Source organism: Caballeronia sp. LZ065, assembly GCF_031450975.1.
Classification (GTDB): domain Bacteria; phylum Pseudomonadota; class Gammaproteobacteria; order Burkholderiales; family Burkholderiaceae; genus Caballeronia.
This window is the reverse complement of the sequence record NZ_JARUXV010000044.1, coordinates 135,746-193,416: the sequence shown is the minus strand read 5'-3', so window position 1 is coordinate 193,416 and position 57,671 is coordinate 135,746. Positions and strand designations below refer to the sequence as shown.

The 57,671-nt window shown below is 64.2% G+C and carries 52 protein-coding genes (1 of these 52 cut by a window edge); 42 read left to right on the top strand and 10 right to left on the bottom strand.

What is annotated here, in order from left to right; translation table 11 throughout:
- The first annotated feature begins 192 nt into the window (after positions 1-192).
- Positions 193-942 (top strand): alpha/beta hydrolase, encoded by a 750-nt coding sequence (locus QCE63_RS36455; protein ID WP_309840243.1) that lies wholly within the window; start codon positions 193-195, stop codon positions 940-942.
- On the opposite strand, the gene QCE63_RS36450 is transcribed toward QCE63_RS36455, so the two are convergent.
- A complete protein-coding gene (locus QCE63_RS36450) occupies positions 932-1,951 on the bottom strand; it encodes an ABC transporter substrate-binding protein (protein WP_309840241.1) in 1,020 nt (339 codons plus the stop codon). The two genes, QCE63_RS36455 and QCE63_RS36450, sit on opposite strands and share 11 nt — an antisense overlap.
- Before the next feature lie 140 nt (positions 1,952-2,091).
- Here QCE63_RS36450 and QCE63_RS36445 point away from each other — a divergent pair, with 140 nt between their 5' ends.
- The 13 genes from QCE63_RS36445 (at position 2,092) to QCE63_RS36385 (ending at position 16,543) form a co-directional block, all read left to right on the top strand.
- Positions 2,092-3,051, top strand: coding sequence for a LysR substrate-binding domain-containing protein (locus QCE63_RS36445; RefSeq protein ID WP_309840239.1), 960 nt, complete (start codon positions 2,092-2,094; stop codon positions 3,049-3,051).
- Between the two features lie 189 nt (positions 3,052-3,240).
- Complete coding sequence (locus tag QCE63_RS36440) at positions 3,241-4,284, top strand: hypothetical protein (RefSeq protein WP_309840237.1); 1,044 nt, start codon at positions 3,241-3,243, stop codon at positions 4,282-4,284.
- A gap of 71 nt (positions 4,285-4,355) precedes the next feature.
- On the top strand, positions 4,356-5,210 hold the full coding sequence (locus QCE63_RS36435) for an amidohydrolase family protein (RefSeq protein WP_309840235.1): 855 nt from the start codon (positions 4,356-4,358) through the stop codon (positions 5,208-5,210).
- A 64-nt stretch (positions 5,211-5,274) separates the two neighbouring features.
- A complete protein-coding gene (locus QCE63_RS36430) occupies positions 5,275-7,308 on the top strand; it encodes a tripartite tricarboxylate transporter permease (RefSeq protein ID WP_309840234.1) in 2,034 nt (677 codons plus the stop codon).
- 24 nt (positions 7,309-7,332) lie between these two features.
- On the top strand, positions 7,333-7,863 hold the full coding sequence (locus tag QCE63_RS36425; RefSeq protein ID WP_309840233.1) for a carboxymuconolactone decarboxylase family protein: 531 nt from the start codon (positions 7,333-7,335) through the stop codon (positions 7,861-7,863).
- A 34-nt stretch (positions 7,864-7,897) separates the two neighbouring features.
- The gene (locus QCE63_RS36420) at positions 7,898-8,839 is read left to right on the top strand and encodes a LysR substrate-binding domain-containing protein (protein WP_309840231.1); all 942 of its coding nucleotides are present in this window, start codon (positions 7,898-7,900) and stop codon (positions 8,837-8,839) included.
- A 202-nt stretch (positions 8,840-9,041) separates the two neighbouring features.
- Complete coding sequence (locus QCE63_RS36415) at positions 9,042-10,013, top strand: ABC transporter substrate-binding protein (RefSeq protein WP_309840229.1); 972 nt, start codon at positions 9,042-9,044, stop codon at positions 10,011-10,013.
- Between the two features lie 21 nt (positions 10,014-10,034).
- On the top strand, positions 10,035-11,060 hold the full coding sequence (locus QCE63_RS36410) for an amidohydrolase family protein (protein ID WP_309840227.1): 1,026 nt from the start codon (positions 10,035-10,037) through the stop codon (positions 11,058-11,060).
- Between the two features lie 19 nt (positions 11,061-11,079).
- On the top strand, positions 11,080-11,928 hold the full coding sequence (locus QCE63_RS36405; protein WP_309840225.1) for an amidohydrolase family protein: 849 nt from the start codon (positions 11,080-11,082) through the stop codon (positions 11,926-11,928).
- An 11-nt stretch (positions 11,929-11,939) separates the two neighbouring features.
- Entirely contained in the window at positions 11,940-12,797 is an 858-nt protein-coding gene (locus tag QCE63_RS36400) for an aldolase/citrate lyase family protein (RefSeq protein WP_309840223.1), read from the top strand.
- Positions 12,797-14,347 carry an acetolactate synthase large subunit gene (locus tag QCE63_RS36395; protein ID WP_309840222.1) on the top strand — a complete coding sequence of 517 codons (1,551 nt, stop codon included), beginning with the start codon at positions 12,797-12,799 and terminating at the stop codon, positions 14,345-14,347. Before QCE63_RS36400 ends, QCE63_RS36395 begins: the two co-directional genes overlap by 1 nt.
- Positions 14,348-14,389: 42 nt before the next feature.
- Positions 14,390-15,265: a phosphate ABC transporter substrate-binding protein gene (locus QCE63_RS36390; RefSeq protein ID WP_309840220.1), complete on the top strand. Its 876-nt coding sequence runs from the start codon at positions 14,390-14,392 to the stop codon at positions 15,263-15,265.
- Between the two features lie 57 nt (positions 15,266-15,322).
- Positions 15,323-16,543: an MFS transporter gene (locus QCE63_RS36385; RefSeq protein ID WP_309840397.1), complete on the top strand. Its 1,221-nt coding sequence runs from the start codon at positions 15,323-15,325 to the stop codon at positions 16,541-16,543.
- A 15-nt stretch (positions 16,544-16,558) separates the two neighbouring features.
- Here QCE63_RS36385 and QCE63_RS36380 read toward each other — a convergent pair whose 3' ends face one another.
- Positions 16,559-17,038 (bottom strand): DUF4148 domain-containing protein, encoded by a 480-nt coding sequence (locus QCE63_RS36380; protein ID WP_309840218.1) that lies wholly within the window; start codon positions 17,036-17,038, stop codon positions 16,559-16,561.
- Between QCE63_RS36380 and QCE63_RS36375 the strand changes: the two genes are divergently transcribed.
- From QCE63_RS36375 to QCE63_RS36365, 3 genes are all read left to right on the top strand, one after another.
- Entirely contained in the window at positions 17,027-17,479 is a 453-nt protein-coding gene (locus tag QCE63_RS36375) for a MarR family transcriptional regulator (RefSeq protein WP_309840217.1), read from the top strand. The genes QCE63_RS36380 and QCE63_RS36375 overlap by 12 nt on opposite strands.
- Positions 17,480-17,540: 61 nt before the next feature.
- The gene (locus tag QCE63_RS36370) at positions 17,541-17,870 is read left to right on the top strand and encodes a hypothetical protein (RefSeq protein ID WP_309840216.1); all 330 of its coding nucleotides are present in this window, start codon (positions 17,541-17,543) and stop codon (positions 17,868-17,870) included.
- Complete coding sequence (locus QCE63_RS36365) at positions 17,867-19,108, top strand: MFS transporter (RefSeq protein WP_309840215.1); 1,242 nt, start codon at positions 17,867-17,869, stop codon at positions 19,106-19,108. The genes QCE63_RS36370 and QCE63_RS36365 overlap by 4 nt, the downstream gene beginning before the upstream one ends.
- Here the strand turns inward: QCE63_RS36365 and QCE63_RS36360 are convergent.
- The 4 genes from QCE63_RS36360 to QCE63_RS36345 all read right to left on the bottom strand — a co-directional run bounded on the left by QCE63_RS36360 (position 19,096) and on the right by QCE63_RS36345 (position 23,466).
- Positions 19,096-20,136, bottom strand: coding sequence for a porin (locus QCE63_RS36360; RefSeq protein ID WP_309840214.1), 1,041 nt, complete (start codon positions 20,134-20,136; stop codon positions 19,096-19,098). The genes QCE63_RS36365 and QCE63_RS36360 overlap by 13 nt on opposite strands.
- Before the next feature lie 112 nt (positions 20,137-20,248).
- Positions 20,249-21,604, bottom strand: coding sequence for a C4-dicarboxylate transporter DctA (gene dctA, locus QCE63_RS36355; protein ID WP_309840213.1), 1,356 nt, complete (start codon positions 21,602-21,604; stop codon positions 20,249-20,251).
- Between the two features lie 83 nt (positions 21,605-21,687).
- Positions 21,688-22,587, bottom strand: coding sequence for a hypothetical protein (locus tag QCE63_RS36350; protein ID WP_309840212.1), 900 nt, complete (start codon positions 22,585-22,587; stop codon positions 21,688-21,690).
- A gap of 27 nt (positions 22,588-22,614) precedes the next feature.
- Entirely contained in the window at positions 22,615-23,466 is an 852-nt protein-coding gene (locus QCE63_RS36345; RefSeq protein WP_309840211.1) for an amidohydrolase family protein, read from the bottom strand.
- A 139-nt stretch (positions 23,467-23,605) separates the two neighbouring features.
- Between QCE63_RS36345 and QCE63_RS36340 the strand changes: the two genes are divergently transcribed.
- The 10 genes from QCE63_RS36340 to QCE63_RS36295 all read left to right on the top strand — a co-directional run bounded on the left by QCE63_RS36340 (position 23,606) and on the right by QCE63_RS36295 (position 34,950).
- A complete protein-coding gene (locus QCE63_RS36340) occupies positions 23,606-24,838 on the top strand; it encodes a LysR substrate-binding domain-containing protein (protein ID WP_309840210.1) in 1,233 nt (410 codons plus the stop codon).
- A gap of 536 nt (positions 24,839-25,374) precedes the next feature.
- Positions 25,375-26,388, top strand: coding sequence for a porin (locus QCE63_RS36335; RefSeq protein WP_309840209.1), 1,014 nt, complete (start codon positions 25,375-25,377; stop codon positions 26,386-26,388).
- Positions 26,389-26,610: 222 nt separating this feature from the next.
- Positions 26,611-27,606, top strand: coding sequence for a LysR substrate-binding domain-containing protein (locus QCE63_RS36330; RefSeq protein ID WP_309840208.1), 996 nt, complete (start codon positions 26,611-26,613; stop codon positions 27,604-27,606).
- Positions 27,607-27,735: 129 nt separating this feature from the next.
- Positions 27,736-27,891: a hypothetical protein gene (locus QCE63_RS36325; protein WP_309840207.1), complete on the top strand. Its 156-nt coding sequence runs from the start codon at positions 27,736-27,738 to the stop codon at positions 27,889-27,891.
- A gap of 139 nt (positions 27,892-28,030) precedes the next feature.
- Positions 28,031-29,980: a thiamine pyrophosphate-dependent enzyme gene (locus tag QCE63_RS36320; RefSeq protein ID WP_309840206.1), complete on the top strand. Its 1,950-nt coding sequence runs from the start codon at positions 28,031-28,033 to the stop codon at positions 29,978-29,980.
- 11 nt (positions 29,981-29,991) lie between these two features.
- Positions 29,992-30,606: a cytochrome c gene (locus QCE63_RS36315; protein WP_309840205.1), complete on the top strand. Its 615-nt coding sequence runs from the start codon at positions 29,992-29,994 to the stop codon at positions 30,604-30,606.
- 165 nt (positions 30,607-30,771) lie between these two features.
- Positions 30,772-31,743: an ABC transporter substrate-binding protein gene (locus QCE63_RS36310; protein WP_309840204.1), complete on the top strand. Its 972-nt coding sequence runs from the start codon at positions 30,772-30,774 to the stop codon at positions 31,741-31,743.
- Positions 31,744-31,791: 48 nt separating this feature from the next.
- The gene (locus tag QCE63_RS36305; protein ID WP_309840203.1) at positions 31,792-32,640 is read left to right on the top strand and encodes an amidohydrolase family protein; all 849 of its coding nucleotides are present in this window, start codon (positions 31,792-31,794) and stop codon (positions 32,638-32,640) included.
- Positions 32,641-32,688: 48 nt separating this feature from the next.
- Positions 32,689-33,582 carry a phosphate ABC transporter substrate-binding protein gene (locus tag QCE63_RS36300; RefSeq protein ID WP_309840202.1) on the top strand — a complete coding sequence of 298 codons (894 nt, stop codon included), beginning with the start codon at positions 32,689-32,691 and terminating at the stop codon, positions 33,580-33,582.
- A gap of 51 nt (positions 33,583-33,633) precedes the next feature.
- The gene (locus tag QCE63_RS36295; RefSeq protein WP_309840201.1) at positions 33,634-34,950 is read left to right on the top strand and encodes an MFS transporter; all 1,317 of its coding nucleotides are present in this window, start codon (positions 33,634-33,636) and stop codon (positions 34,948-34,950) included.
- Positions 34,951-34,987: 37 nt separating this feature from the next.
- Here QCE63_RS36295 and QCE63_RS36290 read toward each other — a convergent pair whose 3' ends face one another.
- Entirely contained in the window at positions 34,988-35,917 is a 930-nt protein-coding gene (locus tag QCE63_RS36290; RefSeq protein WP_309840200.1) for a helix-turn-helix domain-containing protein, read from the bottom strand.
- 153 nt (positions 35,918-36,070) lie between these two features.
- Here QCE63_RS36290 and QCE63_RS36285 point away from each other — a divergent pair, with 153 nt between their 5' ends.
- From QCE63_RS36285 to QCE63_RS36235, 11 genes are all read left to right on the top strand, one after another.
- A complete protein-coding gene (locus tag QCE63_RS36285; protein ID WP_309840199.1) occupies positions 36,071-36,901 on the top strand; it encodes an SDR family oxidoreductase in 831 nt (276 codons plus the stop codon).
- A gap of 53 nt (positions 36,902-36,954) precedes the next feature.
- On the top strand, positions 36,955-38,700 hold the full coding sequence (locus tag QCE63_RS36280; protein ID WP_309840198.1) for an FAD-dependent oxidoreductase: 1,746 nt from the start codon (positions 36,955-36,957) through the stop codon (positions 38,698-38,700).
- Complete coding sequence (locus tag QCE63_RS36275) at positions 38,697-39,035, top strand: NIPSNAP family protein (RefSeq protein ID WP_309840197.1); 339 nt, start codon at positions 38,697-38,699, stop codon at positions 39,033-39,035. The genes QCE63_RS36280 and QCE63_RS36275 overlap by 4 nt, the downstream gene beginning before the upstream one ends.
- An 18-nt stretch (positions 39,036-39,053) precedes the next feature.
- On the top strand, positions 39,054-39,815 hold the full coding sequence (locus QCE63_RS36270) for a glucose 1-dehydrogenase (RefSeq protein ID WP_309840196.1): 762 nt from the start codon (positions 39,054-39,056) through the stop codon (positions 39,813-39,815).
- A 66-nt stretch (positions 39,816-39,881) separates the two neighbouring features.
- On the top strand, positions 39,882-41,297 hold the full coding sequence (locus tag QCE63_RS36265; protein WP_309840195.1) for an MFS transporter: 1,416 nt from the start codon (positions 39,882-39,884) through the stop codon (positions 41,295-41,297).
- Positions 41,298-41,391: 94 nt separating this feature from the next.
- Positions 41,392-42,297, top strand: coding sequence for an ABC transporter permease (locus QCE63_RS36260; RefSeq protein ID WP_309840194.1), 906 nt, complete (start codon positions 41,392-41,394; stop codon positions 42,295-42,297).
- Positions 42,284-43,024, top strand: a complete 741-nt coding sequence (locus QCE63_RS36255; RefSeq protein ID WP_309840193.1) for an ABC transporter ATP-binding protein — start codon at positions 42,284-42,286, stop codon at positions 43,022-43,024. Before QCE63_RS36260 ends, QCE63_RS36255 begins: the two co-directional genes overlap by 14 nt.
- Positions 43,025-43,053: 29 nt before the next feature.
- The gene (locus QCE63_RS36250; protein ID WP_309840192.1) at positions 43,054-44,052 is read left to right on the top strand and encodes an ABC transporter substrate-binding protein; all 999 of its coding nucleotides are present in this window, start codon (positions 43,054-43,056) and stop codon (positions 44,050-44,052) included.
- Positions 44,053-44,106: 54 nt separating this feature from the next.
- Positions 44,107-45,780, top strand: a complete 1,674-nt coding sequence (locus tag QCE63_RS36245) for a rhodanese-like domain-containing protein (protein ID WP_309840191.1) — start codon at positions 44,107-44,109, stop codon at positions 45,778-45,780.
- On the top strand, positions 45,777-46,985 hold the full coding sequence (locus QCE63_RS36240; protein WP_309840190.1) for an LLM class flavin-dependent oxidoreductase: 1,209 nt from the start codon (positions 45,777-45,779) through the stop codon (positions 46,983-46,985). Before QCE63_RS36245 ends, QCE63_RS36240 begins: the two co-directional genes overlap by 4 nt.
- Complete coding sequence (locus QCE63_RS36235) at positions 46,982-48,313, top strand: LLM class flavin-dependent oxidoreductase (protein WP_309840188.1); 1,332 nt, start codon at positions 46,982-46,984, stop codon at positions 48,311-48,313. Before QCE63_RS36240 ends, QCE63_RS36235 begins: the two co-directional genes overlap by 4 nt.
- A 95-nt stretch (positions 48,314-48,408) precedes the next feature.
- On the opposite strand, the gene QCE63_RS36230 is transcribed toward QCE63_RS36235, so the two are convergent.
- Positions 48,409-50,043: a rhodanese-like domain-containing protein gene (locus tag QCE63_RS36230; protein ID WP_309840186.1), complete on the bottom strand. Its 1,635-nt coding sequence runs from the start codon at positions 50,041-50,043 to the stop codon at positions 48,409-48,411.
- 274 nt (positions 50,044-50,317) lie between these two features.
- Here QCE63_RS36230 and QCE63_RS36225 point away from each other — a divergent pair, with 274 nt between their 5' ends.
- On the top strand, positions 50,318-51,973 hold the full coding sequence (locus QCE63_RS36225; RefSeq protein WP_309840184.1) for an ABC transporter substrate-binding protein: 1,656 nt from the start codon (positions 50,318-50,320) through the stop codon (positions 51,971-51,973).
- Between the two features lie 96 nt (positions 51,974-52,069).
- Positions 52,070-53,197, top strand: a complete 1,128-nt coding sequence (locus tag QCE63_RS36220) for a YbdK family carboxylate-amine ligase (protein WP_309840183.1) — start codon at positions 52,070-52,072, stop codon at positions 53,195-53,197.
- Positions 53,198-53,215: 18 nt separating this feature from the next.
- Here QCE63_RS36220 and QCE63_RS36215 read toward each other — a convergent pair whose 3' ends face one another.
- Both QCE63_RS36215 and QCE63_RS36210 read right to left on the bottom strand, forming a co-directional pair.
- Complete coding sequence (locus QCE63_RS36215; RefSeq protein WP_309840182.1) at positions 53,216-54,394, bottom strand: SGNH/GDSL hydrolase family protein; 1,179 nt, start codon at positions 54,392-54,394, stop codon at positions 53,216-53,218.
- 75 nt (positions 54,395-54,469) lie between these two features.
- Complete coding sequence (locus QCE63_RS36210) at positions 54,470-55,057, bottom strand: MarR family transcriptional regulator (RefSeq protein WP_309840181.1); 588 nt, start codon at positions 55,055-55,057, stop codon at positions 54,470-54,472.
- Between the two features lie 258 nt (positions 55,058-55,315).
- Between QCE63_RS36210 and QCE63_RS36205 the strand changes: the two genes are divergently transcribed.
- Together QCE63_RS36205 and QCE63_RS36200 are read left to right on the top strand one after the other, a co-directional pair.
- Positions 55,316-56,641, top strand: coding sequence for an MFS transporter (locus tag QCE63_RS36205; RefSeq protein WP_309840394.1), 1,326 nt, complete (start codon positions 55,316-55,318; stop codon positions 56,639-56,641).
- 166 nt (positions 56,642-56,807) lie between these two features.
- Positions 56,808-57,671: the 5' portion of a PDR/VanB family oxidoreductase gene (locus QCE63_RS36200; RefSeq protein ID WP_309840180.1), read on the top strand. The gene runs 111 nt beyond the window's last position; only the first 864 of its 975 coding nucleotides appear in the window; the start codon lies at positions 56,808-56,810; the stop codon falls past the right edge of the window.

The following is a 57,671-nucleotide window of genomic DNA, read 5'->3' as shown; positions in this document are numbered from 1 at the left end:
ATGCCTTGCGCTTCGTCGTGGAAGGCGCATTACGTTTGCATTCAAAATGCCCGATGGCATTTTGTGTTCCGCATGCGATATCCGTGAAGCACGGTGAGCTTTCGCGCCAGCGCGCACGTCTGCGGCAAACCGATCTGATAAAGTCGGTCACCTTCGCCGCCCCTTGCGGCCTCAACCTTCCATCCAAAAAGCATGCGCATCGTTTCTATCGACGACGGAGACCGGTCGCTGCCCACCTTGGTTTGCCTGCCCGGGGCCATGTGCAGCCCCGCCGTGTTCGCGCAGGCCGCGCGCTTGTCAGGCCTGCGCGCGCTGGCGCTCGCGTGGCTCGAGGATGATGGTCCGTTCTCGCTGGAAGCCATCGCCGGGCGCATCCTGCAATGCGTCGCTGATGAACCGCGCATCGTGCTCGTCGGTCACTCGCTCGGCACGGCGCTCGCGGTGCTCGCCGCATTGCAGGACATGCAACGCGACGACCCGCGCGTCTGCGGGCTGGTGTTGTCGAACAGCGGCGCCAATACGCGCGGTCATGGCGATGCCGATGCCATCGTGAGGCGCATCGAGGCCGACTGGGGCGTTGCGTTCTGGGAGGCTTTCCTGGTGCGTTGCTTCCTGCATCTTCCTGAAGAGCCGCTGCTGCATGAGGTGCGCAGTTACCCGTCGCGCGTGCGCAAGGAAGCGGTCGCGGCCGCCATCCGCAGTCAGATGGAGACGGATCTCACGCCCTTGCTCGGCAGGCTCGGCGGTTTGCCGGCTGCCATTGTGCATGGGAAATCCGACGTCGCACGCACGTTGGCCCATGCTCAGGAACTGGCGGCGGGGATGCCGCACGCCACACTGCATGTCCTCGATACGGGCCACACGTCCTGCGCGGAAAATCCGGCCGCGTTCGCGGCCATCATGCGCGAGATCGCGGAGCGCCCGGCGAGCACTAAGACTTAGACTTGGCAGCCGCCGCGCGCGCCGCCGACATATCCGCCACCGCACTGAACGCCTGTTTGCGCATCAGGCTGCCGACGCCCATATCCATATCCTGCAGATAACCGATCTCGCGCTCGCTCAACGTCAGGTTGCGCGAGTACGGCCGCTGCGTTTGATTGAACCTCCAGATCGCCTCGGCCGATGCAGCATCGAAACGCTTTTGCGCCCGTTTGCGGGCATCGATGAAAGCCTCGTGCGAGGCGGGCGACATCAGATAGTCATAGAGCGCGCCATAAGCAGCCATGACCGCCACGAGTCCCTCATGCTTCGCGCCAAGCGCTGCATCGGCTGCATAGGCGGTCTGGAATACGCAATCCGGCAGCGCCTGCCACAGGTTGCCTTCGCTGATGACCTGCGGCCCTGCATCGTCGTTCAGATGCGAGATGCTGGCGAGGCAGGCATCGGCCGCGCCGCTCGCGACGGCATCGAAACAATGCTCGTTGCTGCCGTGATCGGCGAAAGCGATGCGCGAAGCGTCGAGGCCTTTCTCCTTCAATAGCTGAAGCATCAGGGTATGCAGCAAGCCATGCCTTGGCCCGACCGCGACCGTCTTTCCCTCCAGCCCTTCAAGCGTCCGCACGCCGCCCGGCCTTGCATACACCGTCAGCGCACACTTTCTCATCCCCGCGCCGACGATCTTCACCGGCGCACCCTGCTCAATGCGCGTAAGCACGAGGTTGTAGCCCGACACCATGCAGACGTCGGCGGCGCCGCGCGCGATGGCGTCGAACGGACCGGTGGGCCCGGGTATCTGGATGATCCGCGCATCGACGTCATAGGTCTTGAAGTAGCCCAGCTCATCCATCAGCGCGTTGAGCGTCGCGTTCTCCAGGCCGGGATTGCTGACAATGCGGATTTCACTGCTGGCGGCGCGTGCGACATAAGGCGCGCCAAACGGACCCGCGGCGAGACCCACGCCGAGGGCGCCCGCCTTGCGCAGGAAGCCGCGACGGTTCAAATCACAGGTCATCTTTGTGTCTCCGGATGCCGGTCGTTATTAATCGAGGAGCGCTGGCACGAGCGCGCATTGTGCCGAACCGTCGCGGCCGGGTCGATTGAGTAAAATGGGCGGCGACTTAACGAATTACTCATACCGGGAGAGGAGGCAACGTGTCGGCGGAACTCGACTGGTACCTGCAAATCAACCTCAAGGCGCGGCACTTGCGCTTGCTGGTGACCATCGACACTTATCGCAATCTGAGCCAGGTGGCGGAGGTTTCGCACGTCACCGTGGCCGCGGTCTCGAAGTCGTTGACGGAGCTGGAGCGCGGCCTCGGCCTCACGCTCTTCACGCGCACCACCCGAGGGCTGGTGCCGACGCCCTACGGCGAATGCCTGACGCGCCACGCGCGAGCCATGCTGCATGTCCTGCATCAGACCATCGACGAACTGAAGGCCCTCAGCGCCGGCACGGAAGGCAAGATCGAGATCGGCGTGCTGCCTGTCTCGGCCTCCGGCCTGCTGACCCACGCGTTGAACCTGCTCAAGCAGCGCTCTCCGGGCACCAACGTGAAGATCGTCGAAGGCTCCGCGGAGTCGCTGTTGCCGGAGTTGTGGCAAGGCCATCTGGACCTCGTCGTCGGCCGCCTGCCGCCTCCGGATGCACTCGGCAGCTTCGAAGAGAAGGAGTTGCTTGAGGAGCCCGTGGTGCTCGTCACGGGCCGGCAGCATCCGCTGGCGCGCAGAAAGACCATGCAGTGGGCGGACCTGCTGCCCTATCCGTGGATCTTGCCGCCCACCGGCTCCATTCTTCGCGATCCGCTGGAGCGCGCGCTGGAAGTACACGGCGTGCCGCTGACGAACAACTACATCGAAACCTTGTCCCTGCACGTGATCCGTGCGCACTTGCAGGTGTCCGACTGCATCGCCGTCATGGCGGACACCTCCGCGCGCGAGGCCACGCTTCCCCAGCCGCTCCACACGCTGCCGCTCGCGCTGCCTCGCCTGCTGCGGCCCGCCGGCGTGCTCTGGAACCGCGTGCGCACGCTGACGCCGAGCGCGCAACTGATGATCTCCTGCCTCGAAGAAACCGCGCAGCGCCTGTCCCAGGAAGACCAGAAGGGCGGCTGACGTCCTCCCGTCGCCCCCTTAACCATTTCCTCAACCGGCCCGCAGTTTTTCTCAAACCGGGCCATTCGAGGCGCTGGCACAATTCATTCACGCTCAACGACACGGGCGACGACGCGAACTGCCACCGGGAAGCACGCTTTCCCGGCCCTTCCACGGACAGTTCCGCGCATCTACACGGAGACGAGAACGATGATGAATCTGAGGACCGCGATCTGCGCCTGCGCAACGCTGTTCGGCTTCGCTGTGCAAGCACACGCGGCCCCGGCGTCCACGCAATCGGTGGCGGACTTCTATCGCGGCAAGGCGTTGACGCTTCTGGTCAGCGCGGACGCGGGCACGGTGACGGACATCGTCGCACGCCAGTTCTCACGCTTCTTCGTCAAGTATGTTCCGGGTCATCCCAAAGCCATCGTGATGAACGTGGTGGGCGCGGGCGGCATGGTGGCCGCGGCGTCGTTGCAATCGCGGCAGCCAAGCGACGGCACCGTGATCGGCTTCCTGCAGCGGAACAACCTGTACATTCCGCTGCTCGATGAGCGGCAGAACCGCTTCGATCCACGCAAGGTGAGATGGCTCGGCAGCCTCAACAAAGTGGAATACTGCCTCGTCTCCATGACCCGTTCCGGCGTCACCACAGCGGACGACCTGAGCAAGAAGAAGATGTATATCGGCGCGACCGGCTTCGCCAACGAGGACCGCACGCTGCCCGCGCTGCTGAACGAATACATCGGCGCGAAGATGAGCATCGTGCCGGGCTATACGGGCCGCGGCGAAGTGTATCTGGCGATGCAGCGCGGTGAAGTCGACGGCTGGGCCTCTACCATCGACGGGCTGCAACAGGGCGAACCGGTGCGGCTGCTCAAGGACGGCAAGATGAAGGTGCTGCTGCATCTGGGCTGGCAGAGCCCGGCCGGGTACACCGACGTGCCGAACCTCTCTTCGTACATCACGCAGCCGGACGTCAAGGCGCTGTTCAACCTGTTCATCCTGCCGTTCCAGGCGGGCCGTCCCATCGCCGTGCCGAAGGACGTGCCGCAAGACCGGCTCGATGCGCTGCGCGAAGCGTTCGCGAAGACCATCGCGGATCCGGATTTCATCGACGCCATGAAGCAGTCGGGCTATCCGATCGATCCCATCAGCGGCGATGCGGTGGAACAGATCATCGCGAAGCTGTATGCCACGCCCCAACGTCAGCTCGAAGATGCACGCAAGCTCATCTTCAGCACGCAATGAGCGGGCTGCATTGAGCGATCTGCAGCACACAAGAACCTGAGAGAACATCAACACCCTTACGGTAGCTTCCCATGACGCCCGACATCATCGACATTCATCCTCACATCATCTCGACCGACACGGCGCGCTATCCGATCGCGCCTCAGCACGGACACCGGTCGAAGTGGTCGGCGACGCGGCCCATCACGTTCGAGCAGTTGATTGCCGAGATGGATGAGGCCGGCGTGTCGAAGGCCGCGATCGTGCATTCATCGACGACCTACGGCACCAACAACGCCTACGTGGCCGACAGCGTCGCGCAACATCCGGACCGCTTCACCGGCGTCTATTCGTTCGACCTGCTCGCGCCCGACACGCTGCAGACGTTCGACTACTGGCTCGCGCGCGGCATGGGCGGCATTCGCCTCTTCACGGGCGGCGCCACGCATCAGAGCGACGGCAGCTGGCTGGTCAATCCCGCGACCTTCCCGATCTGGGAACGCTGCGCGAAGATCGGCATGACGATGGCGGTTCAGACCACGCCGGACGGCCTTTCGATGGTGGCTGAACTGGCCGACCGGTTTCCTTCGGTGAACATCGTGCTGGATCACTGCGGCCGGCCCAACCTCGAAGCAGGGCCGCCGTATGCGAATTGCGCGGACCTGTTCGCGCTCGCGGCATTCCCCAACGTCTGCATGAAGATCACGCCGCGCACCTTCGATCTCGCGCAGGCCGCACCGGGCGGCGCGCAGCCGTTCTTCGCGAAGCTCGTTGAGGTGTTCGGCGCTGACCATCTCGCGTTCGGCTCGAACTATCCGGCGTCCGCCGGCCCGTTGAAGAATCTCATCGCACAAGGCAATGCCTGCTTCGCGGACTTGAGCGACGACGAGCGCGCCTGGATCTGGGGCGGCACCGCGAAGAAGCTGTATCCGATGCTGGCCGGCTAAGCCGGTTCCTGCACGACCGATAACAGGCGAGCCTGTGCAGCTCGCCATTCCATCAGGATGAGACATGGAGTTCTTCAACGATGCAACGTTGATGGCGGCCGGACATGCGCTGTCGACGCTCCTGCAATTCCACCGCATCATGTTTCTCGTGTTCGGCGTGGCGGTCGGTCTCGCGATCGGCCTGCTGCCGGGTATCGGCGGTCTCACGGGCTTCGCGCTGCTGGTGCCGTTCACCTACACGATGGACCCGTATTCCGCCTTCGCGATGCTGCTCGGCATGGCGTCCGTCATCACCACCTCGGATGTGATTCCGGCCGTGCTGTTCGGCGTGCCTGGCCATGCGGCGTCGCAGGCCACGGTGCTCGACGGCCTGCCGATGACCAAACGCGGTGAAGCCTCCCGGGCGCTGAGCGCCTGCTACATGTCTTCGCTGATGGGTGGTTTGATCGGCGCGCTCATCCTTGCCGTGTCGTTGCCGCTGGTGCGTCCGTTCGTGTTGTCCATCGGCACGCCGGAGATGTTGTCGTTGACCGTGTTCGGTGTGTCGATGGTATCCGCGCTGTCCGGCAACGCGCCGCTGCGTGGCGTGGTCGCGGCCTGCTTCGGCATTCTGGTCGGCATGATTGGCACCAATGTCGCGACCGGACAGATGCGCTGGACCGGCAATCTTCTGTATCTGCAAGACGGCATTCCGCTGGTGCCCATCATCCTCGGCATCTTCGCGTTGCCGGAGCTGTGCGAGCTGGCCATCCGTCGCACGGCCATTGCGCAGAACGTGCAGTTCACGTCGCGGCAAGGCATGCGCGAAGGCGTGCGCGACGCCTTTCGCAACTGGTTTCTGGTGCTGCGTTGCGGTGGTCTCGGCGCGGTACTCGGCGCGGTTCCAGGCATCACCGGCGCCGTCACGGACTGGATCGCCTACGGCCATGCATTGCAGACAGCGAAGGGTGCGAAGGACACGTTCACCAAAGGCGACGTGCGCGGCGTGATCGCGCCTGAGGCGGCCAACAATGCGCGCGAAGGCGGCAGCCTCGTGCCGATGCTGTCCTTCGGCGTGCCGGGCGGCGCGGCGCAGGCCATCCTGCTCGGCGCGATGATGGTGCACGGCTTCATCCCCGGACCCGACATGCTGACCAAGCATCTCGACTTCACGTATTCGATGGTCTGGTCCATCGCGCTCGCCAACATCTTCGGCGCGGGGCTGTGCTTCCTGCTGAGCGGCCAGTTCGCGAAGGTATCGACGCTGCGTTACACGCTCATTCTTCCGGTCATCATGCCCGTCATCTATGTCGGCGCGTTCCAGGGCTCGCGCAGCTGGGGCGACTTGTTCGTGCTGTTGATCGCGGGCGTGATCGGCTGGACCATGAAGCGGCTCAGGTGGGCGCGTCCGCCGCTGATCCTCGGCCTCGTGCTCGGCGTGCTGATGGAGCGCTACATGTCGATCTCCTTCGTCCGCTACGGCACCGACTGGCTGGCGCGTCCTGTCGTCATCGTGCTGCTGGGGCTGGCCGCGCTGGTGTTCTTCAAGCCGCTCTTCACAGCCCTGCGCGGCGGCGGCTTCGCGCAGTTCAAGCCGAGCGGCTCGGTTCACTTCAAGCGCGAAGATCTGGTGCATGTGTTCTTCATCGTCGTCGGGCTCTATATGCTGGCGAGTTCGCAGAACTGGCTGCTGATGGCGCGCATCGGACCGACGGTGGTCGCGAGCATCCTCGTGATTGCGGGAACGTTGAGCCTCGCGTACAAGGTATTCGTGATTCCGGCGCATGGCGTGGCGCGAGCGAGCAGCGGCGTTCACATGGACGTATCCGGCGACCACGACGAAAAGCTCCCGGTCAGGACCACGCTGAAGCGCGCGGCCCGCTTCTTCAGCTGGTTTCTCGCGTTTCTCGCCTGCATGTCGGTGATCGGCATGCTGCCCACGGTGCCGTTGATGATCGTTGCGTACATGCGCATCGAGGGTCGCGAATCGTGGAAGCTGAGTCTGATCCTCGCCGTGTGCGTCACAGTGTTCCTCTATATCGTCTTCGATCAGATCCTGCATATCCCCTGGCCGGAGAGCTTTCTCGGACATTGGTTGCCCGGACTGGGCGGCGCCTGATTCTTCATCGAAAGGAAGCGAAGCATGACGCAAGACCGACTGGCGCGCATCGACGCGCAGCATGCCACCGATCATCAGCAGCGGGTCATCGCGCAACTGGGCGCAGGACGCGGGCGGATTCCAACGCCGTTCAACATCTGGCTGCATAACCCGCGTCTGGCCGAAGGGATGGAGATCATCGGCACGCATGTGGATCATTCGCCCGTGCTGAGCGAAGCGGAAACCGAAGTCGCGATCCTGGCCACCGCCGTGTTCTGGAATGCCCCGTATGTGATCGCCAATCACCGGCGGCATGCGCTGAAGGCGGGCGTGCCCGAGACGGTCGTCGCCGCGATCCTCGAGCGGCGCACGCCCGAGGCGGAAGAGGGGCGTCTTGCGCTCGTATGCGACGCGGTGAGCGCGCTGCTCGCGGGCGGCGCGGTCGACGATGCACGCTTTGCCAAGTACGATGCTGAGTTGGGCCGGGCAGTGATCGCCGAACTCCTCGTCACGATCGGTTATTTCACGTCGATCTCGCTCGGCATGACCTTGCATGCATTGCAGCCCAAAGACTGAACGACTCAAGCAATGAAGCAGTAGGAGAAAGATCGTGTCGGAACTCGACGGCTATCTGCAAGTGAATCTCAAGGCGCGACATCTGCGCCTGCTCGTGACCATCGATACCTATCGCAATCTGACGCAGGTGGCTGAAGTCACCCATGTCACGATGCCGGCGGTATCGAAGTCGCTGGCCGAGCTGGAACGCGGGCTCGGCCTCACGCTGTTCGCGCGCACGGCGCAAGGACTCGTGCCCACGCCGCATGGCGAGTGCCTCATCCGTCACGCGCGCGAAATGCTGACCATCCTGCATCAGGCGCGCGACGAAATGAAGGCGCTGAGTGCGGGCACGGAGGGCAAGGTGCATATCGGCATGTTGCCGGCTTCGGCGTCCGCGCTGCTGCCGCTCGCGCTCAACCTGTTGAAGAACAAGTCGCCAGGCACCAACGTGAGAGTCGTGGAAGGCACGCGTGGCGCCTTGCTGCCGGAGCTGTGGCAGGGGCGCCTCGACCTGATCGTCGGGCGCCTGCCCGCGCCGGATACGCTCGGCAGTTTCGAGGAAAAACCGCTGCTGGAAGAACCCGTGACGCTGATGACCGGACGGCATCATCCACTCGCGCGGGCGAAGACATTGAAGTGGTCCGACCTGCTGCCCTATCCGTGGATCCTGCCGCCGCAGAACTCGATCCTGCGGGATTCGCTTGAACGCACCCTGAGAGCGCATGACGTACCGCTGACGAACAACTACATCGAGACGCTGTCCGTTCATGTGACGCGGGCGCATCTACAGATTTCGGACTTCATTGCCGTCATGGTGGGCACGCCCGCGAACGATCCCGCGCAACCCCTGTATGCGCTGCCTTTGAGCTTGCCCCGGCTGTTGCGCCCCTCCGGCGTGCTCTGGAACCGCAATCGCGGCCTGACGCCGAGCGCGCAACTCATGGTCGCGTGTCTGGAGGAAGCCGCGAAACAGTTGCAAAGCGCCAAGGCCTGACTGCCGAAAGCACGGCAACGTGTTTTCGGTTTCGTGTCGGCCAATTAGTTAGGGTTCCGTATCTGAAGCGGGAAACTCACTCTTTACCAAACGGTTAAGCCCCTTGCTTCTTTATTCAATAGACGGAGCAGGGCGTCTCGAAAGATCATGTCGGCACCGACACGAGCTCGACTCGCACGATCAATCCTCCCAGGAGACTCCAGTGACCAAGAAAGTCCATCTCAAGCTCGCGATCGCCGAGCATCCGCATACCTCGGCCATCCGCGACGGCTCCATTCCCATCGAAGGCGTGGACGCGGAATTCATCACGGTCCAGCCGCAGATCGGCGCTTTCCGCCGCATGGTGCGCGACGTCGAATTCGATGTCTGCGAACTCGCGCCGACCACCTACATCATCGCTCGTGCGTATGGCGCGCCGTTCGTCGCGCTGCCGATCTTCGTCGTGCGGCGCTTCCATCATTCTGGTCTGCTCGTGCGTCCGGATGCGGGCATCAAGACGCCGAAGGATCTCGAAGGCAAGAAGGTCGGCGTGCGCGCGTATTCGGTGACCACCGGCGCGTGGACGCGCCAGGTGCTGATCGACGAATTCGGACTGGATCCCTCGAAGGTGACCTGGGTCGTCGATGATGAAGAGCACGTCACGCAACTGAAGCTGCCGCCGAACGTGATCCATGCACCGAAAGGCACCTCGCTTGCCGACATGATGGCCAAGGGCGAACTGGTTGCGGGCTTCCACGGCAACGCGGGCATTGGCCGCACCGGCGACCCGACGGGCGGCTGGAAGGAAGTCGAAGCGGACTATCCGGACATGTTCCCGAATGCGGCCGAACTGGAATCCGAGTACTACGCCCGCACCGGCGTGTACCCGATGCACGGCACCATCGTCGTCAAGGACTCGGTGCTGGCCGAGCATCCGTGGGTGGCGAAGTCGCTCTATGACGCCTTCGACAAGGCCAAGCAGGACTGGCTCGCCAAGCTCAACGCGGGCGAACTGAACGACAAGAAGAACAAAAAGTACATCGAGCTGCAAAAGATCGTCGGGAACGATCCGCTGCCGTATGGCGTGGAAGAAAACCGCAAGACCATCGAAGCGCTCGAAGCGACCGCGTTCAAGCAAGGCCTGACGCCGCGCCGCATGTCCATGAACGAGCTGTTCGTCGATCCCCGCGTCTAAACCACACGTAAGGCCAGGAACATGATCATCGACTGTCACGGTCACTTCACGACCGTCCCCGCTTCTTTCCGCGACTGGCGCGCCAAGCAGATCGCTGCCGCCGACGACCCCGCCAATGCGCCGCCGCTCTCCGGCGCGCATGTGTCCGACGACGAGATCCGCGAAGGCGTCGGCAATGGTCAACTGCGTTTGCAACAGGAACGCGGCGGCGACCTCACGCTGTTCTCGCCCATCGCGGGCCTCATGAGCCATCACCTCGGCAACGAGCGCACGAGCCTCGAATGGGCAGAAGTCTCGAACAATCTGGTGCGGCGCGTCTGTGACCTGTACCCGGAGAACTTCGCGCCGGTGTGCCAGCTGCCGCAATCGCCGAAAGCGCCGCCGAAGAACTCGGTTCCCGAGTTGCGCCGTTGTATCGAGGAGATGGGCTTTGTCGGCTGCAATCTGAATCCGGATCCGAGCGGCGGCTACTGGACCGGCAAGCCGATGACGGACCGCGAATGGTATCCGGTCTATGAAGCGCTGTGCGATCTCGACGTGCCCGCGATGATCCACGTCGCCGCCTCGTGCAATCCGTGCCATCACGGCACGGGCGCGCACTACCTGAACGCCGATACCTCGGTGTTCATGCAGTTGCTGCAAGGCGATGTGTTCAAGGACTTCCCGACGCTGCGCCTGGTCATTCCGCACGGCGGCGGCGCGGTGCCGTATCACTGGGGACGTTATCGCGGCATGTCGCTGGAGATCGCCAAGCGTCCGCTCGAAGGCCTGTTGAACAACATCTTCTTCGATACCTGCGTCTATCACCATCCGGGCGTGGAACTGCTGACCAAGGTCGTGCCGACGAGCAACGTCATGTTCGGTTCGGAGATGATCGGCGCGGTGCGCGGACGCGATCCAGACACTGGCGAATATTTCGACGATACGAAGCGCTATATCGACGCCTGCGAAGCGCTCAGCGACGCGGACCGCCACGCAATCTTCGAAGGCAACGCACGCCGCGTCTATCCGCGCCTGGATCAGCAACTCAAGGCGCGCGGCCTGTGACCGGACGAGGAATGAAGACATGAACATCATCGACATTCATCCGCACATCATCTCGGACGACGAGAAGCGCTATCCGCCGGCGCCGCTGTTCGGCAAGCGCTCGGACTGGTCGCAGGAACGGCCGAACACGGTCGAAGCGCTGATCGCGGCGATGGATCAGGCAGGCGTTGCGAAGGCCGCGGTCGTGCATTCGTCGACGACCTATGGTTTCGACAACAGCTACGTGGTGGACGGTTGCAACCAGTACAAGGATCGGCTCATCGCGGTAGGTTCCGTCGACATGCTGGCCGACGACGTAGCCGCCGTCATCAAGAGCTGGGCCGACAAGGGCCTTGCGGGCCTGCGCATCTTCACGGGCGGCTCGACCAAGGACTTCGACCCGAGCGAACTCGATAACCCGAAGTCGTTCAAGGCGTGGGAGATGCTCGCCGAACTGAAGCTGCCGATGTGCATCCAGACGGGTCCGGTCGGCCTGCCGCAAGTGCGCATGCTCGCGGAGAAATTTCCCGGCGTGAGCATCATTCTCGATCACCTCGCGCGACCCGATGTCCTCGACGGCCCGCCGTATGCGAACGCAGCAGGACTGTTCGAACTGCGCGATCTGTCGAACGTGTACATGAAGCTCACGCCGCGCATCTTCGGCGACGTGAAGAAGGAGAAGGCCAGCGCGGAGACGTTCTTCCCGCGCGTGGTCGAGGCGTTCGGCGCGCAACGCCTCGCATGGGGCTCGAACTTCCCGACGTCGCCCGGCACGCTCAGCGAGATCCTTGCAACGGCCCAGCAAGGGCTCGCGTGCCTCAGCGAAGAAGATCGCGCATGGATCTTCGGCAAGACCGCGCAGAAGCTCTATCCGGCATTGAGCCAATAACGGAGACCATCATGTCAGACACCCGCCTGAACAGCATCATCCGCGCGTTTGAATCGGGCAAGGCCGCGCACGCGGCGTTTGCAAAGCTCGACAAGCAGACCGCCATCGAAATGAGCGATTCGCCTTATGACGGCATCGTCTTCGAGATGGAGCACAACCCGTACGACGTGGCCGCGCTCGGCGATGCCTTCCAGTACATGTTGAGCCGCAAGCAGATTGCCGAATCCGGTTCGGTTGCACCCAAGGTGACGCCGCTGGCGCGCATCCCCGCGAACGGCGTGGAAATGAACCAAAGCTTCGCCAAGCAGGTGCTGGACCGTGGCGCATATGGCGTCATCTGGCCGCACGTGGCGACGGTGGAGCAGGCCTATAACGCCGTGGCCTCGTGCCGCTATGCGCGCCCGAAGAACGCGCCGCTGTATGAACCGAAGGGCGTACGCGGCGACGGTCCCGCGAATGCCGCGCGCTATTGGGGCCTGTCGATGCAGCAGTACTACGAGAAGGCCGATGTCTGGCCGCTTGCGCCGCAAGGCGAGATTCTCGTCGGCTTGATGTGCGAAAGCACGCAGGCTATCGAGAACCTCGACGACATCCTCGCGAACGTGCCGGGCATCGGCTTCATTCTGATCGGCGAGGGTGATCTGAGCCAGGAGCTTGGGCTGCCGCGTCAGTATGAACATCCTGAAGTGGTCGCCGCGATGCGTCAGATTGCCGAGACCTGTCACAAGCACAACGTGGTCGTTGGCAATCCGCATGTGACCGCGAAGAATCATCGCCGCTTGCAGGAAGAAGGTTATCGCTTCCTGATGTCGGCGCCGGCGCGCACGTATGGCGTCGTCGGTCTCGCACGCGAACTGGCAGGCTACTGATGAACGGCGCCGAAAGTCTCGTCGCGACGCTGGTTGAAGAGGGCGTCGATATCTGCTTCGCGAATCCGGGCACGTCGGAGATGCACTTCCTTGCCGCGCTCGGCAACAACCCGCGCATGCGCAGCGTGCTGTGCCTGTTCGAAGGCGTGGCCACAGGCGCCGCCGATGGCTGGTATCGCATGAAGGACACGCCCGCGTCCACGTTGCTGCATCTCGGACCGGGCCTGGCGAATGGTCTTGCGAACATCCACAACGCGAAGCGTGCGTCGTCCGGCATGGTCAATGTGGTCGGCGAGCATTCGGTGTCGCATCTGAAGTACGATCCGCCGCTGACCTCGGATATCGAAGGGCTCGCGCGGCCGTTGAGTCACTGGGTGCGGCGTGCCGAATCCGCGGACACCATCGCATGGGACGCCGCGCAGGCGGTTGCGAAGGCAAGCGAACATCCGGGGCAGATCGCAACACTGATTCTTCCGGGCGACACGTCCTGGCAGCAAGCCGGTGCCGCGCCGCAAGCCTTGCCAGCGCGTCCGGCGGGCCGCAAGACGCCGTCTGCGGAACGCATCGAGCACATCGCGCGCGTGCTTCGTTCTGGCGAACCCGCGCTGATCGTCCTCGCGAACAAGGCGACGCGCGGCGTGGCGCTGGAGAAGGCCGGCCGTGTCGCCGCCGCGACCGGCGCGGTGCTCGGCTCGCAGTTCTTCACGGCGCGCATCGAGCGGGGCGCGGGGCGTGTGCCGCTCGCGCGCATTCCGTATGCGGTCGCGCAGGCCACGGCGTTCCTCAAGGACTTCAAGCACATCATCACAGTGGAGACGCGCGAACCGGTAGCGTTCTTCGCGTATCCGGACAAGCCGAGCTTGCTGAAACCCGAAGGCACACTGGTGCATGCGCTCGTCGAAGCCGACGAAGACAGCGAACTCGCGTTCGACATGCTGTTGCAGGCGCTCGGTGCATCCGGCACGGCGGCGTTGCTGCAAGCGCGCATCGAGACGCCGGTTCCGACGGGCGCGCTGAACCCGGCCAGCATCGCGCATGCGCTGGCGGCGGCCTTGCCGGAGCATTGCATCGTCGTGGATGAATCGCTGACGACCGGGCGCGAGTCGATGAACCTCACGATGGGCGCGCGTCCGCACGATCTCATCAACAACTTGGGCGGATCGATCGGCTATGCGACGCCGGTAGCCACCGGCGCATCGCTGGCGTGCCCCGACCGCCGTGTCTTCTGCATGGTCGGCGACGGCAGCGCGATGTACACCATCCAGTCGCTGTGGACGCAGGCACGCGAAAGCCTGAACGTCACGACGATCATCTTCGCCAACAACAGCTACGCGATTCTCAAGGCCGAGTACGCGAACATGGGCGCGGGTGCGCCGGGTGAGCGCGCGTTGTCGATGATCGACATCGACAAGCCGCGCATCGACTGGCTCGCGATGGCGAAGAGCATGGGCGTGCCGGCGGTGGCGGTCGAGACGGCCGAGGGCTTCTACAAGGCCTTGACCGATTCGACGCACGCGGACGGACCTTGCCTGATCGAAGTGCGCCTCTGAACCCATCACAAGCACGATACAAGCAACGAAGGAGCACACACCATGACAACGACGCTGCGCGTCAATCTCGCCGAATACGGCGTGACGAAAGCGATGCGCGACGGCCGCGTGAAGTCCGACCTCGTGACGCTCGACTACTGCGGACCGACGCCCGCGCACAACGGCTTCAAGGCGATGGTGCGCGAGAACAGGTTCGATGCGGGCGAACTCGCCATCGTCACGTTCCTGCAGGCGAAGGCCTATGGCAAGCCTTATGTCCTGCTGCCCGCGCCGATCTCGGGCCGCTTCCAGCATCACTGCGCGGGCTATAACCTCGACTTCGGTCATCTCGATCCGAAGGATATCGAGGGCAAGCAGGTCGGCGTGCGCACTTACACGCAGACCACCGCGCTGTGGATTCGCGGCATCCTGCGCCATGAATACGGCGTCGATCTCGACAAGGTTACGTGGATGACGCTCGGCGACGGCCACCTCGCCGAGTACAGCGATCCTTCGAACTGCCAGCGTCTGCCGGCCGGTTCGTCGATTCCGCAGATGATGATGGACGGCGAACTGACGGCGGCGCTGCTGGGCGAAGACATGCCCAAGGACGAACGCGTGCGTACCCTCGTGCCCGATGCACAGAACGCCGCGAAAGACTGGTTCGCGCGCACGGGCGTCGTGCCGATCAATCATATGTTCGTGGTGCACGAGCGCTTGTCGAAGGAGCGGCCGGACATCGTGCGCGAGTTGTATCGCATGGTGGCGGAGAGCCGCGCGGCTGCGGACAACGTTCCGGCCGCGTTCCCTCCGCTCGGGCTGGAGGCGAACCGCAAGGGTCTGCAATTGGCGGTGGACTGGGCGCTCGACCAGAAGATCATTCCGCGGCGCTTGTCCGTGGACGAGCTCTTCGACGATGTGACCGGCAGCCTTGGTTGACACGAGGCTCGTGAGCGGCTGCGCTCCGCGATACAAGAGATGACTCCATCACCCGCCATGCAGACCCGTTCCGATGACGTGACGTCGTTGCTGCGCCACGCACCGCTTACGCGCTTCCTGATCGCGCGCATCGGTTCCATCACGGCCCAGCAGATGTTAATGCTGGCGATCAGCTGGCACATGTACGACCTGACATCAAGCGCGTGGGATCTCGGGCTCGTTGGTCTGTTCCAGTTCGCGCCGGGCCTCGCGACGACGCTCGTCGCCGGTCATTGCGCGGATCGCCTGCATCGCGGACGGATGGTCGCCGCGTGTCTCGCGCTGCAAGCCGTTGCGGCAGCGCTGCTGACGGCAGTCACCGCCACGCACAGTGTCACGCGTGACGCGCTGCTGGCGCTGTCGCTTGCGCTCGGGGCCATCAGGCCGTTCCAGATGGCTGGCCAGCAGGCGCTCCTGCCGATGCTCGTGCCGCCCAAGCTGCTCGCTCGTTCGATGGCGCTGAGCACCGTGGTCCAGCAGACCTGCGTCATCGCCGGGCCAGCGCTGGGCGGCGTGCTGTTCGCTATCAGCGTGGTCACGGTGTATCTGACCAGTGCGGCGTTGTTCTGCTTCAGCGCGGCGCTGTACTGCTTCGTGCGCTATGACTACACGCCGCCGCCGCGTGAACCCGTCACCGCCGATTCGATCCTCGCCGGCCTGCGCTTCATCTGGAGCCATCCGCTTCTGCTCGGCGCGATTTCGCTCGATCTCTTCGCCGTGCTGTTCGGCGGCGCCACCGCGTTGCTGCCCGTCTATGCGCGGCAAGTCCTGCATGTAGGACCGCAAGGGCTCGGCTTGCTGCGCTCGGCGCCCGCCGTGGGCGCATTGTGTGTCGGCGTGTTTCTGTCGCGACGGTCGATTGCCAGCGGCGTCGGCAAGAAGCTGCTGGTTGCGGTGGGCGTCTATGGCGTTGCCATCGTCGGCTTCGGGCTGTCGAAATGGTTTCCGCTGTCGCTCATCCTGCTGGCCGTTTCAGGCGGCGCGGACACCATCAGCGTGGTCGTGCGGCAGACGCTCATCCAGCTGGAGACGCCGGACCGCATGCGCGGACGTGTGGCGGCGGTGAATACGCTCTTCATCGGTGCAAGCAATCAGCTCGGCGAATTCGAATCCGGCGTCACGGCGACAGGGCTGGGCGTGATCGGCTCAGTGGTCGCGGGCGGCGTGGCGACGATACTCGTGAGCCTTGCATGGAGCCGCCTGTTCAAGCCGCTCGCCACACGCGACGCGCTGCATTGAATGCAGCGCCGGTGCTCACCGGCCGGCTTGCTGCGTGCCGTCGAACGCCGGGCCGTAAGCGGCAGCCGCGTCATTCCGGCTGCGCATCAGGGTGGCTTCGGCGCGCTGGAGGCTGTCCGGGCAATTGCCGTCGCAATTGCTGAGCGGGTTGTAGCCGGCTTTCTCGAGTTGCACGAGTTCTGCCCGGACCTGAGCGCGCGTGAGCGGCTCGCTCGACTGAGCGAAGGCGGCGGCGGGAACGAGGATGGCGGCGGCGACCAGTACGGCGTGGATGGCGAGTTTCATGATTTGACCTTTCTGCTTGATGAGAGCCGCGTGACTGTTCAGCGGCGACAGGTCGTATTTCACCCTAGGGTAATTACCTAGTCTATTGAATTTTTCGGCGTGAGCGTTGAGGGTTTGGTTAAGGGCGTTCAGTTTTTTACCCGGCATCAATTGGTAAGAAAACTTGGCAGTTTTCTTTTCATGTGTCAGAGTGACGCCATGGCAGATCAATCCGCAAACTCAAAGCTCGACAGCGCCGACGAACTCGCGTCCGCGCTCCGTTCCGTCGTTTCCAGGCTGAAGCGCAACATGCGCGCTCAGTCGGCTTATGGCGATCTGACAGGCACGCAGACTGCCGTGCTACTGCGTCTGGAGCGCGATGGTCCGGCCTCGGTCTCGGAACTCGCACAAGCCGAAGGCATCCGCACGCAATCCATGGGAACGGCAGTTGCGGCGCTCGTGGCGGGCGGGCACATCGTGGGTACCCCGGACCCTGAAGACGGACGCCGTACCATCCTCTCGCTCACGAAAGCCAGCCTCTCGATGATCCGCAAAGGGCGCAGCGCGCGGCAGGACTGGTTGTCCCGCACCATCCGCGCACGGCTGTCTTCCGCCGAGCAGGCGCAAGTCGCCGCCGCCGTCGCCTTGCTCGCGCGGCTGGTGGACGAGTGAACCTGCTTGTCTTCATGCGTTGCCGGAAGCCCCCTCTCTACACACGAGGCGTTTGAAAAAAATGGAATGGCTCGATCTCATCGCCTGGTTCTTCGGTGGCGTTTTTTCTTGCAACGCGTTGCCGCATCTGGTCAGCGGAGTACGAGGCGAACCGTTTCAAAGTCCCTTTGCTACGCCACCCGGCCAGGGGCTTTCCTCATCGACATTGAATGTGGTGTGGGGTTTTTTTAATCTCGTCATCGGTTACGGGCTGGTGTGTCACGTCGGTCATTTCGATTTTCACAACCCCCTCGACGCCCTGGCATTCGGCCTCGGCATGCTGGCCATCGGGCTGTTTCTAGCCAGGCACTTCGGGCGCTTCCACGGTGGCCGGATGACTACGCGGACGTGAGGTTTCAAGCCGTGCAGGCATTCCGTTCCCTGAAGGTTTTCAACTATCGCCTGTGGGCTGCCGGCGCGCTCGTGTCCAACATCGGCACCTGGATGCAGCGCACCGCGCAGGACTGGCTCGTACTGACGCAGTTGACTCATCACAACGCGTCGGCGGTCGGCACGGTGATGGCGCTTCAGTTCGGGCCGCAGATCGTTCTGCTGCCGTGGACGGGCTATGCGGCGGATCACTACGACCAGCGCAAGCTGCTGATGTTCACCCAGGCGACCATGGGCGCGCTGGCACTGGCGCTGGGCGTGCTGACAGTGACCGGCGTCGTCGTGCTGTGGCATGTGTATGTGTTCGCGCTGCTGTTCGGATGTGCATCGGCTTTCGACGGGCCAGTGCGGCAGACTTTCGTCGGCTCGCTGGTGGGCGACGCGGACCTGCACAACGCGGTCGCGCTCAACTCCACGTCGTTCAACGCGGGACGGATGATCGGACCGGCGGTGGCGGGGCTGGTCATCGGTTCGGTGGGCACGGGCTGGGCGTTTCTTGTCAACGGCGTCAGCTTCGTCGCCGTGCTGGTTTCCATGTCGTGGTTCCGCACGTCCGAGCTTCGCATGAGCGCGCGGGCCGGGCGCGCACGGAAGGGCATGTCCGAAGGTTTCCGCTATGCATGGTCACGCCCCGATCTCAAGGCGATTCTCGTCATGCTGTTCCTGATCGGCACCTTCGGTCTCAACTTTCCGATTTTCATTTCGACGATGGCCGTCGGCGTTTTCCATACCGACGCGCGCGGCTACGGCCTGCTTTCGTCGTTCATGGCGATCGGCACGATTTCCGGCGCCTTGCTCGCGGCGGGACGCGGCCGGCCGCGCTTCGGCGCCATTCTGGCTGGAGCGGGCATGTTCGGTGTGGGCTGCACGCTGGCGGCTGTTGCGCCGACCTACTGGCTGTTCGCCGGTGCGCTGGTCGTGATCGGCGTGGCGGCGCTCACTTTTACGAACACCACGAACAGTCTGATGCAGATCTCGACCGAACCCGCGATGCGAGGGCGCGTCATGGCGCTGCGGCTGGCCATTGCGCTGGGCGGCACGCCCATCGGCGCGCCAGTAGTCGGGTGGGTCGCCAATCACCTGGGGCCGCGCTGGGCATTGGGGATTGGCGCGCTGTCGGGGTTCGCCGCCGTGTCGGTCGGTGCTTATGCGCTGTCCCGCATCCGGCATGAACAGCGCATGTCACTTCAGAACAGATGATCGATACCGATGGTGAACGCAGTCTGACTGTTCGCCCCGGCCGGGTTCAGCGTGCTGACAACAGCGTGGCGATAGGACGTGTAGTCGGCTTCGGCATAGAGCGTCGTGCGCTTGGACAGCAGATACGCCAGCGACAGGACTGACAGACTGCGGCGTCCGGCCTTGTCGGTGGAAACGTTGGTCTGGTAATAGCCGCCGCGAAACACGATAAACGGCGTCACCGTCCATGCCAGCCCACCGAACGCATTGTTCGTCACTGTATGCGGCGCGGCGGGGTCTTGCAGGTCTTCCGCCATGAAACCCCCGGACAGTTTGACTGGTCCGATTGCATAGCTGGTGCCGAGCATGTAGTAGGTGTCGCCCAGGTAGCGCGTGCCGTTCAGCACATTGCGGTGCCCATACACGCCGCCCACGGCGACGGGGCCCGCCGCGTAGCTCACGCCCACGGCACGAGCCGCGCCGCTGCTGAAATTGCCCGCGACACCGCCGAACGAGTTGTCCGCTTCGAACAGCAACGAACCGATCCGGTTTTTGTACTTCACATCGTTGTCGTTGCGCGTGCCGTCGGAGGCGGTGGTGAGCGGCAGGATCGGCGTGAAATGAAAACTGAACGGATCGTAAATGCTGATGATGTCGTGCGCGATCGTGTACTGCCGGCCGAGATCGATCGAGCCGTAAGTCCGATGCCCGATGCCGACGAACGACTGCCGGTTGAATTCGCGGTTGGCCGTATTGTCGAACTGGCCGTTATCGAGGTTGAAGCCGCTTTCCAGCTGGGCATGCGCGTTCCAGCCATCGCCCAGATCTTCCTTCAAGCGAAAACCGAGTTTGTTCGAGCTGTAGTAACCGTTCGAGTTCATCGTGGTCACGGTGCCGCCGCCCTTCGCGGCACTGGTCTGATGACGGATGCCGCCATCCACGGTGCCATACAGCGTCACGCTCGTCTGCGCATGCACCGACCATGCCGACACCATTCCGGCGGCTGCGGACAGGGTCAGTCCTAGCCTCTTCCAAGCTATCTTTTTCACAACGTGTCTCCAACTTCATTAGAATTTTTTGCGATCGGTATGACTAACTATTTTCGGATCCGTCCTTTCCGAAAAAATCCGCCGGAATCGAGCCGATGCCGGCGGCGGGCAGTCAGTGACCGGCAGAGCCGCCGCTCGCCTGCTTGATCGGTCCGATCTGCACGTCGGACGGGCGGAATCCGGACTTCAGCTCGCGCGTCAGGGCCACGCGATCGAGGGCCTTCTCCCAGTTCGCGACGACAATCGTCGCCACGCTGTTGCCGATGATGTTCGTGAACACGAACGCACTCGACATCGCCTTGTGAATGCCGAGGATCAGCGCGATGGACTCGACAGGAATCGTGTTCGATGCAGCCAGCGTGGCCGCGAGCACCGCGATGGCCGCGCCGGAGACGCCTGCTGCGCCTTTCGAGGTAAGCAGCAGCACCGCGAGCAGCACCAGTTGCTCGTGCCAGCCCATTGGCGTGTTGGTGGCCTGGGCGAGGAACACGGCGGCAGCGGCGAAGTACAGGCAGGTGCCGTCGTGATTGAAGGTGTAGGCCGTCGGCAGCACGAGACCGACCACGGACTGCTCGCATCCCAGGCGTTCCAGCTTGTCGATCAGTTGCGGGAACACGGTTTCAGAGGAACTCGTGCCGATCACGAGCAGCAGTTCCGCGCCGATGTAACGCATGAGCCGCAGCAGGCTGAAGCCGTTCACCCGGGCGATGGGCCACAGGATCAGCACGATGAACAGCGCGCAAGTCAGGTAGAACTCGAGGATCAGCTTGCCGAGCGAGAGCAGCGTGCCGAAGCCGAACTTGCTGACCGTGAACGCGATGGCGCCGAATGCCGCGATAGGCGCGATTTTCATCGTCAGGCCGATCACCCAGAACAGCGCGCCCGAGACCGAGTCGATGAAATCGAGCGCGGGTTTCGCGCGGTCGCCGATAGCCGCAAGGCCGAACGCGAACAGGACCGAGAAAAACAGCACCTGCAGCACGTCGCCGCCCGAGAACGCGCTGAACGCGGTGTGCGGAATCACGTTGAGCAGGAACTCGCTCGTGGTGACGACGTGATGGGCCTTCGCGACATAGGCATCGACGGCGGCGGAGTGCACGCTGTGCATGTCCACGTTCATGCCGACGCCCGGTTTCAGCACATTGATGACCACCAGTCCGAGCACGAGCGCGAGCGACGTGACCACTTCGAAGTAGAACAGCGCCTTGATCGCGACGCGGCCCACCTTCTTGAAATCCTTCACGCCCGCAATGCCGCTGCACACCGTGCAGAAGATGATCGGGCCGATCAGCATCTGGATGATGCGGATAAAGGCGTCGCCGACCGGTTGCAGGTTGATGCCGAACTTCGGGAACAGATAGCCTGTGGCGATGCCGAGCGCCATGCCGGCGAGGACCTGGAAGGACAGGTCGCGATAGAACGGCCGGCGTTTTCTGGGTTGCGTGACGGCCTTGCCGGGCAAGCTCATGAATGTCTCCTTGCGGTGCGGGTGGCGAATTCGAATTCGCTTCTGAGAATGAAATAAGTAAAAAAGGGGGCGTGCGATGCGGTTCAGCGTCCCGCTTCGCCGAGAATGCGTTCGCTGTCCGCGAAGATTTCATCGACGGTCAGCTTGCGTGGCAGCAGACCCTGTTCCTCGCAGAAGGCGAGCGTTTCCTCGAGCGGCGCGCGCAATGCGTCGTAACCGAACAGCAGCTTGTCGGGCTTGCCGGCATTCTCCGCGGCCATCGAGGCCTTGCCGCGGCACAGCAGGTCATACACGGCGCGCACGGCTTGCGGATGCGCATCGGCCAGCGCTTGCGTCACGACGACAACATGGTTGATCGGCACATAGCGATGCGCGGCGTACCACGCGAGATCCGCCGTCGCGGCATCCGGAATCAGCGGTTCGAGACCCGCTTCGTCGGGCAAGTCGTTGCCGAGGATGGCCGCGTCGAGTTCACCGGCGCGCAGCATCGGCAGCAGCTTTTTGCCGGGCGCGGCGCGCTGCACGAACGACGGGTCCGCATACTCTTCGAGATGAGCGCCTTCGATGGTGATCCATTCGTTCGCTTCGACCGGCACGCCGTACGTGTCCGAGAGAATGGCGCGCACCCACATGCCGGTTGTTTGCGTATAAGTGCGCACGCCGATCTTCTTGCCCGACAAATGTTCGATATCGAGCTTGCCGCGCCGCGCATTATAAATAATGCAGCCTTGCTGAAACCGCGCGGCCACGACGGCGGGCAGCAAGATGAGCGGCTTGCCATAAGCCTTGGCCTGCAAATACGTGACGATGGCCAGCTCGCTCACGTCATACGCCTGGCGGCGCGCCATGGGCGCGAACGCGTCGTGAATCGGCTCGACCTCGTCGAACACGAGTTGCACGGCGGGATCGGTCAGTTCGCCACGCTTCAGGGCGCGCGTGTGCGGGTAGGTCTTCAGAGCGGTTTTCAGCAGCAGCGGTTGCATGTCGTGACTCATAGTCTCACAGCGTATTCAGGCGGCCAGCGCCGGATAGACGGTCAGCGCGGTGCCGCCGAAGATGGCTTGCTGCGCATCGGCGGGCAGCATCGCGAGGCTGGCGCGCGCATCGGCGAGCAATTGCGGCAGCGCGCCTTCGGCTGCGGGGAAGTTCGAGCCCCACGCGATACGGTGTGCACCGAAGGCATCGAGCACGCGCGGGAAGAAGGCCTCCGGCGTCGATGCGCCGCGCGACGCTTCCGCGATCGTGCGGTTCGTGAGCTTCAGATACACACCCTCGTGCGATGCCAGGCTGAACAGCGGCGCGGCCGCTTCATACGGCGCTCCGCCCGCGAGGTCGGGACGCGCCAGGTGATCGAGCAACACGCGGATCTTCGGAAAGCGCGCGAGCATGTTCAGCAGCGCGGGAATGCCTTGCGCCGTCATTTGCAGACAGATCGACACCCCATGGCGTTCCGCGTATTCCCACACCGGAAAGGAGCGCTCGTCGTCGAGCCAGCCCGCTTGCCCCGGCATCGTGCTGCCCGTCGTGAAAAGACGCAGACCGGAGAGGCCGGCGTCGAGCCAGCGTTGCAGTTGCGTGACGGCGTCGTTCGCCAGCACGTCGATGGAGAACACGCCGGCGAAGCGATCCGGATGACTGCGCACCGCTTCCGCCACATAACTATTGTCGTTGCCGTACACGGTGGACGCCTGCACGACCACGGCACGGTCGATACGGGCTTCGTCGAGCGAGGCCAGCAGGCCTTCGAAACTGACGGGGCGCTTCGCGGACCATTCCGATTGGTGGCCGCCAACCGGCGCGAGCGGAAAACGCTGTGTATCCGGGGAAATGGCGTGAGTGTGAGTGTCGATGACAACGGACATGAAGCGGCTCCAGGGATGTCTTTTTGCAATGGAATGGACGTCACTGTAAGCCGCTTGCGAGCGAATCCCTCAATATGAACTTTGCGCTTGGGCATAAATTCTGGTTAAGCTAAGGGTTTACACATAGGGGTTGAACGCCATGGCGAACCGCGAAGACGACCCGTCGAGCGACGATCTCACGCGCTTGCGGCGCCTGTTCCTGTTCGATGCCGTGTGCGAATCGGGTGGTATCGGACAGGCGGCGGCGCGCGCGGGACGCACCCAGCCGGCGGTGAGCCTCGCTATCGCCAAACTGGAAGCAAGCTTCGGCGGACAACTGTTCGAACGCGGCTTCGGCGGCAGCGAACTGACGGCGGAAGGGCGCATCCTGCAAAGACGCACGCGACGCATGCTCGATCAGATGGAGCGCGCGGTCGCGGCCCTGACCGGCCATGACGAGCCATCCCCGCAGAGCGCGACGATCTGCCGGCACCTCACGGATGCTCAGGTGCGCTGTCACATCGCCATTGCGCAGGCCGGCTCGGCGGCGGAGGCGGCGCAGCAGCTCGGCATCTCGCAGCCGGCCGTGCATCGCGCGGCGCGACAGATCGAACAGACCGTGGGCGTGTCGCTCTATCGACGGCGCGTACACAGCGTCGCGGCGAACCCGGCGGGCGTCGAGTTCGCGCGGCGGCTCAGTCTCGCGCTGTATGAGATCGCGCAGGCCCGTGAAGATCTCGCCTATGCGCGCGGGCAGCGCACCGGGCGCGTGGCCATCGGCGTGTTGCCGTTGTTGCCGCCGCAACTCGTCGCGCGCGTGATTCAACGGCTGCGCGCACGTTATCCGGCGGCCCGCATCACCGTGGACGAGGGCTCGCATGCACCGCTGCTGCGCGATCTGCGCGCGGGCGGCATCGACATCATCGTCGGCGGCTTGCGCGAGCCCCGCCTTACCGGCACGGTGCAGGAAACCGAGCTGTTCGCGGACCCGTATGTGGTCGCGGTGCGCAAGGGACATAAGCTTGCGCGGCAGAAGTCGATCATGCCCAACCATCTCGCCGACTACGACTGGGTCGTCCCGCAGCGCAATGTGCCACGCCGCGCGGTGATCGACCGCCTCTTCGCGCGCTTGCCTGCCACGCCGCCGCTCGTGGTCGAAACGAGTTCGCTCGCGATGATGATCGCCATGCTCGTCGAGAGCGATTGCATTACCTTGCTGTCGCGCTCGCAGATACGCGAGGCCTATCCCGGCAGCGACATGGTCGCACTCGAACTGAAGACGCCCGAGGCGGATCGCGCAGTGGGCTACACGGTGCGAAGCGACTGGCTCGGCACCGCCGTCCAGCAGGCATTCATCGAGTGCCTGCGTGAGGAATGCGGGCTGCCCGCGTGAGCGTGAGACTCCACTTGCCGCACTGAATCCGGCATATGCCTTTACTCAAAGGTTAACGCGTCGAGAAATTTATTCAATGGACGCTGCCGGGTCGCGATGAGACGATGCAAGCATCGAAAGCCGCAGACGACTTGCTGCAAGCCGCGTTGCAAGTCCGTGTCTTGAGCCACGAGCCCATGGATGTAGCGGTTACAGCCTCACGAGCAGACAAGCACGGGCTTCGCAAGATCGCACGCTGACAACTTGACGCGTGCGTTCGCGGAGGCGCTTGGCCTTCGCATCCCCATCACGCATCAACGCAGGATTCACTGCCCGGCAAGGCGGTGAGGGGCACTCACGCCCGCAATAAAAGAAGCCTGAAACAAGGCGCCATATTGGAGACAGCCATGCATGCAAGCAAGCGCACGAGACCTGTACACGATCATCGAGAGAGAGAGCGGGGCAGCACGCCGAAGGACTGACAGACGGCTCCATGGCCGGCCAGGTCGCATGGACGGCGTGGGGATCGTAATACCGCACCTCATCGAAGAGATCCCATGATCAGGAAACTAACAATAATTCTCGCCGCCTGTCAGTTCGCGGGCGTGGCTCACGCGCAATCCTATGTCACGCTCGCAGGCGTGGTCGACGGCGGCATTCGTTATACGCACACCGGACTGGGCAGCCAGTATTCGATGAACTCGAACGGCTTCTTCACCTCGAACCGGCTCGATTTCATCGGCAAGGAAGATCTCGGCGGCGGCTACAACGCACACTTCAGGCTCGAAAGCGGCTTCAATCTCGGCAACGGCGCCTACGACAACACGAATAACGTGGCGTTCAACCGGGGCGCGTATGTCGGCCTGGGCGGGTGGTTCGGTTCGCTCGACTTCGGCCGTCAGTACACCATCGCGCATGATGTGGTCTACGACTACGATCCCTTCAACTTCGAGTATCCCGGCATCACCCCGCTCACGCCCGCGACCGCGGGCACGCGCTTCAACAACGACGTGAAGTACAGCCGCACGTATGGACCGTTCCGCTTCCGCGCGGAGAATTCCTTCGGCGGCGTAGCGGGAGATTTCAACGCGGGATCGGCGCGTGGCGTGGGCTTGCAATACAAAATGGGACCGGTGAACGTAGGCGGTGTCTATATCCACCGATCGGTGCTTTCGGGCACGACCTACCAGCCGGACAACTATTACACGCTCGGCGCGGCGCTGACCTTCGGCGACGTGCGCTTCGCGGGCGGCTACATGAACGATAACGTCGACGTGGCCGCGCCGAACCGCGACGTGCGCACGCTCAACTACTGGGGCGGCCTGACCTATCAGTTGACTCCCTACACGCGCCTGGGCGCCGCATACTACATCACGGACTTGCCGAATACGGGCGGCAAGCGCAGTCAGGGACTGGCGAGCATCGCCTATTCGCTGTCGAAGCAGACGGTGCTCTATGCCGAGTTCGACTACACGAAGTTCTCTGGCACCTACATCACCAACAAGACCTTGAACGCCACCCAGCAGCCGCATCAACTCGCGTTCACGGTGGGGATCAACCATGGCTTCTGATATGCCGGCCAGCGCATCTCCGGCGCTCGTTCTGCACGGTCCCTGTCGTTTCCATTATCCTGCTGCGTTATTCTTTACCGCCGCGCAACCGTTTTTCGCGCGGCGGGCAATGGAACAACTGTGGCATACGGATCGCGCAGCGGCGGGATCGAAAAGCCGCACGCAGAACGACTAGCGCCGAAGCGTGTCATCGTCCGATGCGCGGGGCGCATCGGAGACATTATGAGTCAGCTGGACTGGTATTTGAGCGTCAACATGAAGGCGCGTCATCTGCGCCTGCTCGTCGCCATTTATGACTTCCGCAACTTGCGGCAAGTGGCGTCGAATTCTTACATTACGGTTCCAGCGGTATCGAAGGCGCTTGGCGAAATCGAGAGCGCACTGGGCGTGAAACTCTTCGAGCGCACCGTCAACGGCCTGCGTCCCACTGCCTATGGCGAATGCGTGGTGCGGCACGCCCGCGCCGTGCTGAGCAGCCTGAACCAGACCGCCGAGGAGATCAAGGCGCTGCAGACCGGCAGCGCCGGCAAGGTGCACGTAGGCGCACTGCCGACGCTCATCTCCACCCTTATGCCCCGCGCCCTCGCGCGCCTGAAACAGGAAGCGCCGCAGACCAACGTCTCGATCCTCGAAGGCCGCATGAACGCGCTGTTGCAGGACTTGCGGCGCGGCGACCTCGACATGATCGTGGGCCGCCTGCCGAATCGCGCGGACACGGTGGGCCTGCATGAACGCGCGCTCATCAACACGCCGATCAAGCTCGTGACGGGCGTGCAGCATCCACTCGCAAGCCGAAGCACCGTGCAATGGTCGGACCTGAAAGACTATCCGTGGATCCTGCCGCCTTCGGGTTCGCTGCTGCGCGAGCCGATCGAGAACACGCTGGCGCGCCATGGCCTGCCGATGCCGTCGAACACCATCGAGACCCTTTCGACGCATCTGATCCGCGCCTATATCCAGATCAACGATGCCATTGCGCTGCATACCGTGGACATGATCTATCCCGATTCGGGGGCGAGTCCGTTCCATGTGCTGCCGCTCGACGTGAACGTCGCCACGCGGCCGCTGGGCGTGATCTGGCGTGCCGACAAGCCGCTCGCGCCCAGTGCGATGCTGCTCCTGCAATGCCTCGAACGTGAATGTCCGCCCAACGATGTCAAGGACGAAGCCGACCTTGCCGCAATGGCGGAGCATGCCGGATCCGGTCAAGGGGCTTAACCGGGAGGTTAAGGCGTCTGTCCTTTTATTCAATGGACGGGAAACGCAGGCGGCGCGATGATGTCTTCATCGAACTCGCATCAAGAGCGCGTTGACGCGCCGGCGTTTCACCGAACAGGAGACAGACGGATGCCCATCCCCATGATGAGCGTATGGCGTCGCGCGGCCGCATGGTACGGCACGGCGGCGCGCACCACGAGGGAACTCGCGCGTGCCTGGCCCGGACAGTTTCCGGTGTTGATCCACATCTTCGGCATGGACGATCTGAGCCAGCCGCGACGCTAGCCTTCGCTATCCGAAGGCGCTTCTCGTTCCAGTCATCCAGAGTTCAGTCTCCGCCGCGCGCATTCGCGGCCGGCCTCTGTACGCCTGTACGCACGGCCACCACGCCACGACGATACAAACGATAAAAAGGAAATCCTGCATGACAGGCCGACGCACCTTTCTGAAGGAAGCGCTCATCACCGGCACAGCGGCGGCGCTCGTCAAGCCTGCCGCGGCCACGCCGACATCGACTGCGCCGCAGCGGCCTTCGGTGAGCAGGCCATCGCCGGCACTGGCAGCAGCGGAAACGCAAGGCGATGTCCTGGCGCCCTCGCTCGATGAAGCGCCTGCCACGGATGCCGCGCACATCGGCAATCCCGGCTCCGATTTCATGGTGGATCTGCTGCGCATCGCGGGCATCGACTATGTCGCGACGATGCCGGGCTCGACCTTCCGCGGTCTTCACGAGTCGATCGTGAATTATGCGGGCGACAAGCATCCGCAGATGATCGTTTGCACCCACGAGGAAGCGTCGGCGGCGATCGCGCACGGCTACGCGAAAGTCGCGGGCAAACCCATGGCCTGTCTCGTGCATAGCACGGTGGGCTTGCAGCATGCGTCGATGGCGCTCTACAACGCATGGTGCGATCACGTGCCGATAACGGTCATCGCCGGCAATATCGCGGACGCAACCAAGCGCCGGCCCGGTGTCGAGTGGTATCACACGGCGCAGGACCTCGGTGCGATGGTGCGCGACTACACCAAGTACGACGACTATCCCGTGTCGCTCCAGCATTACGCCGAATCGTTCATGCGCGCATACACGATGTCCGTCACGCCGCCAATGGCGCCCGTGCTGATTGTCGCGGATGCGGAGTTGCAGGAGCAACCCATTGCGGACCCGCATGGCATCGCGGTGCCGCCGCTGCGTGAAGTGTCGCCGCCCGCCGCGAGCGCCGATGCCTTGCAAGCCGCTGCCACGATGCTATGCGCGGCGAAGGCGCCCGTCATCGTCGCGGATCGTGCGGTGCGCACGCAAGCGGGCCTGGAGTCGCTGGTCGCGCTCGCTGAATCGCTCAATGCGCCGGTGATCGACCTGCTCGGCCGCATGAACTTCCCCACGCGGCACACCCTCAATCATTCGTCGATGCAGGCGCGCCTGCTGGCCAATGCGGACGTGATCCTCGCGCTCGAAGTGGGCGATGTCTGGGGGCTGACGCAGAGTGTGCCGGATACGATAGGCCGTGCATCGAAGCGGCGTGCGAAGCCCGACGTGCGCGTCATCAGCATCTCGACGTCGTATCTCTACGGCAAGTCGAACATGCAGGATGCGGAGCGCTATTACGCTTCGGCCTTGCCCATCGGCGCGGATGCCCAGGCGTCGATGCCGGCGCTGACGCAGGCCATCCGCACGACGATGACGGCCGCGCAACGCACGGTTGTCGAGGCGCGCGCGGCGACGCTGCGGGCCTCGCATGACAGCATGCTGCACGCCGCCCGGGAAGCCGCAACGCACGCATGGGACGGCACGCCGGTCAGCACGGCGCGTCTCGCGCAGGAAGTGTGGAACGTCATCCGCCACGACGACTGGGCGCTCGTTTCGCCGCCGGGCGCATGCAGCCAGTGGCCCAATCGCCTGTGGGACTTTACGAAGACGTATCAGTTCATCGGCGCGGGCGGAGGGTATGGTGTCGGCTATGCGGCGCCCGCTGCCGTGGGCGCGGCGATCGCGCATCGCGATGCCGGGCGCATCGCGGTCAGCATCCAGACCGACGGTGATCTGATGGTGTTGCCCGGCGTGCTATGGACGGCGGCGCATCATCAGGTGCCCTTGCTGATGGTGATGCACAACAACCGCGCGTGGCATCAGGAGACCATGCATATTCAGCGCATGGCGGGGCGGCGTGATCGTCATCCGGAGCGCGGGCGCATCGGCACCGTGTTGCAGGATCCGCCGATTGATTACGCGTCGATGGCGAAGAGCATGGGTGTCTGGGCGGAAGGCCCGATCTCCAGTCCCGCGGATCTCGGCCCGGCCCTGACGCGCGCGATGGCGCAGGTCAGAAGCGGCAAGCCCGCCTTGCTCGATGTGCTGACCCAACCTCGATGACTGACGCCGCGATGACTCTCTATTCACGTTCGCTGATCACGGCGCTTGCGTTTATCGTGCTCGCCATGCCCGAAGCGCGCGCCGATACCAATGCCGATATTGAAACCGGTCGCGCGCTCTTCATGCAGAAGGGCTGCTACGAATGCCATGGCGTGCTCGGACAAGGCAGCGCATCGACCGGGCCCGCGCTCGCGCCGCATCCCATCGCGTTGTCGGCGATGCAGGCGTATGTGCACGATCCCAAGGGCGAGATGCCCGTTTACAGCAAGCGGATTCTCTCCGACGACGAAATCGCTCGCATTCACGCTTATCTCGCCTCGTTGCCGCCGAATCCTTCAGTCGAGAGCCTCGCGTTGTTGAACGACGGCGCAACGCCGGCGGCGCAAGCATCGGTGGCGCCGGGACACGGCTCGTCGATTTATGCGGCGAATTGCGCGGCATGTCATGGCGCGGGCGGCGAGGGCGGTGTGGGACCTGCGCTGCGCGGCATTGCGAGCCGTTATGGAACCAGCGACATCGAAGCGCGCATTCGCGAACCCTCCGGCATCATGCCGCGCCTGTATCCGCATGTCCTGAACGATGAAGACGTGCGCGACGTGGCCCGCTACGTGGCGCAGTTGCGCTGACAGACACGCACAGACACGCACAGATACGGATGCCAAAGCATTTACCAGTTGGTTAACGCGGCCACGGGTTATTTCAATAGACGGGAAACACGCGCTATCCGATGATCTTCTGACCGGATCGCTGGACGGTCCCCGAACATCATTCGAATCCAACAGGAGACCCCGTTGACCAGAAAAGTCCCGCTCAAGATCGCCATTGCCGAGTACCCGCATACGTCGGCCATTCGCAATGGCTCGATTCCCATTGAAGGCGTCGATGCGGAGATCGTCACCGTCAAGCCGCAGATCGGCGCGTTTCGCCGCATGGTGCGCGATGTCGAGTTCGACGTGTGCGAGCTGGCCCCGACCACCTACATCATCGCGCGAGCCTATGGCGCGCCGTTCGTCGCGCTGCCCATCTTCGTCATGCGGCGCTTTCACCATGGCGGCCTGCTCGTGCGTCCCGATGCGGGCATCGCTACACCGAAGGATCTCGAAGGCAAGAAGGTCGGTGTGCGCGCGTATTCCGTCACGACCGGCGTATGGACGCGCCAGGTGCTGATCGACGAGTTCGGCCTCGATTCGTCGAAGGTCACCTGGGTCGTCGATGACGAGGAACACGTCACGCAACTCAAGCTTCCGTCGAACGTGATTCATGCGCCGCAGGGCCAGTCGCTCGCGGACCTGATGGCCTCGGGCGAACTCGCGGCGGGGTTTGCGGCGAATGCCGGCATTGGTCGCACCGGCAATCCGAACGGCGGCTGGCAGGAAGTGGAAGCCGACTATCCCGACCTGCTGCCGAACGCGGCGGAACTCGAAGCCGACTATTTCCGCCGCACGGGCGTGTATCCGATGCACGGCACGATCGTCGTGAAGGATTCGGTGCTTGCTGAGCATCCGTGGATTGCGAAGTCGCTCCATGACGCATTCGAGCAGGCCAAGCAAGCATGGCTCGCCGATCTCGACCGCAACGACCCGAGCAACGCCAACGACAAGAAGTACCTCGAACTGCGCAAGATCGTCGGGCACGATCCGTTGCCGTACGGGATCGAGGCCAATCGGAAGACCATCGAGGCGCTGGAAGCCACCGCCTTCGAGCAGCGGCTCACGCCGCGCCGGATGTCGATGGCCGATTTGTTCGTCGATCCGCTCGCCTGATCCAACGCCACCACCGCATAACCATTCAATCGAATCACAGAGCAACTCATGGCATCCATCGTTGATATTCATCCGCACATCATCTCCGACAATACAGCGCGCTATCCGGTCGCGCCGCTGGGCGGCAAGCGTTCCGACTGGTCGAAGGAACGTCCTTCCACGGTCGAATCGCTGATCGCAGCAATGGACGAAGCAGGCGTGGCGAAGGCCGCCGTCGTGCATTCGTCGACTACGTATGGCTTCGACAACAGCTATGTGCTCGATGCCTGCGCGGCTTATCCGGATCGTCTCGTCGCCGTGGGTTCCGTCGACGTGACGCTGCCCGATGCGCCGCGCACCATTCGCGCCTGCGTGGAGCGCGGCCTCGCGGGCCTGCGCATGTTCACGGGCGGCAGCACGAAGGATTTCGATCCAAGCGAACTCGAAGATCCGCGCGCGTGGCCCGCCTGGGAAACCTGTGCGGAACTGAATCTGCCGATGTGCATCCAGACTGGTCCGGTCGGCCTGCCGCAAGTTGCCGATCTGGCGCGGCGTTTCCCAAACGTGAAGATCATTCTCGATCACCTCGGCCGCCCCGATGTGACGGACGGCGCGCCTTACGCAAAAGCACAGACCATGTTCGATCTCGCGCCGCTCACGAACATCTACATGAAGCTGACGCCGCGCATCTTCGACGACATGCAGAAGGGCCAGGCCGATGCGGAGACTTTCTTCCCGCGCCTGATTGAAGTGTTCGGCGCGAAGCGTCTGGCGTGGGGTTCGAACTTCCCGAGTTCGAAGGGTACGTTGCCCGAAATCCTCGCGACGGCCGAGGCGGGCCTGCGCAGCCTGAACGACGATGACCGCGCGTGGATCTTCGGCAAGACGGCGCAGCATTTGTATCCGGCGCTGGCCTGAGCGGCGTGGCGAAGGCTATCCAGTGAACGAAGCATGAGGAACGATCAGATGGCGACGAATCAAACCGACCTGCCGACGCTGCGGGTGAACCTGGCCGAGTACGCGGCCACGAAAGCGATGAGAGACGGCCGCGTGTCGTCGAGCGTGGTCAATCTCGACTACTGCGGCCCGGCGCGCGCGCACGACGGCTTCAAGCCGATGCTGCGCGAGAATGCCTTCGATGCCGGCGAGCTGGCGATCGTGACATATCTGCAAGCAAAGGCTTACGGCAAGCCTTACGTGCTGCTTCCGGCCCCGATCTCGGGACGCTTCCAGCATCATTGCGCGGGCTATAACGGTGAGCTGGGTCATCTCGACCCGAAGGACATCGAGGGCAAGCGAGTGGGCGTGCGCACCTATGCACAGACCACGGGCCTGTGGATTCGCGGCATCCTGCGTCATGAGTACGGCGTGGATCTCGACAAGGTCACGTGGATGACGCAAGGCGAGGGTCATCTCGCGGAGTACGCGGACCCGGCCAATTGCCAGCGGTTGCCGAAGGGTTCGTCGGTCGGGCAGATGATGCTGGACGGCGAACTCGCGGCGGTGCTGGCGGGCGAGGACATGCCGAAGGACCCGCGCGTGAAAACGCTGGTGCCCGATGCGCAGGCCGCCGCGAAGGACTGGTTCGCGCGTGAGGGCGTGGTGCCCATCAACCATATGTTCGTCGTGCATGCCGGGCTGTCGAAGGAGCGGCCGGATATCGTGCGCGAGCTGTACCGGATGATCGTGGAGAGCCGCGCACTGGGCGAGGGTGTGCCTGCCGTGATCCCGCCGTTCGGCCTGGAAGCGAACCGAAAGGGTATCCAGCTCGCCATCGACTGGGCGCTCGACCAGAAGATCATTCCGCGCCGCTTCTCCGTGGACGAACTGTTCGATGATGTGACTGGCAGCCTCGGATAGACCCGCGCACGGGCGCGCAGTGATAATAAAAAATCAAACGGAGACGAAGTGATGGAGACTATTCGAAGAGCGGCACGCCTCGAGAACCGGTGGGGCGTCGTATTCCTGCTCGCCTTTGGCTTGATGATCGCGTTCATGGACCGCACGAGCATGTCGGCCGCGCTCGCGGATCATCATTTCGTCCAGCATTTCACGCTCACGTCAGTGCAGCGCGGCTGGCTCGGCTCATCGGTGTTCTGGGCCTACGGGCTGCTGCAACTGCCGATGGGCTGGCTCGTCGACCGCTACGGCGTCAAATGGCCCTATGCGATCTGCTTCCTGCTGTGGTGTATCGCGGCGGCGGTCACCGGCATCGTCACCACACTGTCGGCGCTCATCATCGTGCGGGTGCTGATCGGCGCGGCGGAAGCGGTGGTCGTGCCGGCCACCTATCGCTATATCGCCAACCGCTTCGAGGAAACGCAGAAGGGCACCGCGCTCGGCATCTATTCGGTCGGCGGCAAGATGGGACCGGCGCTCGGCGCGCCGGCCGCTGCGTGGCTCATCGCGGGCACGTCATGGAAGATGATGTTCATCGTGACGGGCCTCGCGGGACTGGTGTGGCTTCTGCCCTGGCTGCTGATGGTGCGCAACGACTTCCCCGATGCGACCGAACTCGCGTCCAGAAAGCAGCGCGCCGCCTCGGTGCCGCTGCGCAATCTGCTGGCGAGTCCGGTGGTGTGGGGCGGCTTGCTGACCAACTTCTGCTACGCCTATTTCGCGTTCTACTGCATGACGTGGATGCCCGCATATCTGGTAGAGCAGCGTGGCCTTTCATTGCAGCAGTCGGGCATGTACACGGCGTTCAGCTTCTGCGGCGTGGCCGTCACGGCCGCGCTCAGCGGCTGGCTGGCGGACCGGCTGATTGCCCGCGGTCACGATGCCGTCGTGGTGCGCAAGTCATTCATGGTGGTCGGTTTCATCGGCGGCACGACGGTGCTGCTCGGGGCTTACGCGCCGAGCGTGCAGATGGCGCTGTTCTGGAACGTGCTGTCGTTGACGCTGGTGGGTCTCGTCACGACGAACAACCTCGCGCTCGTCAAGCTCACTTTGATTCCGAAGCAGGCAGTGGGCTTGAACACCGGCTTGCAGCAGGTGGCGACGAGCCTCGCGGGCGGCGTGTCCGCCAGTCTTTCGGGCTGGCTGCTGCATGTGGGGCATAGCTACACGCTGCCGATGATGGCGATCTTCGTGTTCCTGCTGGTCGGCGCGGCGAGCACGATTGTGCTCATGCGGCGCAAGTGGGCGCCGAAGGTGAATGACGTCAACGGCGAAGCGTCGGAGCGGGAGGCGGCGCCGCCGGCGGCGATGAGTCAGGGCGTGCGTTGAGCGGTCATTCTCGTCAGTGAACAGCAGGACCGGCGCGTCATGCACCGCGCCGGTCGATCGCCAGCGCGCGAATCGCTTCCTTCTGGAACTGCGTTGGCGTCACGCCGGTCTGCTTGCGAAAATAGCGGCTGAAATAGGCAATGTCGTCAAACCCAAGGTCATGCGCGATCTGCTTGACGGACATATGCGAGTAGACGAGATCTCGTTGCGCCTCGCGCACGAGATGCTCGTTGATCACCGCAAGCGGCGAACTCGAAATCTCCTCGCGACAAATCCGTCCGAGCTGCGCCACGGTCATGCCGAGCGTTTGCGCATAGAAATCCACCGGACGATGTTCGCGCGCATGCTTGACCACCTGTTCCCTGAAGCGCCTGATCTGCCCGGCGCGCCGTTGCGTGGCGGACAGGCTGGCGCCGGCCGCCGTGCGCGAGGCCGGCGCCGCTTCACACAAACGTCCCACATGCACGAAGAGCGCGATCAACAACGGCAGCCCCGCCGCTGTGTGTCCGCGATCCGTTGCGCGATATTCCGTTTCGAGTAGTTGGATCAGCGGCATCAGCGCGCCGGCATGCGTGCGGGCATTCACGCGCGTCACGCCCGCGCGCTGCAACAGCGGTATGAGCGGAGGCGCCGCCAGCGCGGCGAGCGCTTCGAGCGAGCGTTGCGCGACCGTCAGCACGAGCCCGTCGACGTCCGGTGCGAAGTTGAAGCCATGCACCGTTTGCGCGGGCAGCATGATGACGCAGGGCGGCTGGATAGGAATGCGCGTGTTCTCGATGAGCACATCGCCGCCGCTGCCGCCGCCGCGAATGTACAAAAACTGCAAGAGCGCGTCATGGCGATGGGCATCGATATGCCAGTCGTTCGGCGCGCTGCGCTCGGCGATCCATTCGAAGTTGAACGCGTCATACCAGGGCGGCCGCGCCGATTCGCCGTATAGATGGTAGTTAGGGATTCTCCTGAGCACGTCCCGTCTCCTTCACAAATTGTCCTGCGGTCTGCTGCCTTTGTCCAATTTCTGGAACGAGGCGGTGAATATACTTTTCTCACAGGGAAGCGTCACGCGGCAACGCGGAAAAGCCCTTCCCTGAAGGCTCGAAAAGTGCAAAAGGAGAGAAGGATGAAGGAGACGAACGACGACCCGCAACACTGGCTCGGTCTCGAAGCGCGCGTGTGCGTGGTGACGGGCGCGGCGCGCGGCATCGGCCGTGCCATTGCCGCGACGCTGGCCGAAGCCGGTGCGCGCATCGCGCTGCTGGACCGCGACGAAGCGGCCTGTCATGAAACGGCGCGCGCATTGCAGGCACGCGGCACCGAGGCGCTTGCCGTGGCCTGCGACATCGCTGATGCGAAAAGCGTGCAAGACGCTTGCGAAAAAGTGGAACGCGCAATGGGCCCGGCGGACGTGCTCGTGAACAATGCCGGTCTGTTGCGCGCGGGCGGTATCGAAGACATCGCGCTGGATGCGTGGAACGCGATGCTCGCCGTCAATCTCACCGGCACCATGCTCTGCGCGCAAGCCTTCGGACGCGGCATGCTCGCGCGGGGTCGAGGCAGCATCGTGCAGATTGCTTCGGTGGCGGCGCATCATCCGCAGACCTGGAGCGGCGCGTATAGCGCGAGCAAGGCCGGCATCGCGATGCTCTCTCGGCAGATTGCCGCCGAGTGGGGACCGCGCGGCGTTCGCAGCAACACCGTATGCCCCGGCATGATCCGCACACCGCTCTCGCGTGCCTTCTATGAACAGGGCGATGTCGAAGCGCGCCGCAGCGCGATGACCGCGAGCCGGCGCATCGGCGAGCCGGCCGACATCGCCGAGGTCGTGGCCTTCCTCGCCAGCCCGCGCTCGGCCTATGTCAACGGCGCCGAGATCGCCGTGGACGGCGGCTTCGAATGCATGCTCATGGACCTCGTGCCGCGCCCCGGCTACGAAGCCAGACGGGCTGCATAGGGCGTTCACTCGCGCGCATCGCCGCGCCCGTTTCATTCAAAAAGGACACGATGATGACTACCGTGACACGGTCGTCCGATCTCGCTTGCGACGTGCTCGTGATCGGCTCCGGCGCCGGCGGTCTTGCCACCGCCATCACCGCCAGAAAACAGGGGCTCGACGTAATCGTCGTCGAGAAGGAAGCTTGCTTGGGCGGCACTACCGCGTATTCGGGCGGCGTGCTGTGGATTCCCGGCAATCCGCATGCACGACATGCCGGGGTCGAGGACACGCGCGCCGCCGCCGTCGAGTATCTGCGTCATGAAACCGGAGCGATGTTCGATCAGGCCGCCATCGATGCGTTTCTCGATCACGGTCCGCGCATGGTCGAATTTTTCGAGCGCGAAACCTCGGTCGAGTTCCTGCCGACGCTCTATCCCGACTACCATCCCGACGCGCCAGGCGGTGTGGATGTCGGCCGCTCGATCGTCGCGAAGCCTTTCGATGCGCGTGTGCTCGGCACGGACCTGCCGCGTCTGCGTCCACCGCTGAAGTCGATCACCTTCATCGGCATGATGTTCAATTCGTCGAGCGCGGATCTCAAGCACTTCTTCAACGCGACGAAATCGCTTGCATCAGCGTGGTATGTCGCGAAGCGGCTGACCAGTCACATCCGTGAACTCGTGCGCTACAGGCGCGGCGTGCAGGTCACGAGCGGCAACGCACTCGCCGCGCGCCTCGCGAAGTCCGCGCTCGATCTCGGCATTCCCATCCACACTCGCACCGGCGCGAAAGAACTCATCACCGGGAAGGGCCGCGTGGTGGGCGCAATCGTCAGCGCGAACGGCAACGAGCAACGCATCATGGCGCGGCGCGGCGTCGTGCTGGCCTGCGGCGGCTTCTCACACGATCTCGCGCGTCTGTCGGCGGCGTATCCGCATGTGCGGCGTGGTGGCGAACACGTGTCGCCGGTGCCCACGGGCAATACCGGCGATGGCGCGCGCATGGCCGAGCGCGCGGGCGGACGTGTCGATCTCCGCTATCCGCAGGCCGCCGCATGGATGCCGGTGTCGCGCGTGCCGCAGAAGGATGGCAGCGTCGGTGTGTTCCCGCATCTGCTCGACCGCTACAAGCCGGGTGTCATCGGCGTGACGCGCGGCGGCGTGCGTTTCACCAACGAAGCGAATTCCTATCACGACGTGGGCGCGGCGATGATCGATGCCTGCCGCGACGAGCATGAAACCGCGATGTGGCTCATCTGCGATCACGCGACGATCCGCCGTTACGGACTCGGTTTCGCGAAGCCTGCGCCGCTTTCGCTGAAGCCGCATCTGACGAGCGGTTATCTCGTGAAGGGACGCACGCTCGCCGAGCTCGCGCAGCGCGCGGGCATCGACGGCCCCGCGCTCGAAGCCACGGTGCGCGAGTACAACCGCGATGCGTCGACGGGACAGGACCGGGCCTTCGGGCGCGGCACGACGGCCTTCAACCGCTATCTCGGCGATGCCGCGCATGCACCGAACCCCTGTGTCGCGCCGCTTGGCGCCGGCCCGTACTACGCGCTCAAGCTCGTGATGGGCGATCTCGGCACCTTCGACGGCATCGCCACCAACACGCATGGCCAGGTGCTGAAGGGCACGGAACCGATTGCCGGTCTGTACGCTGTCGGCAACGACCGCGCGAGCATCATGGGCGGCAACTATCCGGGCGCGGGCATCACGCTCGGGCCGATCATGACCTTCGGCTATCTCACCGGTTTGCATCTCGCCGGACGCGTCGCCGAGCGCGCCAGCGTCAGTTCATTGAGGAGCGCGGCATGAGTCACAAGCCTTTCATCGACCACCGCATCTACACCATCAGGCCGCGCGGCATGGCCGAGTTCATCGACGTGTTCGATCGTCTTGCCATGCCCATTCAGCTCAAGTATCTCGGCGCGCCGGTGGGTTTCTACATGAGCGATATCGGCGCGTTGAACCAGGTCGTGCATTTGTGGGGCTACGACAGCATCGCCGATTACGACCGGCGCCGCACCGCGCGCGACGACGATCCCGCGTGGCCCGCCTATTTGCAGGCGTCGGCGCATTTCATCACCGCGCAGGAAAGCCGCATCATCAGGCGCGTCGAGTTCAGGAGCCTGTCGGCGGCCGTGCGCTGAAGCATGAAGGAGGAGACGATGAACGAAGCACGGCAACGCGTGGCGCTGGTCACCGGCGGCGCGAACGGAATTGGTTGGGCGACGGTGTGCGCGTTTGCCTCGCAGGGATATCGCGTGGTCATCGCGGACCTGCATCGCGAGGCGGCGCGGCAGCGTATCGGGCAACTCGACGGCGCAGGGCATGTGGCGATCGGCGCGGATGTGTCGTCGGAGTCCGAGGTCGCCGCCATGGTGCGCGGCACGCTCGAAGCCTGCGGACGGCTCGACGTGCTGGTCAACAACGCGGGCACCGGCGAACAGGCCAAGCCGACCATTGAGCAAGGCGTGGACGCGTTCGATGCGCTCATCGGCACACATCTGCGCGGCACCTTCCTGGCCAGCCGCGAGGCCGCGAAAGCGATGCTCCAACAAGGCTCGGGCGCCATCGTGAACCTGTGTTCGATCGCCGGACTGGCGGGCATTCCGCAACGCAATGCCTACGGCGCGGCCAAGGCGGGCATCGCGGCGATGACCCGTTCGATGGCATGCGAATGGGCCCGCGACGGCCTTCGCGTCAATGCGGTCGCGCCGGGCTATGTCGCGACCGAACTCGCGCAGGGGCTCGTGAAGAACGGGCAGATCGACCTGGCGCGTATCGAACGCCGCACGCCGATGGGACGCCTCGCGCAACCCGACGAGATCGCACAGGCCATTCTCTTCCTCGCCTCCGATGCCGCCAGCTACATCACCGGCGCAGTGCTGAGCGTGGACGGCGGCTGGCATGCATCGGGCTCGGCATGACAGCCGATGGCGCCTGAACCCGCGCTTGCATGAACCACGATAACAGATCAACGGAGACGAACCGCCATGAAGACGCACAATCTGGAAGTCCAGAGTTTCATCGATAGTCAACGCTTTTCGCCGTATCAATGGAGGATCCTGATTCTCTGCTTCCTGGTCGTGGCCGCCGATGGCTTCGACACGGCGGCGGTCGGTTTCATCGCACCTTCGCTGCTCGGCGAGTGGGGCATCACACGCGCCGCGCTCGGCCCGGTGATGAGCGCGGCGCTCGTGGGTCTCGGCATCGGCGCGCTGGCGGCCGGGCCGGCGGCGGACCGTATCGGACGCAAGGCGGTCCTGGTGTTGTCGGTGTTCTTCTTCGGCGTGTGGAGTCTGGCGTCGGCGCATGCAAGCTCCATCGAAGCGCTGACGGCGTGGCGCTTCCTGACGGGACTCGGATTGGGCGCGGCCATGCCGAACGCGGTGACGCTGATGTCCGAGTACGCGCCCGCGCGCATGCGCGGCGTCGCGATCAATGCGATGTTCTGCGGTTTCTCCGTGGGACTCTCGGTCGGTGGCCTCAGCGCCGCGTGGCTGATTCCGCACTTCGGCTGGCAGAGCGTGCTGGTGACGGGCGGCATCGGACCGCTCGTGCTGGCGGCGTTGCTCGTCGCGTTGCTGCCCGAGTCCGCGCAGTTCATGGTGGTCCGCAAGCGTCCCGCCGAGCAGATCGCGCGCGTGTTGCGGCGCATCTCAAGCGACCCGCGTCTCGACGACAGCGCCAGCCTTCATTTCGTTGCCGCCGACACGCGGGCTGCGGCGGAGAAGACCTCGGCGGTGTCGCTGATCGTGTCGAGGCCGTACCGCTTCGGCACGGGGATGCTGTGGCTCGCGTACTTCACGGGCTTGATGATCTACTACCTCCTGACCAACTGGCTGCCGACGCTCTTCAAGGACGCAGGCTTCACCGCGCAGGGCGCCGCGCTCACCACGTCGCTGTTTCCGCTCGGCGGCATTCTCGGCAATCTGTGTCTCGGCTGGGTGATGGACCGCGCGAATCCGCGGCGGGTCAATGCATGTGCCTATGTGGTGTCGGCGGCGCTGGTGCTGGTGATCGGCAGCGGGGTGTCGGACCGCGTCTGGCTGGCCGTGCTGATCTTCCTCACGGGGACGGCGGTCACGAGCGCGGTCACGTCGATGTCGGCGCTCGCCGCGGCGTTTTATCCGACACAGGGCCGTGCGACCGGCGTCGCGTGGATGCTGGGCGTCGGCCGCATGGGCGCGGTGGCCGGCGCGATGACCGGCGGCGTGATGATGAGCATGGGCCTGCCGTTCGGCGCGGTGTTCATGCTGCTGGCGGTGCCGGCTTTCGTCGCGGCGTTTGCGCTGTTCGCACTGGGCGGCGTGCGCATGCCGGGGTTCGAGCCGGCGCTCGCGGAGAAGGCAGTCTCGACGGTGGAATACGCGTGCGCGCCCATTGCGCCCACACGGGATTCCAAATAACGATTCGTGCGCATAGCATCTGGTGATTCGTTGGTTGGGCAGGGGATAGGGCAGCCGTACCATCGGTTGTTCACCCATCCGCCGATGAACACCGATGACCGTCCCTCGCTTTCCCTCCGCCGCGCTCGGACTCGATCCCGGTACGCCGCTCGAACGCCCGGGCGCGCGCGGCACGCCTGCTTCTCTGATCGACCTCCCCACGCGCGCCGCCGCACGCCGCGGCACGCAACGTCGCGCGGCCTTGCGCTCGCGCTCGCTGCGCATCGGCGTGCCGGTGGCGCTCGTCGTGCTGTGGCAGCTTGCCTCGTCGTTGCAACTGGTCGCGCCTGAAACCCTGCCGCCGCCCACCGTCATCCTTGCCGCGCTCAAGGAACTGATCGCGGATGGCGAGTTGCAGAGCGCCATCGGCGTGTCTTTGGTGCGTGCGGCGACGGGCCTTGCGATCGGCGGCGGCATCGGGCTGATTGCGGGGCTGTTCGCCGGACTCTGGCGCATCGGCGAGGAAGTCATTGACGCGCCGTTGCAGATGCTGCGCACCATTCCCTTCATCGCGTTGATTCCGCTGTTCATCACGTGGTTCGGTATCGGCGAGGGCGCGAAGGTCGCGGTGATCCTCGCGGCCACCATCTTCCCGATGTATCTCAACACCTATGCCGGCGTGCGCGGCGTCGATCCGAAGCTGCTCGAAGCGGCCAGCGTGTTCGGCCTCTCGGGACGCGAGGTCGCGTGGCGCATCATCCTGCCGACCGCGTTGCCCGCGATTCTCGTCGGCGTGCGCTATGCGTCGGCGGTGGCGCTGCTGGCGCTCGTCGTCGCCGAACAGATCAACGCGCAGAACGGCATCGGCTACATCCTCGTCAATGCGAACCAGAACCAGCGCGCGGACATCATCATCGCGGGCATCCTGGTCTATGCGACGCTCGGCATCGTGACGGACCTCGTCATGCGCGCGCTCGAACATGTCGCCCTGCCATGGAGGCCGCGCTTTGAACTCGTCTGAACGCACGCATGCCCACGCTCAAGACGCGCTCGCACTCGAAGCCGTCAGCCGCGTCTTCGACGGCCGCGCCGTGCTGAAAGACGTCTCGCTGAACGTGCGGCGCGGCCAGTTCGTCTCGATGCTCGGCGCTTCTGGCGCGGGCAAGACCACGCTGTTGCGCATCCTCGCCGGTCTCGATCAGGCCGACAGCGGCCGCGTGCGCGTCGCCGGCGCGCGTTCCGTGGTGTTCCAGGAACCGCGCCTCGTGCCCGCGCGGCGCGTGTGGGAGAACGTCGTGATCGGTCATGCGCGGCTGGGCAGCGCGAAGGCAGCGGCGCTCGCCGCGCTCGATGAAGTCGGCCTCGCGCGTCACGCCGATGGCTGGCCCAAGACGCTCTCGGGCGGCGAGGCGCAGCGCGTCGCGCTGGCGCGTGCACTCGTGCGCGAGCCGAAGCTGCTGCTGCTCGACGAACCGTTCGCCGCGCTCGACGCGCTCACCCGCATCCGCATGTACGAACTCGTCGCGCGGTTATGGCGTGCACATACGCCGGCCGTGGTGCTCGTCACGCACGATATCGACGAAGCGATCCTTCTGTCCGACCGCATCGTCGTGCTGGCTGAAGGCGAGATCAGCGCGGACCTGCAAGTGGACGCGCCACGTCCGCGCTCACGCAGCGATGCGGCCGCCGTCGCACTCAGAACACGGCTGCTCGCCGAGCTTGGCGTCGCGCAAGCCGACGCCGCATGAACCTCTCACTCACCTCTTCCTCAAGCACCATGCGCATCAGAACACGTCTTGCCGCTGTCCTCTTCACGAGCCTGCTCGCGAGCGCCTCTTCCGCGTTCGCCGATGAACCGCTCACCATTACCATCGGCACGCAGGATGCGGCGTGGCCGCTGATCGTCGAGCAGTCACACGTGCTCGACGGCGCGCCCTACAAGGTCAAGTGGGCCGTGCTCACCGGTCCCGCCGCGCAGCTTTCCGCGCTGTATTCGAAGAGCCTCGATGTGGGCCTGATGGGCGATACCTCGCTCATCATCGAGCAAGGCAACGCGCGCACGCCTTGGACTGCGGACACCGCGCCGTTGCAGATCATCGCGGGATGGCGGAATCCGGACAGCAGCTATCCGCCCATCGTCACGGTGGTGCGCAACAACGCCAATGTGAAGACCGTTGCGGACCTGCGCGGCAAGACCTGGGGCTATAACTTCGGCGGCTTCAACTATCTGCAATACGTGCTTTCGTATATCAAGGCCGATCTGAAACCGAAGGACTTCGAAGGCGTGAAGTTCGGTGACGGCAACGTGTCGGCCTCGGCCTTCAATGCCGGTCAGGTCGCGGTGTATTCGGGCGGCTATGCGCCGGTGAAGGAAGCCGTCGACAAGGGTGAGGCGCACGTCATCATCAAGAGCGACGAACTGAATATCCCCGCACTTTCGGTGTTCGCCGCACGCACCGATGTGCTGCGCGATCCGGCAAAGAGCCGTGCGCTCGGCGACTTTCTCGGCCGTCTGAAGAACTCTTGGACCTGGTGGGCGCAGAACGTACCGGCGGTCGAGAAGATCTATCTGGAGAAGATGAAGCAGACCCCGGCGCGCGCGAAGTTCTCGGCGGAGAACGGCCGTTCCGTGTTCTATCCGCTCGATAGCGCACTGGTCGCACGCGAGCAGAAGATCGCCGACACGCTTCACAAGTCGGGCGACATCAAGCATCCCATCAAGGTCGACATCGAGTTCAACCCGGTGTTCGACGCACAGGCAGTGGCAACGCGCTGACGCGCCGTGTCCGGCCAACATTCGTTCATATTCATTCCCGAGGATCTCGCGCTCATGTCCCGCTCCGTGTCTCCCGCGCAATTGCGCACGCTCATCGCCCAACGCTCCGAACTCGCCGTGCTCGACGTCCGCGAGGAAGGCGTGTCCGCCCGCAGGCGGCTGTTCTATTCGTCGGTCGCGCCGGTGGGGCGGCTTGGCCTGCTGATCGAGCGGCTCGTGCCGCGCCGTGGCACGCCGGTCGTGCTCGTCGACAGCCACGGCGAACATGCGCCCCGCGCCGCCGCGTTGCTCGCGCGCTGGGGCTATACGGATGTTGCGGTGCTGGCGGGCGGCATCGACGGCTGGGAGCAGGCGGGCTTCGAAGTGTTCAGCGGCACCAACGTGCCGGGCAAGGCATTCGGCGAACTGATCGAACACCGTCTGCATACGCCCAACATTGACGCCGCCACGCTCAAGGCGCGCCAGGATGCCGGCGACGATCTCGTCGTGCTGGATTCGCGTCCCTTCGGCGAATATCACACGATGAACATTCCGGGCGGCATCGACTGCGCGGGCGCGGAACTGGTCTATCGCGCGCTGGCGGCGGCGCCTTCCCCGGAGACGCTGATCGTGGTGAACTGCGCCGGCCGCACGCGCAGCATTCTCGGCGCGCAGTCGCTCGTCAACGCGGGCGTGCCCAATCCGGTCGCCGCGCTCACGGGCGGCTCGATGGCGTGGCTGCTCGAAGGTCTGGAACTGCAACATGGCCAAGTGCGCACCGCGCCGCGCCCGGAAGGCGCGACGCTCGCGGCCGCGCGCGAGCTTGCTGCCGCGGCGGCGCGCAAGGCCGACGTGCCGTCCATCGATGGCGCCGCGCTCGCCGCTCTGGAGCAGGAGAGCGGCACCCGCACGCTGTACCGGTTCGACGTGCGCGATCCGCTGGAATACGAAGCCGGGCACCCGGCGGGCTGGCGTTCGGCGCCGGGCGGGCAACTGGTGCAGGCGACGGATGAGTACATCGGTACTTTGCATGCACGCGTGGTCCTGCGCGACGACGATGGCGTGCGCGCGCGCATGACCGCGTCGTGGCTCAAGCAGCTCGGCTATCTCGATGTCCGCGTCCTCGATGACACCGCCAGCGCTGCGTTGATTAACGGTGGCTACGCGGCCGGCCCTGAGTTGCTGAATGTGCGGCCACACGGTGCGCGCACGCGCTGGATCGAGGCGGACCGGCTGGCGGATGCGCTGAAGCAGGGTACGGCGCAGGTCATCGATATCGACAGCAGTCTCGGGTTCAGGCGTGCGCATATCGAGGGCGCGCGCTTCATCGCGGCGAGTGAACTACAAGCGAAGCTCGCCGATCTCCCGGCGGATCGTGATCTGGTGCTGACCTCGGAGGACGGCACGCTTGCGGCGCTTATCGCGGCGGAACTGGCGGAACATCGTGCCAACGTTGCCGCGCTCGCAGGCGGCACGCGACGCTGGCTTGCGCTCGGTCTGCCGCAAGCGTCCGGCGACACAGGCAATCTCACCGGCGACGATGACGCCTGGTACAGCCCTTATCACGCCGCGCCGGAACGTGTCGCCGAGCAGATGAACGCGTATCTCGCATGGGAACTGCAACTGGTTGAGCAGCTGGAGCGCGACGCCATTGCGTCCATCGACGTGCTCGATTTCGGCACGGCCACGGCAAAGCGCAGTCATGCGCGGCTGGTCGAACTGAAGGCGAACCAGGCCCGGGCCGCATGAGCGCGACCGTCCTGCCCGCCTTCGACGGCGCCACGAGCCCCGCCGACATTCCCGGCAGTCCGCTCGCGGCCGCCTTCGCGCAGCCGCTGATGCTCGGCCTGTTCCTGCCGATCCAGAACGGCGGCTGGTCGATCTCCACGCTGCCGCGCGGCACCGACTGGCGCTTCGACTACAACGCGCGCCTGACGAAGCAGGCCGAGGCGCTCGGCTTCGATCTCGTGTTCGGCCTCGCGCAGTGGCTCGGCAAGAACGGGCATGGCGGGGCGTTGAAGTATCGCGAGCAGTCGCTCGATGCGTTCATCGCGACCAGCGCGCTCGCCGCCATCACCGAACGCATCCTGCTCATCTCGACGGTGCATGCGCTCTATGGTCCGTGGCATCCGCTGCATCTGGCGAAGTTCGGCGCGACGCTCGACCACATCTCGAACGGACGCTGGGGCATCAATCTCGTAACGGGTCACGTCGCGAGCGAATGGGCGATGTTCGGCCAGCCGATGATCGAGCATGACGAACGCTATGTGCGCGCGGCGGAGTTCGTCGGCGTTTTGGACACGCTGTGGCGCAGCGATGCCAACCTGACCATCCGCACGCCGCACTGGCAACTCGACGATGCCTTCGTCAGCCCGCGTCCGCGTTTTCATCGGCCGGTGCTGGTGAACGCGACGGGCTCGGCGGCGGGCATCGACTATGCCGTGCGGCATTCGGACCTGATCTTCATCACGAGCCCGGCCGGCGCGAACTTCGAGGATGCGATCGGCGCGCTGCCCGCGCATACCGCGAAGATTCGCGAAGGCGCGGCACGTGTGGGACGGCGCGTGCGCACGCTGATCAATCCGACCATCGTCTGCCGGCCGACCGAACGCGAAGCCCGCGCGTATCACGATGCAATCGTCGCGCATCCGGACGAAGGCGCGCTCGATGGTTTCATCGGCATGCATGGCCGCAGCGACGCGAAGGCCTGGGCGAAGCACAAGCGCGAGCAGCGCGTGCTGGGCGGCAACCTGCATTTGATCGGCTCGCCGGAGCAGATCGTGGAGCAACTGATCGCGCTGAAGCACGCAGGCTGCGACGGCGTTCAGCTCACCTTCTTCGACTTCGAGCCAGACCTCCGCTTTTTCGGCGAAGCCGTGCTGCCGCTGCTCGTGGAAGCGGGCTTGCGCGTGCCCGCAGCGCCGCTTCGCTCCTCACTTCAGGCAACGTCATGAGCCAGCCACGCCAGCTCCACCTGAACACCAATGTCACGGGCGTCGGACGTCATCCGGCGGGATGGCGCACGCTTGCGAATCCGCGCGCGATCGTCGATCTGAACTTCTACAAGGAGATCGCGCGGACGGCCGAGCGCGGCAAGCTCGACGCCATCTTTCTGTCCGACCTGCTGGCGCTGCGCAATCACGCGGAAGGGCCGTCGCAGGCGCTGGAGCCGACCGTGCTGCTGACGGCGCTCGCGGGCGCGACGACGCATGTCGGGCTGATCGGCACGGCATCGACGACGTTCAACGATCCGTTCAATCTCGCGCGGCGTTTCGCATCCGTCGATCACGTGAGCGGCGGACGCGTGGCGTTCAATGCGGTAACCACGTATGACGCGTCGGCTGCGGCGAACTTCAGCCACGACGTGCCGCTTTCCACCGAAGAGCGCTATGCGCGCGCGCAAGAGTTCGTGGAGGTGGTCACGAAGCTGTGGGACAGCTGGGAAGACGATGCCTTCGTCGCCGAGCAGCACACGGGGCGTTACACCGATCCCGCACGTGTGCATGCGATCGAGCATCGTGGCGCTTACTTTGCAGTGCGCGGGCCGCTGACGGTGCCGCGCAGTCCGCAGGGAAGGCCGGTGCTGGTGCAGGCGGGATCGTCGGAAGGCGGGCGGGCGCTTGCTGCCCGTTTCGCCGATGCCGTGTTCACCGCGCAGACAACGCTGCCCACCGCGCAGGTGTTCTATACGGAGATGAAGGAGCGCGTGCGGCGTCACGGGCGCAATCCGGATCATTTCCTGTTGTTGCCGGGGCTGTATCCGGTGATCGGCGGCACCGAAGCCGAAGCGCGACAACGCAAGGCCGAACTGGACGCGCTGCTGGATACGGAGCGCGAGGTTGCGCGGCTTGCGGGCGCGTTGGGTCTCGCACCGGATGATCTGCGGATCGATGCGCCGCTGCCTTATGACTTGATCGCGAAGGTGTCGCGCTCGGACCTGCCGCGCGGTTTCATCGATTCAACGGTCGCGCTGGCGCGCAGCGAAGGTCTGACAGTGCGCGACCTGCTCGATCGCAATCCGGGCGCGCACCGGATGATCGTCGGCACGCCGGAGCAGATCGCCGACGACATCGCGCGCTGGTTTCATGAACGCGGCGCGGACGGTTTTAATCTGAACGCGGATGTGTTTCCGTCAGGGCTGGCGGCGTTCGTCGATCATGTCGTGCCGCTGTTGCAGCGCAAGGGCATCTTCCGGCGTGAGTATGAAGGCACGACCTTGCGCGAGCATCTGGGCTTGCCGCGCCCGGTCAGTCAGTATGAGCGGGGGGCGGATGCGGCGTGAGGCGCTGCTTGCGTTGCGCTCATTTTGGGGGCCAATACGGGAGCAACGGCATGCTCAGTTTCGGATCAGCGCACCGTTGCGCTCAGGCCTCGAATCTAGCCCCCGCTGACGGCCGTCTCTCCCACGCGAAACACCGCAAGCTCGTCTTCCGCGCATTGCGCGATCAAACCGGTTTCCCATTCGAGATAGGCGCGCGCGGCATCGAGATTGCCTTCGTGGCGATCGTGCACAAAGAACAAAAAGTCGATGCGGTCTTCAGGCGTGAGACGGAGCGGCGTGTCATCCACGGGCCAGCCTGCGATCACGTGTGCCGCGAGGGTCACACCTGTATAGCCGGCATCGCGCAGATCCTGTATGACGAGACGCGCGGCGTCGCGGGAATGGGCATCGGCGAATACGACCAGCGGCGCATCGCGATGCACGTCGCGGGCTCGCAGTGTGTCGAAGACACGCGCGCGGTTCGTCCAGACGCTCCCGGCCGGCCGCGAAATCTGATGCGCCTCGCTGGCGCGCAGATCGAGCACGAGGGCGGCTGGATCGACCGGCGCGTCTTCATCCACTGCGGCAGATGCCTCGGCTTCGGCACGCACCTGCCATGCCGCCGACGCCAGCGCCTCAGCCTCCACGACGGCCGTCTCGTAGCCCAGCTGCACCAGCCAGTGCGCCACGACCGGCGCACGGATACCGTCATGATCCACGAGCAGGATGCGCGCATGCCGCACGGCCACACTCTGGTCCGTTGCCTGGATCAACTGGCCGCCGGGCGCGTGCCGGGCCAACGGGAAACCATCGCGTCGATACTCTTCGGCGGTGCGGACATCGAAAAGATACGTGGTGCGGGCAGGATCGCCGAGCCATTGCCGCGCCGTGCCGGCGTCCACCGCGCTGACACCGAAGCGCTCCGCCAGCGCCCGGGCGCGTTCGCGGGCAGTGTCGCGTTCGGCTGCGCTCAACGGCGGCAGGTCGCCATAACTGCGCGTGCTGTCGTGTTCGAGCGCCAGGCCCGCGAGCGCCCAGCCCTGCGTGCCGTTTTCCAGCGCGAATACGTCGCGGCGCACGCCGAGACTACGCAGCGTCTGCGCGCCGATGATGCTGCGCGTGCGCCCAGCGCAATGCACGACGATGGTGGTGTCCGGCGGTCCCGCGAAGGCGTCGACCCAGGCGGACAGTTCGCCGTTCGGCACGCATACCGAACCCGGAATGGCCATCTTGCGATGCTCTTCGCGAGTGCGTCCGTCGATCAGCGCGAGCGGACAGCCGCCGCGCTCAGAACGCCAGCGCGACAGTTGCGACGCACTGACATGCGGCGTGCCGTACGCGTGTTCGACGAGTTCGCCGAAAGTCTTGGACGGTACGTTCACGCCGCGAAAGAGTGTTCGGCCGGCGCGCTGCCAGGCCGGCGCACCGCCTTCCAGCACCGCGAGATTGCCGTAGCCGAGCGCGTGCAGACGCGCGGCGGCCCGCTGTGCAACCGGCGCATGGTCGATGCCTGCGCCGTTGGGCGTTGCGCCGTCGTCGATCAGCACGATGCGCACGCTGGTGCGCGGCAGCAGGCGCGGCGCATCGAGTTCGAGACGGCTGAACGGCAGCGGGATCGCAAAGAACGGATGGCCTTCGCCGAACTGTCCGGCCTCGCGGACGTCGAGAAGTGCTAGTTCGCGACCATCGTTGAGCCAGGCGCGCAGGGTGGCGGCGTCGATGAAGCGGATAGCGTCGATGGCAAAGGGCATGGGTGGGTTACCGGTCACGGTGTTCGAGAAGGGTCGCGCTTGGCATTTTGCGTTTTGCATTCCGCATTCCGCGGAAAGCCCATTCTAGAAATCCCACGCGGCTTTCCGAACCAAGCATTCGTCACAACCTTATACGCGCGCAAACCGCGTTTCCCGCACGCGAGCTTTGCATAGCAGATCAGATTGGTTCGCGCGATGGCGCGCATGGCCTACGCTTTCGGTCCTTCGAAAGCTCGGCGTCCAGCCGCGCGCAACCTTGCCTCTCAATCTGCCCATGAATCCGGATTCGCCCCTCATCACACGCCGCCGCATGCTGCAATTGCTGCTGGCAAGCTCCGGAGCCGGCCTCGTCTCCTCCGCTCACGCGGCGCAGACGCTGGCCGCTTCGCTGCCTGGCGCCGTCGTGCGGGGCGGAACGCTGCTCGCGAATGTGACGCCCGAACCGGGCGGCCTCGTGGCGGGCATCAATATCTCCAGTCCGGCTGTCGTGATCTCGGCGAACATCTTCGACGGTCTCCTGACCTACGACAGCGACTATCGCCCGAGGCCGCAACTGGCGGAATCGTGGGACACCGCGCCCGATGGCAAGTCGATAACGTTCCGCCTGCGCAAGAACGTCAAATGGCACGACGGCGTGCCGTTCACTTCCGCCGATGTCCAGTACTCGATCCTCAACGTGGTCAAGAAGACGCATCCGCGCGGCGCGTCGAATCTGGCGAAGGTGATCGGCGTGGATGCGCCCGATCCGCATACCGTCGTGTTCCGGCTCAGCGGTCCCTCGCCGGTGCTGTGGGCCGTACTGTTCGGCACTGAAACGCAGATCGTCCCGAAGCATCTGTACGAAGGCACCGATCCGTTGACCAATCCATGGAATGTGAAACCCATCGGCACGGGCGCGTTCGTGTTCAAGGAGTGGGTGCGCGGCAGTCATGTGACCTTGCAGCGCAATCCGGACTACTGGGACAAGGGCGTTTCCGGCAAGGAAGACAAGCCTTATCTTGAGCAGATCATCTTCAAGATGGTGCCGGACGCCGCGGCGCGCGCGGTTGCGCTGGAGACGGGCGAACTGACGTTCGCGGCGAACAACCCGGTGCCGGAAGTGGATGTCGCGCGTTTGCAGAAGAACCCGAAGCTCGTGCTCGATACGGTCGGCTGGCAGGCGCCCGCACCGATGTTCTTCTTCGACTTCAATTACCGCCGCAAGACCTTTGACGATATCCGCGTGCGGCGTGCGTTCGCGCATGCCATCGACCGGGCCGCGCTGGCGCGCATCGTCTGGTTCGGTCTCGCCGATGTCGCGCAAAGTTGTGTGCCGAGCTATCAAAAGCAGTTCTTCAAGCCGGGACTGCCGCAGCATGCGTTCGATCCCAAGGAAGCCGAGCGCCTCCTCGATGAAGCAGGATTGAAACGCGGTGCGGACGGCGTGCGCTTGCGTATCGATCATGTGACCGAGGTGGCCTATGGACAGGTGTACCTGCGTGCGGCGGAACTGATGCGTCAGCAGTTGCGCAACGTGGGCGTCGAGATGACGCTGGTCAATCTCGACCTGCCGGGCGTGATCCGCAAGCTGTACACGGAACGCGATTTCGACACGGCCTCGATGTGGTATTCCGCATACCCGGATCCGCAGATCGGCGTCACGCGCCGCTTCTGGAGCAAGAACATCAAGCAAGGCGTGCCATCGAGCAATGCATCGAGTTATGCGAATCCGCAGATGGACCGGATCATCGAAGGCATTCAGGAAGAAGGCGATGTCGCGAAGCGCAAGGCGCTCATCGACGAGATGCAGTTGCTCGTGCAGACCGACGTGCCCTCGATCAACCTGCTCGAACTGAAGTTCTTCGGCTTCTATTCGAACCGGCTCAAGGGATTGCGCAAGGGACCGATGCTGTTCTATTCGACGCTCGCGGATGCATGGCTTCAAACGTGAATCCGAATGGCACGGACGTGCGCCGCGGATAACCATGGCGTAGAGACGGCGCGCGTAGAATGAAAACACGCGCTTCCCGACCGCACAGGACATTCCATGCTGCAAGCCTTTGCGTCATCAGATCCGTTCACGATCGGCGTCGAACTCGAGATCCAGGTCGTCAACACACACGACTACAATCTGACGAAGGCCACCACCGAGCTCCTGACCCGCGTGCGCGAAGAGCGCTTCGCGGGCGCGATCAGTCCCGAGACGACCGAAGGCATGATCGAGGTGTCGACCGGCGTTTGCCGCAACTTCGATCAGGCGCGAAACGAGTTGCAGACGCTGCGCGACACGCTGGTGCGCGCGGCAGATTTCCTGAACGTGGGCGTATGCGGCGGCGGCACCAACTTCTTCCAGAACTGGTACGACCAGCGTTCCGACGGCCGCGAGCGTTCCGAATATCTGATGGGCCTGTACGGCGCGCTCTATCAGCAATTCACGATCTTCGGCCAGCACGTGCATGTGGGCTGTCCCGATGCCGATTCGGCGCTCGTTCTGCTGCATTCGCTGTCGCGCTACGTTCCGGATTTCATCGCGCTGGCCGCTGCTTCGCCCTTCGTGCAAGGCAGCGACACGCAGTTCCAGTGCGCGCGGCTGAACTCGGTCGCACCGTTTCCGCTGTCGGGCCAGGCGCCGTTCATGACGAGCTGGTCCGACTTCGAAGCCTACTTCGAGCGCATGACGAATACCGGGCTGGTGCATAGCCTCAAGGATTTCTACTGGGACATTCGCCCGAGTCCGGGTTATGGCACCGTGGAAGTGCGTGTCATGGATACGCCGTTGCGCGTCGAATGGGCCGCCAGCATTGCCGCCTATATCCAGGCGCTTTCACGTTATCTGCTGGTCGATAAGCCGTTGCGTCTCAGCGAGCGCGACTACGAGGTGTATCGGACGAACCGCTTCATGGCGTGCCGTTTTGGACTGGACGGCGCTTGCGTCGATCCCGAGACCGGACAGCGCGCGCCGATCCGCGATCGCATCCTCGCCACGCTCGACGTCCTTGCGCCTCATGCGCGGGCATTGGGCGCGGAAGAAGGACTGGCGGACATCCGACGCGCCTTGACGCAAGGCGCTAGCGACGCCGCGTGGCTGCGTCGCGTGTATGGCGCGCATGATTCGCTGCATGAGGTCGTGCGCCAGCAGTGCCGGATATGGCGTGGGGCGCAGATGCCGGAATAAGGGCGTAGCGCGTGACCGTCAGCGGGCGTCGCGCCGCGAGAAAGGACCGTTATCGGCAAAAGCACAGCGCGCGAACCGTTCGCCGATAAAACGATGCGTCGCTCCATCCGGATGCAACGCATCGGGCAGCGGATACGCGGTATGGTCTTCAGGACCATACAGACACATGCCGTCGAGATAATGCAGGTTTGGATCGTCGGCGGCGCGCTGTTCGATAATGCGGCGCAGTTCGTCGCGAATCACCTGCAAGGTCAGCTTGCCGGCCTGAACATCGTCCGGGTTGCCGGTCGCTCGAAACGCTATCCTGCCTTCGGCCAGCGCGGCGAAATCGAATGCGCCTGGACCGGGCGTGGCTTCGTGGATCGGACAGAAGAGCGGTGAAACGATCAGCAGCGGCGTGTGCGGATGACCGTCGCGGATCGTATCGATGAAGCCGTGCATTGCCGGGCCGAAGGCGCGCACGCGCATCAGATCGAAGTTGACCAGATTGATGCCCATCTTGACGCTGATGAAGTCAGCCGGCGTGTCGCGCATGACGCGCGCCGTGAACGGGTCGAGCAGCGCGCTGCCGCTGAAGCCGAGATTGATCAACTCGACCTCGGCGAGCCGGGCCGCGAGCGCGGTCCATATCGACGTGGGACTGTCGCCGTTCGAGCCCTGACTAATCGAACTGCCATGGTGCATCCATGTCTTCCTGCCCTCCGTGCCGACTGCTTCGACGCGTGCATTCGTGCGCAGCGCGGCAAGCACGCTGAGTTCGTCGTGCGGTAGCCAGATCTCGATGCGCTTGTTGCGCTCGGGAAGGCCGGAGAACGCGAGCGTAACGGGACCATCCGATTGCACGGAGGGGGTGTTCGTCGCTGCATCGACCGCTACCGTGTCGCCGCCTTTCGCACGTAGTTGCTGAGCGAGGCGACCATCGACGATGAGATCGTAAAGGCCCGAAGGACGGGCCGGCGCACCGGCATGGACATAGCGCGTCGGCAGGACGTCGAGTTCGATGTCGGTGGCGGCGCTATAGAAGACGAGCCGCACGCCGGAAGGCTTGGCCTCTGCAAGCATCAGTTGCGGATCGGGACATTGCTTGCGTGCCCAGGCCGGCAAGCGATGCGGTCGCACGCCATCGGCCGTGTATTCGAGTTCGATGGCGCCGCGCAGAAGCGAGGCATCGAGAGGCGTGGTGATCCATTGGTGCATGTCGTGTGATTGTGCGGTGAGGGCGCGCGCATGCCGCGCCATGCGGACGGGATCGTTCCAAAAAAAACGAACGACTCAAGCGTCTTCCAGACTCTCGCCGCGCTCGGCGATCAGCTTTCCAAGTTCGCGCGTGGACAGCACACGCCGTCGCGGATCGGTGGAACCCGACTCGTCATCCGCCAGATTTTCGATGATCGTCAACAGCACCTTGCGCGCGACCTTGATCTCGCGCTCGCTCAGTCCGGTCACGCTGATGTCGTTCACTTCTTCCGCGAGCGGCACGAGCTTGTCCTTGAGCGCGCGGCCCTCGGCCGTGAGATAGACGTGCGTGTTCTTCTTGTTCTCGGGACGCTGCTGGCGCTCGACCAGTCCGAGCTTCTCCATCGCCGTGACGGCCGCGAACGTCGTGGGCGCCATGACGCCGGCCTGCTCGCTCAGTTCGCGCTGCGTGAGCCCGTCCGTCTCCCACAGGATGCGCAGGAAGGTCCAGTGCCCGAACGATACCGCGTGTTCCGCGAGCCGCATTTGCAACCCGCGGACCATCGATCGCGCGGCGTCCTTGACGAGGTGCGCGAGACGGTCGTTCGGCACGGACTCGTGCCAGTGGCGCAGCATTTCCACGGTTTCGCGCGGCGCGCCTTCAACAGTCTTCTTTCGTGTCATGGCGATGTCTTCTTTCATGAGAGCGAGTTTCTCCCGACATGATAGCCGCTGGCCCCTGCAATCAACCGTCATAGCCCCGCGCGCGACGCTCTCCGTGCAAACCCGAACTTGTTCGTACCGCGTCGCCTCCTTACCATTATGATTAGATATCGAATAAAAACCAATGCGTGATCCAGGCACTCGGGCCGGCTCGCGCATCATCCTCATTGGTACGGGAAACGGAGACGCCTGGTGGCCAAATCCACAGTCACGCAATTCATGTCGGAATCGGACGCAGCGGCGGCGCGCGTCGAGGCGACGTATCACAAGGTCACCTGGCGGTTGATGTCGTTCATCTTCGTCTGCTGGGTATTGAACTACCTGGACCGCGTGAACGTGAGCTTCGCGCAATTGCATCTCAAGCAGGACCTCGGTCTGTCCGATGCCGCCTATGGCCTCGGCGTGAGCCTGTTTTTCATCGGCTATATCCTGCTGGAAGTGCCGAGCACGCTGTGGCTCAAGCGGATCGGCGCGCGGCTGACCGTCTCGCGCATCATGATCCTGTGGGGCGGCATTTCCACCGCAATGGCCTTCATGACCACGCCGATGCAGTTCTATATCGCGCGCATCCTGCTCGGCGCGGCGGAAGCAGGGTTCTGGCCCGGCATCATCCTGTACCTGACCTACTGGTATCCGGGGGCGCGGCGCGCGCGCATCACGTCGCGCTTCCTGCTGGCGATTGCAGCGGCAGGCATCATCGGCGGGCCCCTGTCGGGCTGGATTCTGCATAACTTCGTCGATGTGCTCGGTTTCCGCAACTGGCAATGGCTGTTCTTCCTCGAAGGCCTGCCCGCGCTGCTGATGGGCGTGGTGGCGTTCTTCTATCTCGTCGATCGTCCGCAGGACGCGCGCTGGCTCGACGAAGAACAGAAGCGCATCATCCTCGACGCGCTCGCCGCCGACCGTGCCGAGAAAAAAGCGGAAAAGCACACGCGTCACCCGTTGCTGGTCGCGTTGAAAGATCCGCGCGTGTATATCCTCGCGGCGGGCTGGGGCACGGTCCCGCTGTGCGGCACGATCCTCAACTACTGGACGCCGACGATCATCCGTCAAGCCGGCGTATCGGACGTGCTCAACGTGGGTCTCTTGTCCGCCTTGCCGTACATCATCGGCGCGCTCGGCATGTTCGCGGTCGCGCGCAGTTCGGATGTCACGCTCGAACGCCGCTGGCACTTCTTTGCGTGTACGGCTATCGGCGCGTTGGGCGGCTTCCTGTTGCCGGTGCTGTCGGGCAACACGGCAGCGGCCATCATCTGTCTCGGCATGATCTCCATTTCCTACTTCGGCGCGGCGGCCATCATCTGGTCGATTCCACCGGCCTATCTGTCCGACGAAGGCGCCGCCGCGGGCATCGGCGCGATCAGCTGTCTGGGTCAGGTCGGGGCGTTCTGCGGGCCGATCGCGCTCGGCTGGATCAAGACCGTGACGGGCAGCCTGGCGATCGGGCTCGCGGCCATCGCGGCGATCGTGATGCTCGGCGGCCTGGCGGTGCTGATCGGCGTGCCTGCGAAGACGCTGCGCGAGCACGCGGAAAAACTCTCCTGACATTCCGTTTTTTTGCGGCAGCGCGGCGCCTTCGTGTTGAAGGCGCCGTTTTTTTTTTGCAACGTCGCAACAGTAAAAAACAGCGCGTTCAGGGAAAACCCGCTTGCCCCATAATGATTAGATATCTAACATAAAGGGCATGGAGATCAGCAAGGGAGCAGGAGCAATGAACGAATCGGCGAGCCACGAACTGGCATTCAGGACGCTCGTGGTGACGAAGAAGGAATGCGTGGCGCAGGGCATCTTCCGTTTCGAATTGCGCGACGAGGCCGGACGCGAACTGACGCCGTTTACGGCGGGCGCGCACCTCACGGTGCGGGTGCCGAGCGGGGCCAACCGGAACTATTCGCTGTGCAGCGATCCCACCGGAACCGACCGCTATGTGATTGCCGTGAAGCGCGAAGCAGCCGGTCGCGGCGGCTCGGTGAGCATGGCGGACGAGGTGATGGAAGGCGCGCATATCGAAGTCTCGGAGCCGCGCAACGAGTTCGGACTGAGCGAGCGCGCGCGAAGCTTCGTGTTTGTCGCGGGCGGCATCGGCATCACGCCGATTCTCTCGATGATGCGTCATCTCAAGGCCACAGACGGCCCGCGCTTCAAGCTGTATTACGTGTCGCGCAGTGCGGAGACCACAGCGTTTCTCGACGAACTGTCGAGTGAAGAATGGCAGCCGCATGTGGTGATTCATCACGATCACGGCGACCTCGCGCGTGCCTTCGACTTCTGGCCGGTTTTCGAAAAACCCGGCAGCGGCGCACACGTCTACTGTTGCGGCCCGCGCGCGCTGATGGATGGCGTGCGCGACATGACAGGTCACTGGCCGACCGGCAGCGTGCATTTCGAAAGCTTCGGCGTGGATCAGTCGCGTGCGGCGGAGAACGCGCCGTTCAACATAAAACTGGAACGGACCGGCCGCAGTTTCGCCATTCCCGCCGACCGCTCGATTCTCGAAATCCTGCGCGACAACGGCATCCGCGCGCCGAGCTCCTGCGAGAGCGGCACGTGCGGTTCGTGCCGCACGAAGCTGTGC

Bases quoted from the DNA above. Each gene is read 5' to 3' on its own strand.
- QCE63_RS36275 (WP_309840197.1), top strand. From the start codon at position 38,697: ATGAGTCACAAGCCTTTCATCGACCACCGCATCTACACCATCAGGCCG.
- QCE63_RS36280 (WP_309840198.1), top strand. From the start codon at position 36,955: ATGACTACCGTGACACGGTCGTCCGATCTCGCTTGCGACGTGCTCGTG.
- QCE63_RS36435 (WP_309840235.1), top strand. From the start codon at position 4,356: ATGACGCCCGACATCATCGACATTCATCCTCACATCATCTCGACCGAC.
- QCE63_RS36260 (WP_309840194.1), top strand. From the start codon at position 41,392: ATGACCGTCCCTCGCTTTCCCTCCGCCGCGCTCGGACTCGATCCCGGT.
- QCE63_RS36270 (WP_309840196.1), top strand. From the start codon at position 39,054: ATGAACGAAGCACGGCAACGCGTGGCGCTGGTCACCGGCGGCGCGAAC.
- QCE63_RS36245 (WP_309840191.1), top strand. From the start codon at position 44,107: ATGTCCCGCTCCGTGTCTCCCGCGCAATTGCGCACGCTCATCGCCCAA.
- QCE63_RS36205 (WP_309840394.1), top strand. From the start codon at position 55,316: ATGTCGGAATCGGACGCAGCGGCGGCGCGCGTCGAGGCGACGTATCAC.
- QCE63_RS36390 (WP_309840220.1), top strand. From the start codon at position 14,390: ATGACAACGACGCTGCGCGTCAATCTCGCCGAATACGGCGTGACGAAA.
- QCE63_RS36235 (WP_309840188.1), top strand. From the start codon at position 46,982: ATGAGCCAGCCACGCCAGCTCCACCTGAACACCAATGTCACGGGCGTC.
- QCE63_RS36305 (WP_309840203.1), top strand. From the start codon at position 31,792: ATGGCATCCATCGTTGATATTCATCCGCACATCATCTCCGACAATACA.
- QCE63_RS36370 (WP_309840216.1), top strand. From the start codon at position 17,541: ATGGAATGGCTCGATCTCATCGCCTGGTTCTTCGGTGGCGTTTTTTCT.
- QCE63_RS36450 (WP_309840241.1), bottom strand. From the start codon at position 1,951: ATGACCTGTGATTTGAACCGTCGCGGCTTCCTGCGCAAGGCGGGCGCC.
- QCE63_RS36250 (WP_309840192.1), top strand. From the start codon at position 43,054: ATGCGCATCAGAACACGTCTTGCCGCTGTCCTCTTCACGAGCCTGCTC.
- QCE63_RS36440 (WP_309840237.1), top strand. From the start codon at position 3,241: ATGATGAATCTGAGGACCGCGATCTGCGCCTGCGCAACGCTGTTCGGC.
- QCE63_RS36300 (WP_309840202.1), top strand. From the start codon at position 32,689: ATGGCGACGAATCAAACCGACCTGCCGACGCTGCGGGTGAACCTGGCC.
- QCE63_RS36350 (WP_309840212.1), bottom strand. From the start codon at position 22,587: ATGCAACCGCTGCTGCTGAAAACCGCTCTGAAGACCTACCCGCACACG.
- QCE63_RS36405 (WP_309840225.1), top strand. From the start codon at position 11,080: ATGAACATCATCGACATTCATCCGCACATCATCTCGGACGACGAGAAG.
- QCE63_RS36285 (WP_309840199.1), top strand. From the start codon at position 36,071: ATGAAGGAGACGAACGACGACCCGCAACACTGGCTCGGTCTCGAAGCG.
- QCE63_RS36225 (WP_309840184.1), top strand. From the start codon at position 50,318: ATGAATCCGGATTCGCCCCTCATCACACGCCGCCGCATGCTGCAATTG.
- QCE63_RS36375 (WP_309840217.1), top strand. From the start codon at position 17,027: ATGGCAGATCAATCCGCAAACTCAAAGCTCGACAGCGCCGACGAACTC.
- QCE63_RS36430 (WP_309840234.1), top strand. From the start codon at position 5,275: ATGGAGTTCTTCAACGATGCAACGTTGATGGCGGCCGGACATGCGCTG.
- QCE63_RS36455 (WP_309840243.1), top strand. From the start codon at position 193: ATGCGCATCGTTTCTATCGACGACGGAGACCGGTCGCTGCCCACCTTG.
- QCE63_RS36410 (WP_309840227.1), top strand. From the start codon at position 10,035: ATGATCATCGACTGTCACGGTCACTTCACGACCGTCCCCGCTTCTTTC.
- QCE63_RS36220 (WP_309840183.1), top strand. From the start codon at position 52,070: ATGCTGCAAGCCTTTGCGTCATCAGATCCGTTCACGATCGGCGTCGAA.
- QCE63_RS36340 (WP_309840210.1), top strand. From the start codon at position 23,606: ATGGCGAACCGCGAAGACGACCCGTCGAGCGACGATCTCACGCGCTTG.
- QCE63_RS36330 (WP_309840208.1), top strand. From the start codon at position 26,611: ATGAGTCAGCTGGACTGGTATTTGAGCGTCAACATGAAGGCGCGTCAT.
- dctA (WP_309840213.1), bottom strand. From the start codon at position 21,604: ATGAGCTTGCCCGGCAAGGCCGTCACGCAACCCAGAAAACGCCGGCCG.
- QCE63_RS36295 (WP_309840201.1), top strand. From the start codon at position 33,634: ATGGAGACTATTCGAAGAGCGGCACGCCTCGAGAACCGGTGGGGCGTC.
- QCE63_RS36385 (WP_309840397.1), top strand. From the start codon at position 15,323: ATGCAGACCCGTTCCGATGACGTGACGTCGTTGCTGCGCCACGCACCG.
- QCE63_RS36345 (WP_309840211.1), bottom strand. From the start codon at position 23,466: ATGTCCGTTGTCATCGACACTCACACTCACGCCATTTCCCCGGATACA.
- QCE63_RS36425 (WP_309840233.1), top strand. From the start codon at position 7,333: ATGACGCAAGACCGACTGGCGCGCATCGACGCGCAGCATGCCACCGAT.
- QCE63_RS36395 (WP_309840222.1), top strand. From the start codon at position 12,797: ATGAACGGCGCCGAAAGTCTCGTCGCGACGCTGGTTGAAGAGGGCGTC.
- QCE63_RS36320 (WP_309840206.1), top strand. From the start codon at position 28,031: ATGACAGGCCGACGCACCTTTCTGAAGGAAGCGCTCATCACCGGCACA.
- QCE63_RS36335 (WP_309840209.1), top strand. From the start codon at position 25,375: ATGATCAGGAAACTAACAATAATTCTCGCCGCCTGTCAGTTCGCGGGC.
- QCE63_RS36265 (WP_309840195.1), top strand. From the start codon at position 39,882: ATGAAGACGCACAATCTGGAAGTCCAGAGTTTCATCGATAGTCAACGC.
- QCE63_RS36240 (WP_309840190.1), top strand. From the start codon at position 45,777: ATGAGCGCGACCGTCCTGCCCGCCTTCGACGGCGCCACGAGCCCCGCC.
- QCE63_RS36315 (WP_309840205.1), top strand. From the start codon at position 29,992: ATGACTCTCTATTCACGTTCGCTGATCACGGCGCTTGCGTTTATCGTG.
- QCE63_RS36210 (WP_309840181.1), bottom strand. From the start codon at position 55,057: ATGACACGAAAGAAGACTGTTGAAGGCGCGCCGCGCGAAACCGTGGAA.
- QCE63_RS36230 (WP_309840186.1), bottom strand. From the start codon at position 50,043: ATGCCCTTTGCCATCGACGCTATCCGCTTCATCGACGCCGCCACCCTG.
- QCE63_RS36325 (WP_309840207.1), top strand. From the start codon at position 27,736: ATGCCCATCCCCATGATGAGCGTATGGCGTCGCGCGGCCGCATGGTAC.
- QCE63_RS36215 (WP_309840182.1), bottom strand. From the start codon at position 54,394: ATGCACCAATGGATCACCACGCCTCTCGATGCCTCGCTTCTGCGCGGC.
- QCE63_RS36400 (WP_309840223.1), top strand. From the start codon at position 11,940: ATGTCAGACACCCGCCTGAACAGCATCATCCGCGCGTTTGAATCGGGC.